This is a genomic window from Vibrio sp. A1-1 (genome assembly GCF_021728175.1).
GTDB lineage: Bacteria > Pseudomonadota > Gammaproteobacteria > Enterobacterales > Vibrionaceae > Vibrio > Vibrio diabolicus.
Map to the genome: position 1 here is coordinate 57672 of NZ_JAKKCL010000011.1, position 57671 is coordinate 115342.

Genomic DNA, 57671 nt, shown 5'->3' on the forward strand with positions numbered 1-57671 from the left:
CAAGAGATGACGGATGTTGAATCGTTCGAAGTTCTTGAGCCTGTTGCTGACGGTTTCCGAAATTGGTTGAAGAAAGACTACGCGGTTAAGCCGGAAGAGCTTTTATTAGATCGTGCTCAGCTTATGGGGCTAACGGCGCCAGAAATGACGGTACTTATCGGTGGTATGCGCGTTTTAGGCAGTAACTACGGCGGTGGAAAAGAGGGCGTATTTACTGACCGAGTCGGCACTTTGTCGAATGATTTCTTCGTGAACCTTACTGACATGGCATATACGTGGAAACCAGTGAGTGCTAATCAATATGAAATCCGTGATCGTAAAACCGACGCTGTGAAGTGGACGGCAACCCGTGTGGATCTTGTCTTTGGCTCAAACTCGATTCTACGTTCGTACGCGGAAGTGTATGCGCAAGATGATAATCAGGAAAAATTCATCCACGACTTCATCGCTGCATGGACGAAAGTCATGAACGCCGACCGTTTTGACTTGTAGTAAGTGAAACGATGCAAATCGGTAGATGCGTAAACAAAGTTGATGAATAAGTAAGAGAGGCGGGCGCAAAGCTCGCCTTTTTCTTTACCTGTCTTTTTACTTTGATTGAAAGTTGAGCTCATTTGAACCATAATAACTAGACCATATGAACCATAGGAGCTTGATATGGCAACTGCAGCATTAAAAAGCTTTAAGCCGAAACAATCTCATAAAGCCAATTTCTGGCTTATGTTAGGTATTGAAGATGCTGAAACGGGTCGTATTGATGCGGTTCACAAAGGCTTTGAGCCCAAGGTATACCGGAACATTGTTGATCGAGTAAAGCTTTCTCAAAGTGAATTCCAACATGTGACACTGATTCCTGTTAGTACAATTAAGCGTCGTCTTAAAAATGATGAGCGTTTTAATACTCAAGAGAGTGATGCAATCTATCGATTAGCGATGTTATTGAAACTCGCAACAGAGTTGTTTGACGACGAAGAACGCGCGTTAAAATGGATGAGAGAAAATGTGTACGGCTTAGGTGGAAAACGTCCACTTGATATGGTGTCGACTACGGTTGATTTTGAAATCGTAAAAGATTTGATCGGCCGTTTAGAGCACGGGGTGTTCTCGTAATATGAAGCTCTATCGTCTCACACAAAAGAAATTCGCTGACACGCCGTTTAGCCCCATTGGCGCAAAGTTATTTGGAGGGCGATGGAACTCAAAAGGAACCGAAGCCCTCTACTTCTCTGAATCGGAATCCCTTTGCTCGTTGGAAGTGTTTGTTCACGTAAACAACGATCCTGCCATCACCAAGTTGTACGATTTATATCGTATTGAAATGCCAGAATACCTCATCGCCACCTTAGATGAAGAAGATCTCCCAGTGACGTGGCGAGCAATACCGGCGAGCGAGTCTACGCAATACATTGGTGATCAGTTTCTCAATGATCCTCACCCTGAGTTTGCTGCGCTGCAAGTGCCTTCAACGATTTCACCTCGTGATAAAAACTACGTGGTGAACCCAAATCATCCCAAAATGAAAGAGATCATCAAGAAAGCCGAAAAGCTTGATTTTGCGTTTGACCCGCGCATTTTCAAATAGAGGCGTTGGTTTTGTCTTGCTTTAAAATATTCAGCGCTTACCTGAGATAAGCGCTGAAGCATAAATGCTTATTCCTTGGTTATTGTCGGTCGTAAGTGAACTGTTGAGTTTCATTCGTACTGCTGTGGTAATGCCCAAGCACCAACTCAGCACCTTTGTAAGACAAATGGCTGTCATCGGTATACATGGCGTTGTTCGCACCAACTTTCATTCGACATACGCCATTTCTGCAAATGGCATCGGTCAAGTCGACAAACTCAACGTGCTCAAATTGATCAAAGTAGTTCACTAACTTCGCCACGTTTTGAGGGTGATGTCGCTTGGGAGAGAAATCGCATGCGGACTCTTCCGTCTCGCCAAACAAACGCGCTTTCCAAAGGCATTCACCCACCGCAAACGGTGCAGAAGGCGTTGGGCCGAAAACGACCACTTCTTTCCCTTCCAGTTCATTCAACAATCCAGTTAATGATGCCTCATAATCGGCTTGTGAAAGCTCTTTATTGAAGTTGGAAGAGATAACGACGCGACGAATAGAAGGGGTACGCAAAATGGTATCGACTGCCTGTTTGAAGAACTGTCGGCAAGAAATTGAGCCAGCAGCTTCGAGGATGTCGACATAACCGACCGCACAGGAATCTTGAGTAAGTTGCACCACGCCAGTTGGTGTGACTTCGGATAGACGCTTCACGTAAACCATGCTGTGACTATTGCCTAACACAGCAATGGTGGGCTGCGGCGCAGACGAGCACACATCGTTAACGTCGGTGTTGCCGTTGCAATCTAAACCGTAACCGTTGTTAACGCGCATGGCCTCGAAAAATGCACTTCTTTCTGGAAAACCACCGTTTTGATGACCAATAACGCCGAACGTCAGCAAGGGCAGCGTCAACAACACAACAACCGCAGACACAGTGCGCATGCTCATGGCTTTTCGGCTGCGGAACGGCTTTTCCACAAAGCGCCAAGTGAAGTAAGACAGTACAAAAAGAGCGGCAATGTAAAGCGAGATATTGACGTCTTGAGTTGCGTCCAGCATGTAGCGGTAAAACACAAATAGCGGAATATGCCACAAGTACAAGCTGTAGCTGATTAAGCCGACGAACACGACCCATTTTAGGCTCAGCAATTTACCGCAGACATTGTCTTTAGAGGCAAACAAAATCACTAACGCGCTACCGATGACTGGCACCAGCAAAGTGATACCCGCGCCATCTTGCGATTTTTCAAACAAAAGTGCAGAGGCCAATATCAAAACGATGCCAATGGTTGCCAGCGTATCGTTGGATTGAACTTGGGTTTTTCTCATTACTAATGCGAGTAATGAACCGGTTGCCAGCTCCCAGGCACGAGAAAAGATCATGTAGAAGGCGAAATCAGGATCGTTGCTCGCATAAACAATAGTCATCAAACTCAGCGTAAATACCGCGACGAAAAAAGTCAGGTAAAACGCGTTTTTGCCACGAGCGAGTAGCATGAGTAGCAAAGGAATGACAATGTAGTATTGTTCTTCAACGCCCAAGCTCCAGGTGTGAAATAGCGGATTGGCTTGATCTTCTAAACCGAAGTAATTGTGGCCTTTTAAATACAGAAGAATGTTGGATGAAGAAAGAATAGAAGACACTGCGAACTGACCAACGTCTTTGTGTGCTTGTGGCAAAAATAGCCACCAAGACATCAAATAGCTGACGGCAATCACCACCAGTAGCAGGGGAAGTATGCGGCGAATGCGTCGCTCATAAAAATCACCGAGGTTGAACTTCTGGTTTTCCAAATCGTTAATCACGATGGTGGTGATCAAATAGCCACTGATAACAAAAAATACGTCGACGCCAATAAAGCCACCAGCGAACTGCTCAACTCCTGCATGAAACAAAATCACCAACGTGACAGCAATCGCCCTTAATCCGTCTACTTCCGCTCTATAAGTCATATCGTGTCCCTCCAACATTCCGTTTAACGAAGTAGAGCAAAATATGAACCAGAAATAATATTGTTTTAAATCAGATTCTTAAGGTGATTGTCAAAATTAAAAGGCTGGGGGAAATAGCGAATTCCCAAATTGAATTTCAATATGGAAATCCCAGAAAGAGTGATGTTAAGAAGCGCCAAATCAAAGAACGTAAAGCGCCAGGCTCTTAGACTTCATTGAAAATGATAACGCTAAAGAAACAATGACAGAGAATACGATTCAGGAAAAAATTGCCAGCTTTACTTGTATCGAAGAAGCGTTGGATTACTTCGAAATCGAGTTTGATTGCCGATTTATCGAAAACAACCGAACCGAGTTGGTTAAGAGATTTAATGGCTACTTAATCCTCACTAAACCGGATGATTGGTTTTCAGGCCGCCGCGCACTGAAAAATGCCTACTGTAAAGTACAACGCAGTTTACTAAGTAAAACGACACGTTCTGCGTGCCGAGGTTGTACATCTTGTCAAAGACGTTAATTCTTGGTGGCTTGCCTAAAAAAGAACCCTGCATCTTGGCGTCACAGGGGGAAGAGCAAGGTTCTTTTGGGTTAGCTATTGGTTTGTCGCGAGTTGCGAATCAGCTTTACGCAGATGAATTAACCCGCATGATACGCAGGGTAGTCCACTAAGCCTTTTTCACCGCCGCCGAACAATGTGGCAGAGTCATGTTCTGCCAGTGGGTAGCCATGCTTGATGCGGCTTGGTAAGTCTGGGTTTGCAACAAACGGACGACCAAAACCGATCATGTCGGCTAAGCCACTTTCAATCGCGTGTTGCGCCTTTTCTGCGTTGTAACGACCGGCATAGATCAGTGTGCCTTTATACGCCTCACGAACTGCGGTTTTAAAGTCATGCGGAGTATCTGGCGCGTCGTCCCAATCGACTTCTGCAATGTGAATGTAAACCACATTGAGTTTATCAAGCAGCGCAGCAGCAGCGGTGTAGGTGTCGACAGGTGTGCTATCAACGGTGCCGTTTAACGAAGTGAATGGTGCAAGGCGAACACCAACACGCTCTGCGCCAATGGCTTGCGTCATTGCTTCGACCACTTCACCAAGAAAACGCAGACGGTTTTCAATTGAGCCGCCGTATTCATCGGTGCGGTTGTTCGCTTCAGAATCGATAAACTGGTTAACCAAGTAGCCATTTGCTGCGTGAAGTTCGACACCATCAAACCCAGCTTTTATCGCGTTTAATGCGGCTTGGCGGTATTCTTCAATAACATTCTTGATGTCTTGTTTGGTCATCTCACGCGGCTCAACCACGTCGACAAAGCCAGGTTCGTCTGTGCCATTGTCGATAAATACTTTCACGTTTTCTGCTTTGAGCGCAGAAGAAGAAATAGGTTGCTCGCCGCCGATGTTGTCAGGATGAGTCACACGACCAACGTGCCATAATTGCGCGAAGATAACGCCGCCTTTCTCGTGCACTGCATCAGTTACTTTTTTCCAGCCAGCAATTTGCTCTGGGCTATAAATACCCGGTGTCCACGCGTAGCCTTGACCCATTGGTGAAATTTGCGTGCCTTCAGCAACAATTAATCCCGCTTCGGCGCGTTGAGCGTAGTAGGTGGCCATCATGTCGTTGGCAACATTACCCGGTTGAGAGGCTCGAGAGCGCGTCATCGGAGGCATAACGATGCGGTTTTTTAATGAGAGAGAGCCAAGTTGAATCGGTTGAAATAATGCGTCTGTCATAGGAAACCTCGTTATTGTTCAGTTTGAATCAGTTCGATTGGGTAGCCGTCGGGATCTTTGATGAATGCGATGTGCGTTTCTCCACCTTTCATTGGACCGGGTTCGCGAGTGACGTTGCCACCAAGCGCTTTGATTTTTTCGCAAGCTGCGTAAATGTCTTCACACCCAAACGCCATGTGTCCGAATGCGTTACCTAAGTCGTAACTGTCGGTATCCCAGTTATAAGTTAGCTCGATGGTCGCGCCATCTGGTTGATCAGGGCTACCAACAAACACCAGTGAGTAACGGTATTCTTGGTTTTCAAAACGATCCAAAACGCTCATTCCCAGAACGTTTGTATAAAATTCGATAGATTTGTTTAGGTCAACAACACGGATCATCGTGTGGAGAAACTTCATAAGTCGCCTTTCATAACGTTGCGTAATCACGGTGCAAACCTTATCGCTACTCTAAATAAACTGGAAATTATCGTTAATTATAAAAATGATTATTTAACGTTATGGACAATGAGGTTGTTGGCCCTACAACGTGCAAACAAAGATTACTCGCCATTTCTTTTTAATAATTGGCATATGCTAATTACTCCTTTTTACAAGCCGAGTACTTATCATGTCCACAAACAGCCACTTTCATTACACTAACGAATCTCATTATCAATGTGCGGTTTGTTCTTCCATCGATGCGAATCCGAACTCTTTGGCTGTGAACTACCAGTGCCTAGCCGATGGTTCTGTTGTCGGAGAGTTTCATGTTTTACCTCGTCATCAAGGTTACACAGACCTGTTGCATGGTGGCATTGCGAGCTCGCTGCTCGATGGTGCAATGACGCACTGTTTGTTATTTAGAGACATTCAAGCCCTTACCGCGCAGTTGGATGTGCGCTACCATGCACCTATTGAACTAGATGAGCACGTCACGATTACTGCACACTGTGAAGGTGAACGCCGCGGTATATATCAACTGGTGGCTCAATTACTGGTCAATAATGAAGTTAGAGTGACGGCAAAAGGTAAGTTTATTCGTCCTAAAGAGGCGTAAATAAAAACTCGTTCTACGGAGAGATAATGAAGAAATTTGATGAGCTGTACGCAATTGCGACGAGAAAATCTCAATATGACCAAACCAACACTTGGTTTAAAGGCGTAGAGACTTATCTGGAGGCCATTGGCAAAGAAGTCGATGAAGTCCGTGAAGAGATTCGTGAGGATCGCCTTTGTCATTTGGAAGACGAGTTAGGCGATGTGTTGTGGAACTATCTTAACGTATTAAAAGCGTTGGAAAGAGAAAAGGGTATAGATCCTGAGAAAGTACTCGAAAGAGCCTGCACTAAATACGAGCAGCGTGTATCTGCGATTGAATCGGGACGCAGTTGGGATGAGGTTAAACAGCAGCAGAAACAAGCCTTGAACGCGGAACATGAAGCCGCGCAGTTAGAGACCATGAAGAGCCAATAACTGCGCGTGATAATATTTAAGATGCGGCGGAATGGGGAAGCCTGATCAATCCTTCGTGCTATTGACCAACAGCAGGTCACAAGGAGGTTGATCAAGTAACGTGTCTACAGTGCTGCCAGACCAAAATTGGGATGATATGCTTCGCTTACACGCGCCCATAATCAGAATTGCCGCTTGTGATTGCTTAACTGCTTTTGGTAACGCCGTTTCAGGGTTTCCTTCTGGCAGCAGTAGTGGTACTCGTGTTAACTTTTGCGCAGTAATAAAGTCCGTAATGCCTGCTTTTTGGTTGCTCAAAATCTCTGCACGATAGCGAGACAGATAAGGCGCAACGTAGCGGCAGTAAACTAACGTCATTTTTCCGCTCAAGGTTTTTTCTAGTTTTGAGCCTCGCGATACAATGGCTTTATCTACGACCGATTTTGCATCTCCGCGATGAAGCGGATCTATCGCGCAAAGCATGTTGGCGTGAGAAGGCCATGAACGCTCACTTAATAGCAATAAATCACAATCGTTTTTTGCTAGCTCGGTGAGTAAGGTTTGAATTTCGTGCTTGTTAAAATGCCCCACGAGCAGTAAATCTGTGTGGTCGACAAGCCGTTTCGCGACTTGAGCAATCCAATGACTCCCTTTGAAATGCTCGTAAGAGAGGGTTGGCGTTTCAACTTCCTCTTCTTCACAAAGTTCGATAACGAAGTCTTTAAATTTTGATGTCCAAGCTTCAAATTCAGCTTGTCTCTTTTCTATATGGTCAGAGTTGAAACTAAGGAAATGCGCGAACGCGTGATCTTCACTTCGGCGGTGATCTTCCACCAATACCACGATGGGTTGAGCCAGCGCTGTCGCAAACTGAATCACTTTACGAAGCACTTTATGACTTGGTAAGGCAGCTTGCTGAGTCAGAAAAAATACTGGTGCCATTGATTACTCCATTATCAAACGAGGCAAATGCGCCTAATGCACACTAAAAGTTTATACCATCCCCTTATGCAAAGACGTTCTGTTTCTGCGAGCAAAATATAAATTCCGCAATTGTGCGCGCCATTGCCTAGAATTTTAACATCAGGATCTCATGCCTTTAGATAATAGACATCGTGTTGACACTAACGTGATGTCCAAGGAAATCGGTGACAATGATGATAGATTCCAGCCAATTACAAATTAATCGCAAAGTGCCTCATTTGCTTGCCGAGATCATTAAAGCGATAGAGTCGACCGAAGACCTCAGTTTTTTGAAAGACTATCAGGAAGCGCAAATCGCGAACATTTTGGAGTCGGTCAACATTGCTTATCGTAAACGCGTGATAGAAGCGGTGCCGCCAGAGAAGTACTGGACGGTATTAAATTTGCTGCGATACGACACCGCCAAGCACATTCATCAATCACTCAACAAAGAGCTGCAACATGAACGCTTAGCGTACATCACGGATTCGGAACTGATCATCTTTGCAGACTTTCTGCCGACCGAGTTTGTGGATGAGTACCTTATCGACCAAAGTGAAGAGTCGGTCGCGCACATTCAACAAGCGCTGTCGTATGAAGACAACAAAGTAGGACGATATGCCGAGCCGTATTTTTTGGTCGCGAATCCTAAAAACAGCGTAGGAGGCATCAAAAACGAGTTGTTAAAACGTGGACAAAGCCCGGTGCGATTGATCATTGTGCGCGATGTCGGAGGCGTTATTGGGACGATAGAACCTCAAACCCTGTTGCTGCATGAGAACCATACCAAACTCACAGACTTGACCGCAGTCACGCCAATTCTGGAAGATATCCAAACGATTCAAAGCGTCAGTAAACAGGTCTCGATTGATGGTGGCGCGCATTGGTTTCCTATCATGGCTGGTGGCAAAATTATGGGCGTTTTGTCGATGGCGACCATCGCGATTACCTTGCGTGAACTCAGCCTACAAGCTGTAGTGGCAGAAAACGTACGAAGCGAAGAAGATTTGTTCACACCATTAACTGTGGCGACAAGGCTAAGAGCACTTTGGTTGGTGATTAATTTGCTGACTGCCTTTGTTGCCTCTGCCATCATTGGTATTTTTGATAATGTGGTCGAGCAAGTCGTTGCGCTTGCGATCTTAATGCCTGTGGTGGCGAGTATGGGCGGCATCGCAGGTAGCCAAACCTTAGCGGTGGCCATTCGGGGTATCGCACTCAACCATTTGCACCAAAGTAACTTGAAGCTATTGGTGAATAAGGAATTAAAAATCGCCACCATTAATGGCTTGATCATGGGATTAGTCATCGCGGGTGTCGTCTACATGGTGTTTGACTCTTGGCCATTGGCGCTTATTATCTGTTGTGCAATTTTCCTCAATAGTTTGGCGGCCGCGGCATCTGGTACGTTGATACCATTCACGTTGAAGAAGTTTAACATTGACCCCGCCGTGGCTGGCTCGGTAGTATTGACGACCGTTACTGATGTCGTCGGTTTCTTTGCGTTCTTAGGCTTAGGTGCCATCTTCTTGATATAGAAAGCCAATTGACGCGTTAACCTGATGATCCAATCTCTCCATTTCCCAACCCAATATTTTGGGCAAGTTTGGTTCGCTCAAAATTCCTCCGTTTTTTATAAACGCTGAACACGCCGTTTAAACTTTCATTTCATCAATATTTTTCACTGATCATTTCTATCCCAAAGCTTTCCATTGCCGATCTCGCTTAACGCTGGCGTGCCAAATGCCATGCCAATTTCAAACGCCAGATGATGCCAATTTTCTTGGCTGTACACGCATTACTTCATTCAAACAAAAAATAAGGAAAAGATTTTGAACAAAATCATCGTATTCACTGGTGGCCCCGGCGCAGGAAAAACCTCGGTTATCGAACAACTAAAAACACAAGGCTTTATCTGCGCGCCAGAAACAGGTCGTCACGTGATACAAACGCAGGTTGCGAATCACGGTTCAGCATTACCTTGGAATGACAAACAAGCCTTTCGAGACGAAATGACAAAAGAAGAAGTGGGCAATTACCGAGCTTTCAATGTGCACCAAGCGGAGGTGTTTTTTGATCGCAGTATTGTGGATGTATATGGCTACAGCAAGTTGGAACAACTGCCAATCTCGCATGAGCTAATCACGCATTGCCAGACGCTTCGTTATCATTCTCAAGTGTTCATTTTTCCACCGTGGGCATCGATATTCAGTAACGATGAAGAGCGAAAACAAGATTTTTCTGAAGCGGTCGCCACGCATAAACAGATGGTCGATGCATACCACAAGTTCGGTTATCAATTGATCGAAGTGCCCAAAATGTCAGTCGAAGACAGAGTGGCGTTTATTCTCGACTCAGTCATCGAATAAGGCAGACAGATGAACAATGCAAACAAATGCGTAAGGCGATTGTGACCACGACGACAATATGCGTAAAGGGAGTTATTTATACTGGATAAAATTCAATAACTTAATTGAGCATTATGTCTTTTAAATATCTTACCTTATTGCTCGCAACGACGAGCATGAACAGCTTTGCTGATGTGGAGCTGCCTTCGGGGGATGATTGGTTAAACCATGTGACGAATGGCCTAGCCCCATATTGGATGATGGAAAGCGCGCATGGGCAACCTGCGGGGAATTTTCCGACATTTCGTTGTGATAACGGTGTCATTCTCGACCCACAAAAGCCGTGTGAAGAATTAAACAAAGGGTGGATTAGCCCGCACTTCGATCGCGAATACACACGCATGAAATCGCGCCAAACTTACGCTTATGGCGTGCTTTTTCATCTTACGGGTGACAAACAAGCATTAGAGCTGGCAAAGAAAGGGGCTTATTACCTGATTGATCATCTACAAGATGAGAAAAACGGCGGCTTCGTGAGCTTTACGCGTAGTGGAAAACCGGGGATGGAGTGGCAACAGCGAACTTCTCAAGACCAAGCTTACGCCTTGGTGGGCTTGGCGATGTACTACTACTTGACGCAAGATCCAAAGGTTGAACAAGCACTTATCGACCAGCAAGCGTTTATATTTAAACAATACCGACGAAGCGATGATCGCGGTCTGGCGTGGGTTTTGAAAGATGGTGATGGAGAAAGTGAGAAGCAGCAAGAGTTAGTCGCTCAACTTGACCAAATCAATGGCTACCTGTTGTTAACGGCGCCACTTTTACCAGAACCAGCGCAAGCCAAGTGGAAACAAGATCTGCAATGGCTGACGCAAGTGATGCTGGATAACTACCACTCCGACAAAGAGCAGCGCTTTTATGGCGCGATACACCACAAAGCGGTAATGATGCCAGATGCGAAACACAATGATTTTGGACACACCATCAAAGCGTATTGGATGACGTATCTCACTGGTCAGTTGTTGGAGAATTCCAATTGGACAGAATTTGGTTTCAAAGGCATGAAACACACGCTTAAACAAGCGCAATACCAGCAAAACTTTGAGCAAGTCAAAGCGCTCTTCTCGCCAGAATGGCAGAGTAAATGGACGCAAGAGAGCATTCCTGCTTGGCAATCAAGACCGCACAAGCATTACAGTTCGTCTTGGGAATGGGCAGAACTCGATCAAGCGGCGATGACGGTTTCTCTTGTTGATGGTTCGATGAAAGAAACGCTTCAATACACGTTACCCACCTTTATGGACGTGTGGGTGGATCATCAGTACGGAGGTGTTGGTCTGAATCCTAAATCAACCAAAGCGTTCCATTGGGGAAATGGTTACCACCAGTTTGAACATGCGTTGGTCGGGTATTTGTACGCGCAACAAATGGCAAAACAGCCTGCCAAGCTTTACTACGCGCGACCAGCCGAGAGTAAAATGCCACTTAATCCATATTACTTTAACGCGGATATAAAAGCGCTTTCGTCGCAAAGTGATGGAGTCACTACCGCAACGTTCACCAATATTCGACCATAACTTGGTCGATGGTGGAGTGGTGGTTAAAGTCTGCGTGCAAACTAACAAAACCCAATGGTAAACTGCGGGTCTGTTTTACATAGTATTTAAAGGTAATTTGATGAACCCGATTCTTGCGATGTTGAAAGAAAACAATATTAGCGACGAGCAAATCAACGAGCTATTTCAGGCGTTAACTCAAAACCCTCTGGCTGCAATGGCAACTATCAGCCAACTAGGTCTGCCACAAGATCAGCTTCAAGCGTTGATGGCGCAGGTAATGCAAAACCCTGTACTGATTAAAGAAGCAGTGGAAGAGCTAGGCCTAGACTTCTCCAAAGTAGTAGAAGCCAAAGCGAAGCTACAGCAGTAATCGAGTTTTCGATAAAAACAAAAGCCGCCAGAGCCAAATGGTTCTGGCGGCTTTTTTACATCAGATGAAAGGTACGCGACTCCAACGGGAAAACGAATAGGTTGAGCTTAACTTGGTGCTTGCATAAAAAATTAAGTGCGATTCTAGTCACGTCGCATGAACTCACGGGTGCTATTGGAAATAAATGAATTGTTTCTAATACATAGAACGTATTAACATGGTTGCACTAGGCCCATATGAGTAAATTCATTGAATATACAATTTGAGAGAGGGTTTAGTTTTAAAAAATAACAGTTAGTTGGAATCTAGGTTAAATGAAAATAAATATATTTAAAAAGCTACAAGTTGTATTTCTTGTGGTGTCAGCATCTTTAATGGTGGGGTGTTCGTCTATAGATGCGCATGCTGGTGGCGGATACGGAAAGCCGTTTTCAGGCACAGCGTTATCAGTCGCACGACAACCTTGCTATTTAAGAGCTGATATTACTTCCATCGCGTTATACCCACTATCATTGATTGACATTCCTTTGTCGTTAGCAACGGACGTTGTGTTTCTTCCTGTTGATTTAATCATGGTAGCTACACCAACAACGAGTTATGGCGGTGTTGTTTCTCTAGGTTGTCCAAGCGGAAGCATGATCTAAAACGCTTATTTTATTCAAATAAATGGAAGGAAATGAAAGTGGAATCGAAAAATAATTACTCAACAGAAAACAACGCTCCCTCGGTGCTCTTTGTTACGTCGCTTTTGTGTTTGGCATCGGTTTGTTTGGCCATACTGCTATTTATTATTGAGTACATTTCTGGCATGGAAATGAACGGTGTCGGCTTTCTTGGGACGTTAATACCAGCGATGAGTGTAGGATATTATTTTGGCTATAAAACAGGGAATATAATGCCTTCGACAACGAGATGGTATTCAGTGCTGCTTTGGAATTTATCGAGCTTAGTGGTGTTTTCTCTCATCTTAATGTTTTTGGGCATCTCTATATTTGAACTGATAGCGGAACTAGGCTGGTTCAGTATTATTATCGTTGTATTAACGTTAATAACCGTTTGTCTCGGGTACTTTATTTTCAAGAGTGGTGAAAAAATGGCGATTAAGGTTTTGCTAAAAGCGCAAAAGAGTGCGTAACTCACATATAACGAACGCTTAAAGATAGATACGTAAAAAAGACGCCAGCCATATCGTGCTGGCGTTATTGTTTTCTCTTTCTTTGTGCCTCTTTGGTATCTAGCAAAATCGAATGTTTTAGACGAAACGGTATTTCCACGAAAACTCAACCTGTTTATGTCTGCCCAAACGTGTGTATAATTCGCCGGAAATTACGATTTACAGATAACGAAAGGTAAGTATGGCAGTCCTCGAAATTCTCTCCATTCCAGACCCAAGACTTAAAGTAAAAGCAGAAAAAGTTACTGACGTATCGACAATACAAACGTTGATCGACGATATGCTAGAAACACTTTATGCAACGGGCAATGGCATCGGTTTAGCTTCAACCCAAGTTGGTAGAAAAGAGGCGGTTGTTGTCATCGATATCTCTGACGAACGCAATGATCCTTTAATCTTAGTCAACCCAGAAGTTGTGAGCGGAGAAAACAAAGCGCTTGGTCAAGAAGGGTGCCTATCTGTTCCCGAATACTACGCCGATGTAGAGCGTTACACATCAGTTGTTGTTTCTGCACTAGACCGTGATGGCAACCCGATTACAATCGAGAGTGATGAGTTCTTAGCGATTGTGATGCAGCACGAAATCGACCACTTATCTGGTAACTTGTTCATTGATTATCTTTCACCGCTAAAGCAAAAAATGGCGATGAAAAAAGTGAAGAAGTACGTAAAAGCGCAAGCTAAGTAATATGAAAGGAAGTAACTCACAACCGCGAGTTACTTCCTTTTACATCAAGAATAAGTAGAGTGCTTTATCGCGTTTTTTGGGGGACATAACGCTTCACGATCTTCATAAGCTTCTGAAATGAAGAACAGTCCATATGTGACTCATGAGGGCAGGTGGCAACATGGTTTAGGCTGTCTCGCACCGCTTTCAAACGTGTTATTTGCTCATCAATTTCAAGCGCCTTTTTCGCCAGTAAGTCACGATCAATGTATGGTTTTGAACCTTCTGAGTGATTCAACATTTCTGCCATTTCGTTAAGTGATATTCCAGCGATACGCCCCAAACTAATGATGTTGAGTTTATTGAGTACCTCTGGTGAATATTGACGTCTTAATCCATTCCTTCCTATCGAGCGAATTAACCCCAACTGTTCGTAGTATCTGAGCGTTGAGGTCGGCAATCCTGATTTTTTAACCACTTCTGCAATATCCATATTATTCCTCATTGACTTCAAGTTGGCTTTAAGTTGTAGCATGCAACTAAGACCTTAACAAATCAAAAACTTGAGGAGCGAAAAATGCTGTTTTTAATAGGATTACAAGCGGCGCTAATAGGGATTGGTGCGACTTTGATAATGGATTTATGGGCTTGGCTACAAAGGAGAGTGTTTGGTATTCCCTCACTAAACTATGCATTGGTTGCGCGCTGGGTTTTATATATGCCCAAAGGAAAGCTTATGCATGCGCCAATTATGGCAACAGACGCGATGTCGGGAGAAAAAGCACTCGGTTGGTTTTTGCACTATGCCATTGGTGTTGTTTTCGCTTTGGCTCACATTGCTGCTTTTGGGCATCATTGGTTGGTAGAGCCTAGTCTAGTGCCCGGCTTAGCCACCGGTGTGGTCACGTTGGTGTTCCCATTTTTTGTCATTCAACCTTGTCTAGGATTTGGTTTTGCTGCCAGTAAAACCCCAACACCTTGGAAAGCCCGTTTTCTTAGCACATTGGCGCATTTGGCTTACGGCTTGGGTTTATTCATAGCCGGGTTTGCAATCAAAGTGGCGAGCCAGTATTTTGCATAGGGAATATGAGCATCATGTAAACGAGTCTTTTTTGTTTTTATTTATGATGCTCAACTCTTGGTCGTTTTTGGCGCGTTGCTCATAGTGGGCCGATATGTTTGAGGTCTGTCGTATTTATCCAAGACGTAAAGTCGGCGAAAATTTAACATTGCCTTAACGCCAGAATGGCAAGCGGTTTACCAAGAAAAATTAAAATTATCTGGTTTGACATAAAGAATATTAAGGGTTTCAGATGGCTTCAAAAGTGGCAGGGATATCAATACTGAGCTTATTGGCAGCGCCAGTTGCGATGGGAGAAACAGCCAGTGCTTATGATTTATGTTTGCTAGACAAAATTAAGCAAAGCAAAGGTGAGGAAACCATAAAGAGCATTCGCGCGCAGTGTGAGCTCGATGCAGTAACAAGTACAGTGCCCGCTGATCCAGAAATTGAAGAACCTGAGGAGCTTCAGGAAAGCTTGGTCGACAAGCGTTTGGAGTCAGAACGAGAAAACGCCTTTGAACCATTTAGTTTGGTAGCGCATCGTGTTAACTACATCTTGCCGTTCACTTACAGTGATCGCGTAAATAAGCGTGCTTATGCGGATACTAAGTACGGGGATGAGTTGCGTAAGGAAGAAGCGGAGTTCCAAATTAGTTTTAAAGTGCCAATGAACTACGACGATTTGTTGTTTGATGGGGATGGTTTGTTCTTTGGTATGACGCTCAAGTCATTTTGGCAGGTGTATACAGGAGCAGCATCGCGTCCATTTCGTGAAACCAATTATCGTCCTGAGCTTTTTTATTATACCCCGACAGACTGGAAGCCACTTGATGGTTCGACTTGGTTAGGTTTTGGTATTGAGCATGAGTCGAATGGGCAGAGACAAGAGTTATCGCGCAGTTGGAATCGTGTTTACGCCAACTTAACCTTTGCGAAAGACAATTTTGCGGTTTCTCTTCAACCGTGGTGGCGTATACCTGAGGATGAAAAAACATCTCCGAATGATCCTAAAGGTGATGATAACCCGGATATCGAAGATTACATGGGGCACTTTGAGCTATCGAGTGCGTACAAATGGAATGGTTATGAGTTTACCTTCTTAGGCCGCCAGAACTTCCAAACGCATAAAGGCTTTGCCGAATTAGGGGTGTCATTTCCGATCTGGGGCAAACTTCAGGGATACGCACAGTACTCGACGGGGTATGGTAAGAGCTTGATTGACTATGATCATAATCAGCAGCGTATTGGTGTTGGTATTGCGATCAACGGTGTTCTGTAGTTTTTCGGTAGCTCAATAGAAATAAACGCTGGCAATTGAGATTTCAGTATTTAGAATGCGTGGCTGAAATTGATTTCCAACCTAGAGTGATTTTATGCTTCGTGATTACACCTTCGATTGTCTTGTAACCATGCCTCGTCATGAACTGGAAGAGTTTAGTGCTCGCATGATCAGTAAAATGGTGCCTGAAGACGTGATGAATGAGCTATTTACTTTCGATCAAGAAGAAGTGGATAGCGAAGACCGTATGTTGTCTGCACGTCTTGATGCCATGTTACGCATGACAGCAATCGCACTGAGTGAAATTCAACAAGCGTTTGATGACTCAGACAATGCGAAGCAAAATAGCGAGCGAATGACGCGACTGGTTCTTTGGCATTTCTATGCGATTTCATTCCATTTGGAAGAGGCGATCACGTTAGAAACACACTGTGCACTAGTGGAAAAGCTACTCGAAAATACACCTTCGGATGTTTTTGATTGGGTAAAAACATTGACGGAACTTCTGCACACTTACGCTGAAATCAACGCGAAAGAAAACCCTCAAGACTAAGGTTTTTGTCGTTAATCCTTCAGTAAACAAGGCGAGCCATCCGGTTCGCCTTGTTTTATTTTTGCATCTGTAAAATCCGCAGTTTTGTACTTTTGACGTACACCACAAGCCTCGCTTTAGGTTCGCTTCTCACTAGCGAATAGGGCGATTCCTTCTTACACTAAAATCAAAGTGTTTGTTTTCGAACACTTTAATGCGTCATTAAGGTGTGTCTTCCAATCCACTTAAATACGGATAATTTATGTCGGAGAACGTTCTGGTTTTTAAATTTGAGCCTATTTTGAAGCGTATATGCCTTCTATCTCGGCTACATTTTCGTTGCGGGCGTAAATAATGGACCCGTTAACGCAAGGTTTACTTGGCGCTGCTTTGCCACAGTCTGCAAGTAACAAGCGGCACATTGTGGCTGCTGGCGTGTTAGGCGTGGTTTCAGGGATGGCGCCGGATTTGGACGTACTTATCCGTTCATCAACTGACCCATTGCTGTTTTTGGAATATCACCGACACTTTACCCATTCATTGTTGTTTATCCCTTTTGGCAGCTTTCTCTGTGCTTTAGTGTTGTATCCGTTGTTTGCAAAAAGACGAGGGCTAAACTTCCGACAGAGTTGGTTTTATTGTGCCCTTGGTTATAGCACCCATGCGCTGTTAGATGCTTGCACCAGCTATGGGACTCAGCTTTTTTGGCCGATAAGCAACACACGCTATGCTTGGAACACAATCTCGGTTATCGACCCCGCTTTCACATTTCCTATTTTGATCCTGCTTTTCTTTACCGCACTGAAGCGAAATCGAAATTACGCGCGTGTCGCATTTCTATGGTCTCTGGCTTATCTGACTCTTGGGGTTATTCAACGAGATAGAGCAGAAGCGGCCGGGTGGAAAATCGTCCAAGAGCGACAGCACAGTGCTGTGCAGCTAAAAGCAAAACCAACCTTCGGCAATCTTTTGGTCTGGAAAGTGATTTATGAAACGGAAGATAACTACTATGTGGATGCGGTAAGAGTGGGGCGTTCAATAAAAATCTACCCAGGCGAATCCACACCAAAGCTCAATGTGAAGACTCAATTTCCATGGCTCGATCCGCAATCGCAGCAAGCGAAAGACATCGAACGTTTCCGTTGGTTTTCAAATGGTTTTGTAGCGCAAGACCCGAATAACGAAATGCGAATTGTTGACGTGCGTTACTCCATCGTTCCAAACCAAATTAACGCGCTGTGGGGCATCAATTTATCACCCAAAGCTAGCCCGAACGAGCATGTTGAATACACTGCTCATCGAGGTAGTACAACGGAAGACCGCCAAACTTTTCTCAATATGCTTACAGATTTTGAGTGATGGTTTTACTTTGGATACCGATGCGGTGCCGTAATAACTATTACGCGGACTGAAAGTCCTTCACTAGGGTCGGCTTGCTGGCGAAGAAAATTTTGCCAAACAGAGACTTATACTTCCATCCAAGAGACAAAAGTCGTTTTGCTAAGCTTTTGTTTTCAATGATAGCGACTTCAACGCCTTGGTAATGGTATGGATTGCTTTTAATGTAGTCGATAAATGCAGTAAGCACGCCTTGCCCACGAACGGAGGGCGCAAAGTTGACTGCAACAATGGAAAAGCGCTGACTGCCAACAGGGCAACGGACAAAGCAGTGTCCAAGCGGATGAGTGATGGTCTCGGAAAACTCAGGAAACGCGCGAGACTCTAGCTCTTGAGAAAGCGCATCGTATTGCTGACATAAATGATAAAAAAGTTGTTTCGCTTCACTGTTCATCTCGGTGCCACTTACTTTTAATTTGGTTTAAAGGCATTGATTTCACAAATATTGTAACCATAGTCAGCAAGACAAAACGCGGTGAACTTTTACAGTGGTGATTTCCTATTTTTGAAAGCTAACTTGTTACAAATGAAGTTGATTGGATTTTATATGGTACGTGGGGAGGAGTGTTTCTAGTTGAAGGGAGAATACGCTGGTTACTGGATTCTTACCTGAGTTCCTGTATTAAAACGAGAACCACTTGGTTTAATGCCGCTCGTTTAACTACGAGTGGCATCTTTTTATATTTCGTCATCTTGTACAGCGACGAAGGTGCGTGATATAGGATCTTCTATCCTAGCTCTTTATGGTCAAAATTGTCTCTTTAACCACTCAGCACGTTGCTATTAGATTCCTAGTCTCGCCAAAGCTCGCTGGAATGACACAAAAACATCGTTAAGCTGTTGGCATTAAATCACTTGGTCCGTTTTTGCTTATTCTTGAGGGCTTAACTAGGCGTTACTCTAAGTGCTTAAATTGCAATGCCACAAGTCGCTGATACAACTCACAGCTTTGCATTAATGATTGGTGGTTACCAACATCGACTAACTCGCCATTGTCGAGCACCGCAATTTTATCCGCATGCTGGATAGTTGAAAGACGATGAGCAATGATCAGCGTTGTGCGTCCTTTCATCAGTGCTTCAAGTGCTTGCTGAACGTGATGTTCACTTTCGCTATCAAGGGCGCTGGTAGCTTCGTCTAGCAGTAAGATTTTTGGATCTTTTAGAATTGCACGAGCAATCGCAATACGCTGCTTTTGTCCGCCCGATAGCCTAACGCCGCGCTCGCCTAAAAAGCTGTGATAGCCTTCGGGAAGCTTCCCAATAAACTCATGGGCATGGGCTTTTTTCGCAGCCTCGACGACTTGTTCATCCGTTGCTTCAGGATTACCGTAGCGAATATTATGGAAAACATCATGGCTAAACAGCGCTGGCTGTTGTGGTACGAGTGCCATTTGGCGTCGAAGCTCGTTTGGATCGAACTGTCGAATATCTTCACCACCAAACAACACTTGCCCTTTTTGCGGATCATAAAAGCGTTGCAGCAGTTCGAATAGTGTTGTTTTACCTGCACCAGAAGGGCCGACCAACGCCAACACTTTTCCTTGTTCAGCGGTTAGATTTAACTCTTTGATAGCTGGTTGATTTGGGCGAGAAGGGTAGTTGAAACTCACCGATTTAAAGTTAACCTCAGCAGGCATGTCGGGACGGATAGGCAAATGGTTGCTTGGCGCTTTGATATCGCTGTCTACTTGAAGGATCTCAATCAGCCGTTCGGTAGCGCCTGCGGCTCTTTGCAGTTCACCCATCACTTCAGAAATGGTTGCAGTTGATGAGGCAACCATAATGGCATAAAACACAAACGCTGCTAGGTCTCCCGCAGACATCTTTCCGTGAATCACATCGCTGCCGCCAACCCAAAGCATGCCTGCAATCGCGCTGAACACAATCACAATAACGCCAGAGATTAGGATCGCGCGCTGTTTTACTCTCTGTCTGCCCACTTCATACGCTTTTTCCACCTCGACAGCGAAAGCCGCTCGTTCGTACGGTTCTGAGCTAAAACTTTGCACGGTTTTAATATGTTCTATCGCTTCACCTGCGTAGCTGCCGACATCGGCCATTGAGTCCTGACTTTGGCGAGAGAGCGCACGCACGCGTCGTCCATAAAACAAAATCGGAACGAGAACCAAAGGCACAGAAGCAAGCACAATCAGCGTGAGCTTAACGTTGGTAGCGAATAACATAATGATGGCACCAAAGCACATCAAAGCGCTACGCATCGCCATTGAGAACGATGAACCGATAATGCTTTGCAGCAACGTGGTATCGGTAGTCAGGCGCGACATAATATCGCCGCTACTGTTGGTCTCAAAATAGCTCGGATGCAGCGTAATCACATGGTTAAACACTGAAAGGCGAATATCCGCACTGACGCGCTCACCTACGGAAGAGACAAGGTAAAAGCGAAAGAAGGTCCCAATGGCAATACACAATGTGACACCGACAATAAACTGAATCGCATTGGTAAGCTCTTGCAATGATTGCTGAGCAAAGCCTTGGTCGATAAGAATACGTACTCCATAGCCAACGGATAACGTCAAACTTGCCGTCGCGACAAGGGCAACCAAAGCCGCCGCAACCCGCCATTTATAAGGTGCAATAAAGGTGTTGAGTTTAAGAAGAATGCTGAGATTTTTGTTATTTTTTCGGCTCATGAGTGACTCACAAAGCGTTTTAGGTACCTGGCATAGTAAGCCAGTTTGGTTGGTGAGACCAGCGAACTGCCGCATTCAGATTAGGAAGTTCACTGGGATAGCCAATATCGCATCGAAAATCACTTAAACGTCTAAGAGACGAGAATCAGCTTTTAGCTAGGAGGGGGTTAAGCACGGCTTTTGGCGAGTAGTTGGTCGACTTTTCCTTTTGCTGTTTTACTAACCGTTTGCATCAACTGAAAACTTGGCTTAACGATACCTGAGTTTTCTATCCCTTCGACCATTAAGAGCCAAAGCTTGGCCGTCATTTGCGCATCGGCTAGTGCACGGTGGAAAACACCGTCGTTGTCGATATTTTTATAGCGAACAAGTTCACCTAGCTTGTGTGATGGGGCATCTTGAATGAGCCGTCTTGCTACCAGTAAGGAGCAAGCAAACTCACCCGAATAACCACAGTTGATTCGCTCGAGCTCTGCATCTAAAAATCGTTTATCGAATGAAGCGTTATGAGCGATAAGGTTCTCGCCAGCTATGAACTCACTAAATGATGCCATGACCTCTTCGCAGCTTGGTGCCGATCGCAACATATTGTTGGTAATACCGGTGTAGTTCTCAATGAAAGAACTCACTCTGAAGCCGGGATTCATGAGTTGCTGAAAACTATCGACAACCTCGCCATCGACTAACTTTACTGCACCAATTTCTATTGCGCGATCACCTAAAGTAGGAGAGAGACCTGTGGTTTCAAAGTCGAGTACGACCACAGAGTTTGCTTGAGGCATAAAATTTTCCAGCTGAGTAATATTGCGCAAGAGTATTATCGAAAGCGACAGAAAAAGAAAGGCGAACACAATGGTGAATATCTGTCTATCTTTACTCCACAAAGTCAGTTTTCGTCGTCCACTGTTTATGGACAGGTACGTTCTGGCTTACCCATCGCGGCTTGTGCGGTAGCCTTATATTTCAAATGTTTCTCGGCTTTTCGATTCATTTCAATTAAGCATTAACTTTCGATACAGCATACTGATTATAAATTGATTTTATAAATCAACTTCGGCATCATTCGCGGCTTGATTTTGAAGATGAATATCATCACGGCAAAAAATTAGAACAACTTATAATGCGAGGCTAGGGAACGATGGAACAAATGAAAAATCACTATTTAGAGATACCTGAAGAAAGAAAATTGCGTATTTTTCGTGAAGAAGATGAAGATTTCTACAGCTTCTGGGAAAGAATGCTTGATGAAAAACAATCTTTTTATCAGCAACCTCTTAAAAGAATGAAAGGCGATGCTTGGGATTCGCTTCAGGCATTTTTTACTGCTTCAAAATATGGACAACATCAGGCCTCGCCAGCTTATATAAAAAGAGCGCTTGAGTTACTGAATAACGTATACTTACTGGCCAATCATTCAGACCAAGTTGTTGAATTCTCCGTTGGGCACCGACATTTTTCGGAAGTGGGTAACCGTTCTGTTGCAGGAGGAACAATGGATGCTTGGTTGGATGAAATCTATTTAGCGATGGCTGCGAGAGATTGGCGCTGCGTAGAGCTGATGACCATCATGGATGAGTCATTAGTGTCTATAAAGACGCCGTTTAATGTTGCGCTGGTCGAATTCGTTAGCGGTGTATTTGGCAATTCATCAGCGTTGCCTGAGCTATTGCAAACTGTGATGGAGAAATCCTCCCCGCAATACTTAGAGTCAACCAGAGTGCCATATGTCCATTCTTTGTTTATTCCATTTGTGAATGTGTTTGTTGCCATTATCGATGGCGATGAGGAACGCTATCAAAAAGCACTAAGAGATGCGTTAGAGGCGCATTACCAGTTCTACATGAATGAAGATGTTCGTTATTCGCCAAAAGGGAATGTTTCTTTGAAACTGATTGGTCTTGCTGCATTGGCATACGATAAGTATGGCTGGACAATTCCAGAAACCGCATATTTGCCGAAATGGCTCGTTTACGGTGAACATGATCTTTGTTCTAAATAAATCATTCGGAGTCTGCGCCCAAGCCCATTCGGATGTTCTGCACGGAAGCATACACAGAAAACATGCCGCGAAAAGGTTGTTTTTTAATCGACCACTCGGTAGTAAGGCATAAACTTATCAATATGCGAGCTTACTAACACGCCATACGTGACACTTCATGTATTCTTAATTGAAGCGAAGAAGAGGATTTATCAATGTCAAAAAGCTCCAAGCTTCACAATGAAGACAAACTGGTTAAGAAGGCACTAGAGATTGGTGGGAAGATGGCGAAACTACAAGGCTTTGACCTTCCACAGTCACCACAACCTCTGAGAGTAAAAGCGATTTACCTATTCTTGGTCGATGCAAAACAGATAACGCCACTACCGGAAAGTAAGCTAGACGGCGCAAGCATCAAGCACCGACTGGCAGTATGGATACACAGTGCATTGCCAGACAACGACCCTCTAAAGTAGAAAACTCAAGAAGTCACATAGGTCGTTACTTAACACAGGCCATTAATTAACAAGGCGAGCCAAATGGTTCGCCTTGTTTGATCTTGGCAAGTGCAAAAAGGTCTCCTCGAGTTTCGGTATCATTGATTTACAAAACAGAATCAAAAGGACTAAAGATAAGTCCCAAGAAGCGCTACAATGCACGCGTTGCGAGAGTGCAACCAAGAATACTCATTTACAGAAGCCTTGAAGTAACCATACATGTCTAAAGATTTCGAATTCACTACAGAATACATACTCGACAAACCTTTCTTTGCTGAGTGTTATGATCAAACTAGCCAGCCAACGAAGTTTCCACAGGCGTACCTAAAAGGGATACTGTTTCTTATCTTTGGTGTGGTCTTATTAGAGTTTGAACTGCTACCTAACGGTTACGTAGGTTGGTTCTTTATCGTATTGAGTGTGATTGAAGCGTGCAGCGTTTATTTCAAAAGAACTTGGTGGCTGTGGCGTCAAACCATCAGCTCAAGTCGCGGCAGTAAAGTGGCTTTTGAAGTGAATGCAGATGGCGTGCGCTACAAAAGTGGTAAAGTTGACCGCAGCCTCGCTTGGAATGATATCGACCAACTCGAACAAACTGATTTGGGCTTTATCCTTCACCTTGGTAAACAACGCCAATACATCAGCAAATCTTGCTTAAACGAAGAAGTGATCGCGTTTATGGTAGAGCAGCACGCGGCATCAAAAGCGAGCTAACAAATTCACATCAAGCTGGAGTGAGCGATCTAAAAAGTAGGTGATATATGATCGAACATCATAACAAGTGCTTGGTTGATTCTGAATCAACTGGGTTTGATGTACAAAACTAATAGGGTTTAGAGATTTCTCTTTCGGACAAACTGCTTCGGTGTCATGCGCGCAATCTGCTTACACTCTCTAGTCATGTGTGCTTGATCGGAAAAACCTTGCTCCAGCGCCAACTCCGATAAAGTAAGATCGGGTTGCGCTCGGAGTTGCTCTAAAGTGTGCTTCACTCGTTTAATGCGTTGGTAATGTTTAGGAGTAATCCCCAACCATTTCTGAAAATTGCGCTCTCTCTGGCGCTGACTGATGGTCCCTGTAGGTTGGTCAATAATGTGGCCGACGTACTGCGGTTCATATTCCTCAATCAGTGTTTGAACCCAGCGATATAACGTAGAAATCCTTGCAGATGACGAACGCGCTGTTTGCAGAGACTCAAATGTTGCTAGCGCAGAAGAAGCCAAAGGGTGGTCGTCTTGAATCCGCAATAGCTGTTCTAGACGTTTACCAAATAGTTGATAACCAACAGCAGGATGAAAGCGTACGCCAGTCATCACCGCGCCTGGCGGTAGGCAGACTTGATGTGCCAGAATGCTCACAGGTAGTAGGACAACCCCTGGCGTTTGCCACTCACCATCCATTTGTACTTCATTCTGTAAAATGAATACCACACCTGTACCAGCATCACTGAGTAATTGTTTACGTACGGTTTGCGTCGTATCAGTTTTGACGGATGCTGACCAAATGGCTTGAACATAGCCAGCTAAAGCCTTTTGAGGTTTTAAAATATCAAATTCTAAGTTCAAATGAATCATCCTATTTAACCTCAACTTAAAATGAGATAGTGATACACATGTACTTTTCATCATATTAAGTTGAGGTATAAGCAGTGACTTATAAGTAAAAACTGTCAGATAGAATTATCTAGGCTTATAGTCTCCAACCTTTGGCTTAAATGCCTTAACTATTCGGTTCCAACTATTGATCGCGTTGATCGCAATTGTTAGGTTGACCATAGCTTCTTCTCCGAAGGTATTCAAGGTCAGCTGATAGGTATCATCATCTACTGGTAGGCCAGCAGTTAGTAATTCAGCCCAGCCTAGTGCAACGTGTTCTGCATCGCTGTAGAATGGCATATCTCTCCATGCACTAAGCCCCCATATGCGTTCCGGCTTTTCACCTAACTTAAGCGCATCTTTACTATGCATGTCGATACAAAATGCACATTGATTGATTTGCGATATGCGTAACTTAACCAGTTCCCATATGATCATGTTCATGGTTTCTGATTGGCTAAATTGTTCATGGAAGTAAGCTTCCTGAGCGTACAGGATTTCTATTGCCTTTGGTGCTACTTCAATATAGTTGAGTCGTTTTTTCATGGTCATTCTCCTCTGTTTTTCACATAATAAAAAACGCTCTTAGCAAAAGATTGAAGATTTTCGACATGCACTCAATAAAGTTAGATAAATGAGTGAACGACAAAAGCGAAAAAGGACGCCTATTTGATACTATGCGTAAACATTCGTATTGTGTGCCTTACACTTTTGCAAGGCGTTATGTGCTTTCTAGAAAAGCCTCAAAATAGCTTACAATTAGCGTTTTGACATAGCGGAAATCATCATGTCCAAAACTGTTCAGCAGCAAATCGGAAACATTGCTCTAGTCGTTGAAAATTACGACGATGCTATCGAATTTTATACTCAAAAACTTCAATTCACCCTGGTTGAAGATACCAACCTAGGAGGTGGTAAACGCTGGGTTCAAGTTTCTCCTCCAAACTCCAATGGTACAAACCTACTTTTAGCTCAAGCGAGTACACCGGGGCAAACGCATGCAGTAGGAAATCAAACGGGTGGTCGTGTTTTCCTCTTCCTGCAAACTAATGATTTCTGGCGTGACTACGAGTTGATGAAGAAAAATGGTGTTGTATTTAATGAAGAGCCTCGTGTGGAAGAATACGGGACAGTGGTGGTGTTCCAAGATCTCTATGGTAATAAATGGGACTTACTGCAACTGAACTGAGAAACTACACATTACCTGCATAACATAGTGTTCATGAGGAGTTTCCAACAAGCTTTTAAGGTTCTGAGATATTAGTGCTAATTCAAAGGTTCTCAGAAGTCACAATATTTCTAAATCACTTTTGTGCAAACAATAACTAGCCATCATTCCTCTACGATGTATCAACAAATGTTAGGGCGGCACACCAAAAACAAAAAGGCGAACCAAACGGTTCGCCTTTGTCGATTTAGAGACTACAAAAATTAATCTTCGTAGTTATCGATGCTTGGGCATGAACAGATTAGGTTACGGTCGCCGTATACGTTATCTACGCGGTTTACTGTTGGCCAGTACTTCCAAGATTTGGTCGCTTTAGAAGGGAAGCAACCAAGCTCGCGAGAGTAAGGACGGTCCCACTCTTCAGCAGAAAGGTCAACTTGCGTGTGTGGTGCGTTAACAAGTGGGTTGTTATCCAGTGGCCATTCACCGTTTTTCACTTTTTCCATTTCTTCGCGGATAGCGATCATCGCATCACAGAAGCGGTCTAGCTCTTCTAGATCTTCCGATTCCGTTGGCTCAACCATTAGCGTGCCCGCTACAGGGAACGACATAGTTGGTGCGTGGAAACCGTAGTCCATTAGACGCTTCGCAATGTCTTCTTCGCTGATGCCTGTTTCTTCTTTCAGTGGACGAATGTCGATAATACATTCGTGCGCTACACGACCATTTTTGCCACGATAAAGAACAGGGTAGTGTTGGCGAAGTGTTTCCATCACGTAGTTTGCGTTCAGAATTGCTACTTTTGTTGCATCTGTTAGGCCTGCTTCGCCCATCATTGCGATGTAAGCCCAAGAGATAGGTAGGATAGAAGCGCTACCCATATCTGCTGCTGATACTGCAAAATCTTCGCCTTCTACGCCGTCTTCAATATGGCCAGGTAGGAAAGGCGCTAGGTGAGATTTCACACCGATAGGACCCATACCCGGACCGCCACCACCATGTGGGATACAGAAGGTTTTGTGTAGGTTTAGGTGAGAAACGTCTGAACCGATGAAGCCTGGTGATGTTAGACCAACCTGCGCGTTCATATTAGCGCCGTCTAGGTAAACCTGACCGCCAGCGGCATGAACCATTTCACACACTTCTTTCACTTTCTCTTCGTAAACGCCGTGCGTAGAAGGGTAAGTGATCATAATGCTTGATAGGTTGTCTTTGTGCTTCTCGATTTTCGCTGCTAGGTCGTCGATGTCGATGTTGCCTTCTTCATCACACTTAACAACCACAACTTTCATTGACACCATAGACGCCGTCGCAGGGTTTGTACCGTGCGCAGAGCTCGGGATCAAACATACGTTGCGGTGACCTTCGCCACGGCTTTCGTGGTAGCGTTGAATCGCGATAAGACCTGCGTACTCACCAGATGCACCAGAGTTTGGCTGAAGTGAGAATGCGTCGTAGCCTGTGATCTCACAAAGCTTCTCTTTTAGATCTTTCGCTAGTGCTGCATAGCCTGCCGCTTGTTCTGCTGGCGCGAATGGGTGGATAGAACCAAACTCAGGCCAAGTGATTGGGATCATCTCTGCTGCTGCGTTCAGCTTCATCGTACAGCTGCCTAGTGGGATCATGCCGTGCGTTAGCGAGAAGTCTTTGTTCTCTAGCTGTTTCAGGTAACGCATCATTTGCGTTTCGCTATGGTGCGTATTGAATACAGGGTGAGTCAGGTATTCTGTTGTGCGGCGTAGCGCTTCTGGAATTGCCGCAAACTCGTTGCCTGCGATTTCCGTCGATAGTGCTGCTACGTCTTCTTTTACACCAAAGACTGCAAATAGTGCTTCTACATCAGCGACCGTGGTTGTTTCGTCACAGCTAATACCTAGCTTGCCAGGTAGTAGACGTAGGTTGATGTCTGCTGAAAGTGCTTTTGCGTAAAGCTCTTCTGTTTTTGAACCTGTGTTGATGGTGATGGTATCGAAGAAGCTGTTATGAGCAAGTTCAAAGCCGCCTTTGGTTAGGCCAGCGGCGATAATCGCAGTCATATGGTGTGTACGGCGAGCAATAGTGCGTAGACCTTCTGCGCCGTGGTAAACCGCGTAGAAAGATGCCATGTTCGCTAGCAATGCTTGAGCGGTACAGATGTTCGATGTCGCTTTTTCGCGGCGGATATGCTGCTCACGAGTTTGCATTGCCATGCGCAGTGCTTGGTTACCGTTAGTATCGATAGAAACACCGATCACACGACCTGGCATGGTACGCTTGTGTTTGTCACGCGTTGCCATGAATGCCGCGTGTGGACCGCCGTAACCCATAGGAACGCCAAAACGTTGTGCAGAACCGATTGCTACGTCTGCGCCCATTTCACCAGCAGGTTTCAATAGGGTAGAAGCAAGCAGGTCAGTCGCAACAGTGACAAGCGTTTTGTTTGCTTGCGCTTTTGCGATGATGTCCGTTAGGTCACGAACTTCACCTGTTGTGCTTGGGTATTGAACTAATGCGCCGAACACGTCTTGCTCTGGTAGGGATTCTAGCGAACCAACCAGAACTTCAAAGCCGATGAATTTTGCACGAGTTTTTACTACTTCTAGCGTTTGTGGGTGAACATCGTCAGCCACAAAGAATACGTTGCTCTTGCTCTTACCTGCGCGCTTACACAGAGTCATTGCTTCTGCTGCCGCTGTTGCTTCGTCTAGCAATGAGGCGTTCGCGATTTCCATACCAGTTAGGTCGATGATCATTTGTTGGAAGTTTAAAAGGGCTTCCAAGCGACCTTGAGAAATTTCAGGTTGGTAAGGTGTGTAAGCGGTATACCAGCCAGGGTTTTCTAGCACGTTACGTAGAATGACGTTTGGAGTAAACGTGTTGTAGTAGCCCTGGCCAATGAATGTACGTTTAATTTGGTTTTGTTTAGCAAACTGCTTCATCGTCACTAGCATGTCTGCTTCGCTTTTCGCTTCTGCCAACGTCATTGGTTGTTCTAGGCGAATTTGTGCAGGCACGGTTTCTTCGATGAGGGCGTCAAGGCTTACCGCGTTGATGGCATCCAACATTTTTTGTTGGTCTGATTTGCTTGGTCCGTTGTGGCGTCCAACGAACTCATTTTGTGTGCTGAGGCTTTGAAGTAATTCAGTCATTGTCCTTTACCTACTCCTTGGCTCGGGTAACGGAAATGGTCTTTAGTGACACATTTAATTATACGTCCGAACCTAGAAAAAAAGCTGCTCTCTAAACAGGCTAGGGAACAGCTTTCGTCACATCCTAATTACTCTTCTTCGATAGAGTTTAGGTATTCTTCCGCGTCTTTTAAGTCATCCAACTCAGATGGGTTTGAAAGCTTCACTTTCACAATCCAACCACCTTCGTACGGTTCTTCGTTGATTAGCTCTGGGCTGTCTTCTAGTTCTTCGTTGATTTCTACGATTTCACCGGTAACAGGAGAGTAGATATCTGACGCTGCTTTTACAGACTCAACCAAAGAGAAGCTTTCACCTGCTTCTACTTCATCTTCTACGTCTGGTAGGTCAACGAATACTACGTCACCCAACATTTCTTGCGCATGCTCAGAAATACCAAGTGTTACTGTGCCGTCACCGTTGTCACGTACCCACTCGTGGCTATCTGTAAACTTCAGTGTTTTGTCCATTGCTTAATCTCCAAATAACTTGTCAGGAATTATTGTGATTTTTAAAAAAATCGTTTATTGGTAAAGAGGGAAGCGACTGCAAAGTTCTTTTACTTCTTTGCGAACGCGTTTTTCAACGTCTGCGTCACCTTCTGGGTTGTTCACCAAACCATCCAGCACGTCACCAATCCAATTACCGATGAGTTTGAATTCTTCAGCGCCAAAGCCGCGGCTTGTACCCGCAGGCGTTCCTAAACGGATGCCCGATGTAATCATAGGCTTCTCTGTATCGAATGGGATGCCATTTTTATTACATGTGATCCCAGCACGTTCTAGAGCTTCTTCTGCTTTGTTGCCTTTCAAGCCTTTAGGGCGAAGGTCAACCAGCATTAGGTGCGTGTCTGTGCCACCAGTTACGATGTCGCAACCGCGAGTTTGCAATACTTCCGCTAGGACTTTTGCGTTATTGATCACCGAATCAATATAAGTTTTAAATTCAGGGCCAAGTGCTTCTCCAAATGCAACCGCTTTTGCTGCGATAACGTGCATCAGTGGGCCGCCTTGTAGGCCAGGGAATACGGCGGAGTTGATTTTCTTAATGATGTCTTCGTGGTTAGTCAGGATCATACCGCCGCGAGGGCCACGCAATGTTTTGTGTGTTGTGGTTGTCACAACATGCGCATGTGGCAATGGGCTAGGGTGTGCACCTGTTGCGATAAGGCCAGCAATGTGCGCCATATCGACCATAAGAATTGCGCCAACTTCGTCAGCGATTTCACGGAACTTAGCAAAATCGATAACGCGTGGAATAGCACTGCCACCTGCGATGATCATCTTTGGTTTGTGTTCTACTGCAAGTGCACGAACGTCGTCGTAGTTGATTTCCAGTGTTTCGCGATCAACGCCGTATTGAACTGCGTTAAACCATTTACCAGAAAGTGCTGGGCGTGCACCGTGTGTTAGGTGGCCACCAGCGTCCAAAGACATGCCAAGAATGGTGTCGCCTGGTTGAAGAAGAGCCAGTTTCACCGCACCATTTGCTTGAGCGCCTGAGTGAGGTTGAACGTTTGCGTATTCGCAATTAAAAAGTTTTTTCGCACGTTCGATGGCAATGGCTTCCACTGTATCTACGTGCTCACAACCACCGTAGTAACGACGACCTGGATAACCTTCAGCGTATTTGTTTGTTAGGCATGTGCCTTGAGCTTGCATTACCGCTTTAGAAACAATGTTCTCAGAAGCGATAAGTTCGATTTGTTCGTTTTGGCGAGCGGATTCCGCCTGAATTCCAGCAAAGACAGCATCATCTGTCGCAGAGAGGTTGGTAGAGAAAAAGTTTTCCAAGCTGTGGTTAGGGTAACTCTTATTCATGGTAGTTGACCTTCCAAATCTTAAAATGAACCCGCAATAGATGAATTATGATTTGCGGTTGTGGTTCATTTGTCCTCAAAACAGCTGAACTGCATAGCAGAACAGAGTGAACATCCGGCCCTAAATGTGGGCAAAAACTCCGTCGGATTGCGTGTTTCCTTTACCAATCTCTTACGGAAATATGCATCTCTACATCTAACAAGTTGGTAACATAGCGCCTGCAGCGGGAACAATCAACCAAAAATTTCCTATAGGAAACAAGATTTCAAAAATTGTTAACAAGAGCACGGTTTAATTCACTTGGTGGACTTTTATCCACTATGTGCTTCATGCACAATGCTAATAGGACAAAAATAAGGATATCTATAGAGGGATTTATGGCAGAAAGTATTTACGATGAATACCCATCGATGACGTTAGCGAAAGAGCAAAATGATCAAAATATCGAGCCATTAAAGCTGGGTCAGCGTATCAAGGATATCCGCTCAAAACTTGGTATTACACTAGAAGAAGCCAGTCAGCGAACAGGGCTTGCTCGTTCTACACTGAGTAAAATAGAAAATGAGCAGATTTCTCCGACATTTCAAGCAATGCAAAAATTGGCGCTTGGCTTACAAATTGATATTCCGCAACTCTTTGAGCCACCTAGAAAAAAGGTTGCGACAGGGCGTAGGGATGTTACCAAGAAGAATGAAGGCAAACCACACCCAACGCAAACCTATGAACATGAACTGCTCGCTACTCAACTTTCCAATAAGAAAATGATGCCGTTTAAGAGCCAAATTCGTGCTCGCAGTTTTGATGAATACAAAGACTGGGTTCGTCATGATGGCGAAGAATTTCTGCTTATCTTATCTGGTGAGGTCATGTTCTATTCTGAGTTCTACGAACCTGTGGTTCTAAGCGAGGGCGACAGCGTCTATTACGATGCGAACATGGGACATATGTTGACCAGTGTTAGCGAGGAAGATGCGCACATTTTGTGGGTGACAGCCAAATAGTGATAAATAATTGTAAATTTCCTATAGTGAAAGCAAACGATTGCTGTCGGTGGTCGTTATGATGAAAAGGCGCTTTTTTGATGAGAACACACTCATTAAAGCGCTTTTTTTGTACGATTTGTTGTGATTAAAATGTTAAGAGTCACACTTTTGCAAGTCGATCTACGTCTTGTTCGTGCAAAATAGAATGAGCCGTGTTTATTATTGGAAACACATCGAATGCCGATAGCATTCTCGGGTCTATCTAAATGGAGACGAAAATGACTCAAGAACTACTGAAAACACCACTACACGCACTTCACGTTGAAGTTGGTGCCAAAATGGTCCCGTTCGCGGGTTACGATATGCCTGTTCAGTATCCTCTAGGCGTAAAAAAGGAACACTTACACACTCGTGATGCGGCAGGTCTGTTTGATGTTTCTCATATGGGACAACTTCGCCTAATTGGTGACGGTGCAGCTGCGTTCCTAGAAACATTAGTGCCAGTAGATATTGTGGATCTTGAGTCTGGTAAACAGCGTTATGCGTTCTTCACTAATGAAGAGGGCGGCATCATGGATGACTTGATGGTAGCGAACCTAGGCGATCATCTTTTTGTGGTTGTGAACGCGGCATGCAAAGAACAAGACATTGCACACCTACAATCGCATTTGCCATCTGGTGTTGAGTTAGAAATTATTGAAGACCGTGCTCTGCTTGCGATCCAAGGCCCTAAAGCGGCAGCTGTATTGGCGCGTTTTGCCCCAGAAGTTTCTGACATGCTGTTCATGGATATTCGTAAAGTCGATATTTTAGGCGCCGAATGCATTGTTTCTCGTAGTGGCTACACTGGCGAAGATGGTTACGAGATCTCGGTTCCTGCTGACAAGGCAGAAGAACTAGCACGTAAACTGACCGCAGAAGAGGAAGTTGAATGGATTGGCCTTGGTGCTCGTGATTCACTTCGTCTTGAGTGTGGTCTTTGCCTATACGGTCATGACTTAGATACAACAACTACGCCTGTAGAAGCGAGCTTGTTATGGGGCATCCAAAAGGTTCGTCGTATCGGCGGTGAACGTGAAGGTGGTTTCCCAGGTGCGGATATTATTCTTAAGCAGATCGAGACCAAAGATGTGGCGCGCAAGCGTGTCGGTTTAGTTGGCCAAACTAAAGCACCAGTACGTGAAGGCGCGGAATTGTTTGATGCTGATGGCGTTAAAATTGGCGTTGTCACCAGCGGCACTGCGGGTCCAAATGCAGGTAAGCCTGTCTCAATGGGTTATGTGCGTGCTGATCTTGCTGCGATTGGTACCGAATTGTTCGCTGAAGTACGCGGTAAAATGCTACCAATGACGGTTGAGAAAATGCCGTTTGTACCGCAACGTTACTACCGCGGTTAGGTTACTCATTATTGTCATTCTTCGCGTATTCGCGAGGCAAGAAACAAGCAAAAATGCCGAGCTTTCTAGCTCGGCATTTTTATGTATATCGGTTTTATTTATACGCTTGGAAGTTATCGTAGTTTCTGCAGCCTTATCCGACCGCTTTGTCGATTGTACAACACATGTCGATAACGATATCTTCAAGTTTTTCCGGATGAATCATGTCTTCTTTTGCAATCCCAAACTGAGACGCCATGATCGTATTGAACAACTCCCAATGTTTGATCAGCATTTTTTCGCGATTATCAGCGATGTCAGGCCATGTCTCTTGCATCATCGGAGTAAGACTGATTGCACCATGTGCAAAAATCAACATCTGCCACTTTGATTCCCACTGATCAAATTGGGCATTAGGGTTTTCACTGTTGTACTGCTCAAAAATTCCGGTAAATATCGCAGCAAACTCATCTTTTGACTTTAAGAAATACTGCAGCAGGGCACCATCATCGCCTTGGCGAATAGCATCAGCGATCATCTGTACTGGGTGAGGATTAACGAGCGCAAATGCCAGCATGCGAACCATGAACAGATAAATTTTTCTATTCGAAGGTGTGTTCTCAGGCATCTCATTGATTAATTCAGCCATATAGCACTGCATGAATTCATCCATCGCGTCGCTAACCGCTTGCCAAATCTTCTCTTTGCTGCCGAAGTGGTGACGGATCAAACTATGTGAAACACCAGCCTTTTCACTGATATTGCGCAGTGAGACACGCTCGTAACCAAGTTCACAAAACATATCTGCTGCCACCTTAAGGATCAGACACTTAGTTTGTTCTGCGGCTTCAGCACTTCTACGCCCCTGCTTTCTTTCATTCATAGTTCGAATTTTCCCGAATATTAATCAACGCGCTTACTTTTACCAGAAACCGGACGCTTTGACTAATTAATTTGCTTTCCACCTGGAAAATATGTTGATCAATTTCAAATTCTGCATATACTGCACGGCTGTGTAATATATAAAACCTACGGAGAAAGCGGGTGCGAAAACAATATTTAAAGCGCACTTTAGTTGGTGCTGTGGTGACATTAAGTCTCTCTGGCATGCTAACTGGGTGTAACAAAGCCATTTCCGAGCCGTCTGAACCTTTAATCAAACCTGTAAAATTACTGGCGGTGAAAGATCTAGAAGTTGAAGACTCGCATGCCTTTTTAGCGCGTATTGATGCGACACATCGCGCACAGCTTTCTTTTCAGGTTGGTGGTGAGGTCGATGAATTACTTGTTCGCATGGGCCAAGAGGTAAAAAAAGGTGAAGTGCTTGCAACGTTAGACCCTAAAGATCTTCAGCTTGCGTTAGACGCCTCTCAAGCTCAGTTCGCGTTAGCAAAAACGCAATGGGAGCGCGCGAAAAACCTTTATGGAAAAAAGCTGATTAGTACAGATGAGTACGACCAGAAAGAAACTCAATATAAAGCGGCATTGGCAAACTACGAACAAGCCAAAACAGATTTGAGTTATACCAAGATTCACGCACCTTTTGATGGCATCGTGTCATACACCTATGTCAACCCGTTTCAAGTGGTCGCAGAGAAGCAAGAGATCCTGAATCTTATCGATAACACGACCTTAGATGTGTCGTTCACACTGCCAGTCAGTTATGCGGAATCCGTATCACTTGAGTCACTGCAAAACTCCGATATGTGGGTGACGATGGATAGCGAGCCAGGAAAACGTATCCCTGGAAAATTTAAAGAAATTTCGACTCAGCCAAATGTCGATACCAACAGTTATGAGGCGATCGTAACCATTACTCGACCAGAAGATCGCAATTTGCTAACAGGTATGACAGGGCAGGTACACATAGCTAAACAACATCTATCGGACGCGATGACGTTGCCTCAATCCGCTTGGGTAAACAAAAAAGAGACGCAAGGCGAAGTGTGGGTAATGGACAGAAACACACAGCAAGTTAATAAAGTCACTGTGTCTCTTGATGCCTCTGGAGGTGTGAAAGCAGGGCTTGATAACAATGATTACGTTGTTGTTGCTGGCGTTGAGCGACTGGTCGAAGGACAAGTCGTGAAAGCTTGGGTTCGTGAAGGAGGCATTTAATGAAACGATCTCTATTTACGATCTCTGCAATTGCGCTTGCAGTTTTAACGGGTTGCAAAAATGAAAACCAAGCTGTCGTCGAGCAGCCGCTTTTTGTGTCGACTATTTCTGTGGATGCGCCGGTACAAAGCCAATATCGAGCTTTTAAAGGAATAGTTGTACCAGCAGAGCAAACACCTATGGCATTCCGCCGCGCGGGAGAAATTCAACACGTGTTGGTGAAAGCGGGCGACGTTGTTAAGCAAGGCCAAATGATCGCAAAGTTGGATGACAGTAAAGAAAAGCAAGCCGTAAATGACGCAGAAGCGCAATATACACTGGCGATTCGTCAGCTCAAACGCGGCGAAGACCTACACGCACGTCAGATGATCTCAAAGGCCGAGCTTGATGAGCTAACGGCTAATAAAGAGTTGGCAGAGGCTAATTTCTATAACGCCACCAATCAATTGAACTACACCCGTTTATTTGCCCCGTTCGCCGGTAAAGTGTCTGACGTTTTTAAAGAGCGTTTTGAACGTGTGGCAGTTGGGGAGCCGGTGTTGAACCTATATCAAAACGATTTGGTGTACGTGCGTATTGAGCTTTCCGACAATGTTCTCGCTATGGTGGACCCAAATTCAGACAACATGAGTTACAAGCCTAGAGCAACCTTCTCCGGCATTAGTGACACATTTGCTTTGGACTATTTAGAGCACACAAGTGAGCCTAACTCCGAAACTCAAACTTACGAAATGTATTTGACGATGCCACAGCCAAAAGCAGAGATTCTACCGGGAACCAGCGTCAGTGTTCTGGTCGATATGGTTAAGGCGGGGATTACCTCCATCGATGGTTACAGTATTCCAGTAACGGCGCTTCAAGCGGGCAGTGAAGAGAATGAGTTCTTTGTATGGAAAAAAGAGGGTGACGTTGTCACTCGGGTGCCAGTGATGATTTCCCAAGTGAATGGCAACGGAGCCATTGTGTCGTCAGGAGTTAAGCAAGGCGACGTTCTGATTAATTCAAACCTACGTAAATTACGTGAAGGTAAACATGTGGATGTTGTGGAGAATAAACAATAATGAACATTGCTGAGTACTCAATAAAAAATAAAGTCATCAGCTGGTTGTTCATTATTATCCTTGCTGTTGGTGGTCTAACGTCGTTTTTGGAGCTTGGACGACTAGAAGACCCGGCATTTACGATTAAAGATGCCATGATCATTTCAACATACCCTGGCGCGACGTCGAAAGAGGTTGAAGAAGAGCTGACGTATCCTTTAGAAAAAGAGATTCGAAAACTCCCTTACATAGACAAAATTACCTCTACGTCTTCTGATGGTATGTCTCAAATCACGGTCAGTATGGAAATGGACTATGGTCCTGATGAACTGCCGCAAATTTGGGATGAAATGCGCCGTAAAATTAATGACTTGCGACCAACTTTGCCTCAGGGCGTACAATCTTTGCAGATCATTGATGATTTCGGTGACGTTTATGGCGTGATGCTGATGCTCACTGGCGATGACTACGATTATGTCGAGCTAAAACGCTATGCTGATTACCTGACTCGTGAAATCGAGCTGGTTGATGGCGTAGGAAAAGTGGATATCACGGGCGATCAGCAAGAAATGCTGTTTGTTGAGATCTCTCTTGACCGCCTTGCCGCGCTGAACTTAGACATGAATGTGGTTGCGAGCTTGTTGAACCAACAAAATAATGTGGTTTCAGCAGGGGAAGTGATGGTCAATGGCGAAAGCCTTGTCATTCGTCCAAGTGGTACCTTAAACACCGTAGAAGCGCTAGAAAACTTGATCATTCATGGTCGTGACACTGGGAACCTAATTCGTCTAAAAGATGTAGCAACGATTTCTCGTGGTATCCAAGAGAAGCCAAGCAACGTCGTACTCTTTAACGGTCAAAAAGCAATTAATATCGGTATCTCGTTTGCGTCAGGTGTGAACGTGGTTGAGGTTGGCGAACGTTTGGATGCGGAGCTTGCGAGCCTTGAGTCGATCAAGCCTGCTGGCATCGATATGAACTACTTTTACAACCAAGCCAATGAAGTGGATGAGTCCGTTAAAGCGTTTGTGATTAGCCTAGCAGAGGCTGTGGCGATCGTTATCATCGTTCTGCTGTTTACGATGGGATTACGCAGTGGTGTCATCATTGGCGTCGTGCTGTTATTGACGGTGTTCGGTACCTTCATCTTGATGAACTACAACAATATCGAGCTGCACCGTATTTCTCTTGGCGCGTTAATTATTGCTCTGGGTATGCTGGTTGATAACGCGATTGTGGTCGTGGAAGGCATCTTGGTTGGCCTAAAAAAAGGGCGCACTAAAGTTCAAGCGGCCGTCGATATTGTAAAGCAAACACAGTGGCCTTTGCTTGGCGCAACCATCATTGCGATTACGGCTTTTGCACCTATCGGTTTGTCGCAAGATGCAACGGGTGAGTTCATGGGCTCTCTATTCTGGGTGCTGTGTTTCTCACTATTTTTGAGCTGGATTACCGCTATTACGCTGACGCCATTCCTCGCAGATCTATTGTTGAAAGAAGAGGGCAAGGGCCAAAATACCAACGAAGAAGATCCCTATAAAGGTTGGCTGTTTGTTGTATTTGGCGCATCGCTGAAATTCGCACTGCGATTCCGTTGGCTCACGGTTGCTGGCATGGTCGCGCTATTAGTGGGTGCTGTCTTGGCATTTGGTAATGTAAAACAGCAGTTCTTCCCACCATCGAACACGCCGATGTTTTACGTTGATATGTGGATGCCAGAAGGTACGGACATCCGCGAAACGATCAAAAAAGCCGAAGAAGTGGAAAGCTACATTCGTCAGCAAGACGATATTGACTTTGTTTCTGCTTCAATTGGGCAGGGTTTGCAGCGTTTCGCTCTGACTTACCAGCCAGAGAAAAGCTACGAAGCGTACGCCCAGTTCCAAGTTCGCGCCACTGATCGTGAGAGCATGTTCGGTTTGTTGCACAAGTTAGACGCTAACCTTGCGAAGACGTTTGATGCACCGACATTTCAATTTAAATTGATGGAATTTGGCCCTTCACCAGCGTCTAAGATCGAAGCGCGTATTACTGGTCCCGATCCGCAAGTTTTACGTGATTTAGCAGTGCAAGTTGAAGACATCCTTCATACCGACCCTGGTGCCCGAAACATTCGTCACGATTGGCGAGAGCGTACTAAGGAGCTTGTGCCTGTTTTCAATGAGTCTAAAGCTCGTCGCTTGGGCATTTCGAAAGAAGATCTTTCAAGCACACTACAAATGGCGTTTGGTGGTAGCACGTTGGGTTACTTACGTGATGGTACACACACTTTGCCAATTATGACGCGCCTTCCTGAAGAAGAACGCGTGGACTTTGAATCACTACAAAACGTGACCATTTGGAGCCCATCACTGCAAACGTATATTCCGGTCGACCAAGTGATTGATGGCGTTAAATTGGATTGGAGCGAGCCGCTAATTCAGCGTCGTGACCGCAAGCGCACGTTAACTGTGCTCGCTGACCACGATGTGTTGAGCGACGACACGGCGGCAAGCTTGTTTGTGCGTGTGCAGCCTAAAGTGATGGCACTGCATATTCCAGAAGGTTACGAAATCACATGGGGTGGTGAGTATGAATCATCGAAAGATGCGCAAGAAGGTCTGTTTGGTTCGTTGCCGATGGGTTACTTGTTGATGTTCATCATTACTATTTTGTTGTTTAACTCAATTAAAAAGCCGTTGGTCATTTGGTTCACCGTGCCGTTGGCGATCATTGGTGTTGCCTTTGGTTTGCTTACCATGAATATGCCGTTCAGCTTTACAGCATTCCTTGGTTTGCTGAGCCTAAGTGGGATGATTTTGAAAAACGGTATTGTGTTGCTTGATCAAATTAACCTTGAGTTGGAATCAGGGAAAGAGCCTTACCTCGCGATTGTCGATAGTGCGATCAGTCGTGTTCGTCCGGTAAGTATGGCTGCTCTGACGACCATCTTGGGGATGATTCCACTCGTCTTCGATGCCTTCTTTGGATCGATGGCAATAACGATTATGGCAGGTCTTGGTTTTGCTACAGTACTGACACTGATTGTAGTGCCAGTGATGTTTGCGATTCTGTTTAGGGTAAAACCGACCACTGCATAGGGACTCCTGGCTATTTGCCAGCTTCCTGCCTAGCCCTGAAGGTTTTCTTCAGGGCTTTTTTGATCTTACCAATGTACACCAACCCATTCATTTACTTGATTCTAATGATTTTCTTACGAATGCAATGCAAATCATGCGTATACTGATGGAACGATACATCAAAGAGCGAGATAACATGAACAAGCGCGTATTACACGGACTCTTCTTCGTCGGTTCTTTCACCTTGGTCGGCTGTACTACGACAGACAGTATGACTACAGAAGAGGCTAAGCAAGCCGTTCCTAAAATCAACAGCGTTAGCACTGAAGTCATCTCCAACTGGATTGATAACAAGGTTTTAGCGCCTGAAGGGCTTTCACTCGAACAAGACAATCTACGTTATATATCGGGTAGCGCCGACTTAAACAGCGATGGCAATGCAGAACACATTGTATTGCTACAAGACCGTTATTTCTGTGGCAGCGGTGGTTGTGCAGCTTATATGTTTGATAACGAGGGGAACGTTATCAATCGAATGTCTGTCACTCGCACGCCTATTGTACTTGCAGATAGTTACAGCAATGGCTGGCAAGATTTCATCGTTTGGAGTAATGGCTCATATCGACTCATGAGTTACAACGGTGAATCTTACCCGAGTAACCCTTCTTTGGAGCCAAAGGTGGATCGTGACTCAAACCAGCAGGCGGCAATTGCGAATGTAATGGCGACAGAGCTTTATCAGCAAGATGGCTATGACATTATGCCCGCTGATTCGAAAACTTTGTGGACGCCGGCCAATGTATACCACTTCACCTTTAAACATTACGGTGATCCGCATAGTACTTATAAAGCTACCGTGGATATGAACAGTGGGGAAGTAGACATTGTTGCCGTTCCGGCTGCGGAATAAAAAACACCTCCCTTAACCGGAATTAAAGGGAGGTGCTGAATGCCAAATTCGAGGGTGGCATTGTTAAGCGGTGTAATTCTGTTTATGCCGCGACTTCTTGTTTGGCTTCTGCTTTTCTTTTTAAGAAAGCGTAAGTAAAGCCAGTTACTGCTGTACCAGCTGCGATAGCCACTAAGTACATTAACACTGGTGAAATGGCGTTAGGGATTAACAGTACGAACAGACCGCCGTGTGGTGCCATTAATTTTGCACCGAACAGCATTGATAGGGCACCAGTAAGCGCGCCACCTGCCATACAAGATGGAATCACACGCATTGGATCTTTCGCGGCAAATGGAATAGCACCTTCAGAGATGAAACACAGGCCCAATACAAATGATGCTTTACCAGCCTCACGTTCATTTTGTTCAAATTTGTTCTTCGCAATGAAGGTCGCTAAACCCATACCTAGCGCAGGAACCATACCAGCAGCCATGATTGCTGCCATTGGCGCGTAAGTTTGCGAAGCCAATAGACCGACGCCAAATGCGTAAGCGGCTTTATTTACTGGGCCACCTAGGTCGAAACACATCATCGCACCAAGGATAATACCTAGCAGAACTGCACTGTCAGATCCCATGTTGTTTAGGAAGTCAGTCAGGCCGTTCATGATGCCTGAAACTGGGCCACCTACGATGTAGATCATCACAAGGCCAGTGAACAGTGTTGCCACAAATGGAATGATCAGAATTGGTTTAAGCGCTTCCATCGATTGTGGGAGTTTTACTTTGTCCGCAAGGAGCTTCGCCGCGTAACCGGCAATGAAGCCAGCTGCGATACCACCAAGGAAACCAGCACCCGTTGAACTTGCTAGCATACCGCCAACAAGACCAGGAGCCAGACCCGGACGGTCAGCAATCGAGAACGCGATGTAACCCGCAAGCACAGGAATCATCAATGCGAATGCAGAGCCACCACCAATGTTCATCAAGGCTGCTGCTAGCGTGCCTTCTTCTTTAAATGCTTCAATACCGAACACGAACGATAGAGCGATGATCAAACCACCAGCGACAACCACAGGCAGCATGTGCGATACCCCTGTCATCAAGTGTTTGTAAGCGCCTTTCTTCTCGTCTGCTGCCGAAGCAGAATTTGCAGAACCTGAATGTTGGTAAATCGTGGCTTGCTCGAATGCTTTGTCCATCTCTTCGGCTGTTTTCTTCAGAGCTGGGCCTGTTTTCGTGCGGTACATCTTTTTGCCGTTGAAGCGGTCAAGTGGAACTTCTATATCTGCAGCAATGATCACTAGATCAGCGTCTGCGATGTCTTGGTCAGTCAGTTGGTTTTTCGCACCAACTGAACCACGAGTTTCCACCTTGATTTGGTGTCCACGGCGTTTGCCTTCTTCTTCTAACGCTTCTGCTGCCATAAAGGTATGCGCAACGCCAGTAGGACAAGCGGTGATTGCGACAATTTTCTTCGCTGCTGATGTTGCTTCAGGAGTGATAGGGGCTGCAAGTGTGGTTGTTTTTTCAAGTAAAGTGGCGTTTTCAACCGCTTGCTGAAGAAACGCAGTTGCGTCTTTTGTTACTTCGCTGATTTCCGCTTGGTAAACCTTTTTCCCTACGAAACGAGAAGTATCCACGCTAGTATTTGCCGCAATGATAATGACTTCTGCTTGTTCAACGTCAGCTTCCGTCAGCAGTGTAGGTTCAACCACATTTGATTGACATTCGATTTTTGCATTCCAGGTTAATTTTGCGGCTGCTTGTTCTAGTAACCCTGCCGCAAGGATGCTATTTGCAACACCGCTCGGGCAGGCAGTAATAATGGCAATATTCATACGATAACCTTCTGTTCCTTAGTTTTGTTCTAAGTTTGTAATAGGGTAAAGCTCGCTAACTTCAGTTTGCTGCTTGATGTTCTCCAGTTCTTCCTGACTGGTTAGCCCTACGCCGACTTGACTAACTGCCAAGGCAGAAAGTGCTGTAGCGAAGCGCAATAAATCGTTTTTCGGCATCAGTTGCATGTGGCCCCAACACAAGCCAGCAACTAGCGTATCGCCTGCGCCAACGGTGCTTACCACATTCATTCGAGGGGGTTGTGCACGAAGCCATTCGCCTTGGTTTAGCCACATCACACCGTCAGCGCCCATCGACACAACAATGTTCTCGATGCCTTTGTCACTCAGTGTTTGCGCGGCGGCTTGGCATTGTTCTGGTGTTTCTAGGTGTTCGCCAACAAAATCACCAAGTTCTTCATCATTAGGCTTAATCAACCATGGGTGAGCCTCAATACCTGATTTCAATGCGGCTTTACTGCTGTCGAACAACACCTTTTTGCCTTGTTGATGCAGTGCTTTTATCCACGCAGCACATTGTTCGGCGGTTACGCCTCCAGGTAAGCTACCTGCAAGCACAAAGTAATCGTGAGTCTTTGCGAGACGGAATAGCGTCTCCTCAAAGCGAGCAATTTCGTCAGCCGTTACTTGAACACCAGGGAAGTTAATGTCACTAACGTTGCCATTAGCCTCAACGAGCTTGACGTTGATACGAGTGGCACCTTGTACTTCTACAAACTCATTCTTGACGCCGATGTCATTGAAAAGCTGATGGAATAGCTCTGGGTTATCTTTACCGAGAAAGCCGGTAACCGTGACATCTGCGCCTAAATCGCTCAACACTTTTGCTACGTTGACACCTTTACCTGCAGCATGGAGATTGCTTTGCTGTACTAGGCTCACGGAACCAACGTTTAGCTCATTTACTGAACCTGTTAAATCCAATGCCGGGTTGAGCGTAATAGTGACAACTTTACTTGTTTTGTTCGTCATATCGGCTCCTTAACCTTCACCAAGGCCAGAAGCGATAGCATTCCCGATAGACTCCAAGGCTTGTGGTGCATCTGGGCCTTCCGCAGTGAATTGAAGTTGATGACCGTGCTTAACGCCAAGCGCAATGACTTTCATTAGGCTCTTCGCGTTTACTGTTTTGCCATCACCGTCTAGGTTGGCAACGCGAATGGTGGATTCAAATTTTTTCGCTTCCGCCACTAACATTGCACCCGGACGAGCATGTAAACCATGAGAGTTTTTGATTTTAAATACAGCGATATTGCCTTCTTCTGAAGATGCGGCTGTGACTTCTTCACCTTTAAACAAAGCGAGAATCTGTTCTACTGATGCATCTAAAAGCTTGCCGTGCTCATTGTTAAACACAATATGAGAAAGCGTTTTTAGGATAGGCTGGTGAGCATTGTTACATGCCGCAAACGCGACAAGTGCACGCACTTTTTGACCTTCATATTCGCAGTCGTTTGCCGTCGAGACAAATGACACGCCTGTGCGAGTGACATGTTTGTCACTGCCAATTAACCAAAGGCCATTACCTAAGTGAGTTGGTGTTTTGGTAACGAGATCTGCGACGAACTCGTTATCAGCACAGCCCGTGTTTTTCAAAAGACCACCAGCAACAGCACTCATTTGTAGCATATCGCTCGCAGGGAACATAAGTTGAATTAAAGAGGCGTCAAAGTCTGCTTCAAGCTGAACATCACCGTGGAGCAGGGCAATAATCTCGTCTTCATTTTTTGCATTACGTAGGCGTTCTTCTACGCCGTCAGCGCCTAGCACTTTCGTTAGCTGTTTAAGAATGCCAAGGTGCTCATCAGATTTAGCTGCAATGCCGATAGCGACGAACACAGTATTGCCATCACCCCAGTCGACACCTTGTGGGAAGTGATGCACAGCAACACCCGTTGTTTTCACCATTGAGCGAGTGTCAGTCGTGCCGTGCGGGATGGCAATACCGTTCCCCAAAAACGTAGAGTTTTGGTTTTCACGGTTTAGCATGCCTTCCACGTAACCGTGCTCAACTAGGCCTTTATCAGTCAGGCTATGAGCAATACTTTTTATTGCTTCAAACTTATCTGTCGCTGATTGCGAGAGGGTAATGTCGTTCTTATTTAGCTTAAGCATGGTGCTTCTCCAGCCTTAAGGTATCAATTTAAAAATGTATTCTGTGTGAGAAGTTGAACGCCGCTTCTGCTGAGCGCTTATCACTCCTCAAACCATTCTATTTTTCAAGCTAAATCGATTCAGCTTATTGGTAAATTTTTTAAAAGACTCAGAAAAACTATTTTAAAAACTGACGTTAACAAACGAGTCTTTGTTGCTGTCCTATAGCCTAGCCTACAAATTAGTTTGTTGTGTATTCAGGTGATTTACGTCAATTTTTAAGTTTTGCTGAATCCTTTCAGCTTTTATACTGAATCGGTTCAGCTTATAATTCAACTTATCGAAAGATCGTTGATGTATTAATATGATCGCGCGCACAGAATAAGGTTTAGAATATGACACTGGATGAAATAGCCAAATTAGCGGGTGTTTCTAAGACAACTGCAAGCTATGTGATTAACGGAAAAGCGCAGAAATACCGCATCAGCGAGAAGACTCAGAAGAAAGTGATGGCCGTTGTAGAAGAATACAATTATAAGCCAGATCATGCGGCGTCTTCTTTGCGAGCAGGTAATTCACGCTCATTTGGGCTTATCATCCCAGACTTAGAAAACACCAGTTATGCGCGTCTTGCAAAACTGATTGAACAAAACTCGCGTAAAGCAGGGTACCAAATTTTAATTGGCTGCTCTGATGATGATCCTGATACAGAGCAAAAGGTGGCGGAAGCGTTAGTTAGTCGTCGCATTGATGCGTTATTTGTGGCAAGTGGTATGCCCACTGCAAACGAGTATTATCTTAAGTTGCAAAACTCGGGTACGCCAGTTATTGCGCTGGACCGTCCAATGGATGATGAGCACTTTTGTTGTGTCATCAGCGAAGATTTTGACGCCGCACTTGAACTCACTCAGTCAGTGCTGTCCGAGGATATAAAGTCCATAGGCTTGATTGGAGCGTTGCAAGACCTTCAAGTTTCAAAAGAGCGTGAGCTCGGTTTTCTATCCGCTTCTCAACAAGGTGGCAAAACGGCAACAGTGGGTTATGGACAACACTTCTCCCGAGAAGAAGGCAAGAAAGTCTTAGAGAGATGGCTAGCAGAGAACGAGCTGCCAGATGCCATTGTCACAACGTCATACACACTGTTAGAAGGTGTGTTGGATGTGATGCTCGAAAAGCCAGAACTCATGAGCAAAGTTCGCCTAGCGACGTTTGGTGATAATCGACTGCTGGACTTCTTGCCAGTGAAAATCAACTCTTTACCTCAACAATTTGAGTTGATCGCGGACAGCGCAATGGAGTTAGCGCTCAACGCTTCCGCCAAACGTTATAAACCGGGTGTTGAGTTGATTCCACGTAAAATTGTTAAACGTCACTAAACAGGTTACTCAAAGCTTTACTTCAGCCGTCAGCGCCACAAATGCGTGGTCGCTGGCGTTTTTATCTCTGTCATAAATCGGGTTGATCAGATGTTGGTTAGACACCTGATAGTCAACAACCTCGGCAACCGATATATCTGATAAGGTGTCAAACTCTTGAGAGAGCAAGATATAGTCGAGCACATTCCCAGTGGAAAAATGATAATGCGTAGCGGGGCGTTCATCCTTCAGAGCGTCACTTTGTAATGACCATCCATCTTTGAGTTGCAATTCAGTGACGCTGTCACCAGTATTAGATACCAATGCGCTATTAACACTGGTTGGAGTGATAGGTTGATTCATATCACCCATTAACACCGTTGGCATTGGCTCCTTTCTATACCTTTTTTGCATCGCGTCTCTTAACATCGCAGCTTCCCAACCTCTTTGCTGGGTGGATAACCAGCGCCCAATAATCGTGCTAGACGTTTCTGGTTGTTCTGAGTCGGCTGGGCGTTGAGATTTTAAGTGCGTTACGTAAACGGCGATATGGCCGAGTACAGGATGTATCACTTGCGCATAGATAGGTTTGCGACTGAACTCTGGAGCAACATTCACTCCAAAAGGCTCAAGCGTTGCTAAGTCAAATTCTACCGCTTGTACTTTTTCGATTGGAAATCGAGATGCGATTGCCACAACAGGGCTTGAGTAAATGTACTCATCCTCTACATGTGGGGTGTCAACGGTTGCAAAGTAGGGGTAGCCGATGGTTGAAAAGAATGCCTGAGTCTTCTCGATACTGAATACTTCTTGTAAACCAATCACGTCGCCTTCCAGTTTTTCAACTTGACGTTGCGTCCAAGCAAGTTTGTCTTGCCATTGCTCTAACGAGTAGATGTTTTCGAAATCATAGTAGGCATCAGGAGGTGCGACAAAATTAAACAAGTTAGCCGTGACAAAGGTAATTCTGCTTGGTTGAGACAAAGTATTCGCTCTTTTCAACAATAACTTGAAGAGTATATACCTTCAGGTTGCGTAATTGCAGCTTCGTTTGAGCTACGCATCGATATACAAGCTAACGAGCGACAAGTTAAATGGGTTAAGAGGTGCTCAAATGCCAAGGCTAATCGGTGATTGAGCATCGGCAGAGGTTTCTATTTTTAAGCATTGCGTTTAAACTTCAGGGCATCAAATAGTAAGAGTAAGTAACATGACCCAAGATTACGACCACGAAGAGTATTTAGAAGGCGAAGAGATTGAGATCGAAGCAATTGGCATCGACGTTGATGCGCATCCGATCGAACTGTACAAGCTTTTTAAAATCGCGAACTTGGTCAGCGGTGGCGGCGAAGCAAAGCATATCATCGAAGAAGGTTACGTCGCGGTGAATGGTGAGCTAGAAACACGTAAGCGCCGCAAGATGTATGATGGTGACTTTTTTGAGTTTAACCAGGAATATTATGTTGTGGTTTGCGATGCGCCGGTAACTGAGCCTGAAACGGCAGAGCAAAAAGCGGAAAAGAAAGCGAAGAAAGAAGCGCAATCTGCACGTAAAGAGAAATCTCGCCAAAGCAAGCCAGCTAAAGCCTCTGGGCCTAAATCAACAGGCCGAAAAGCAGCGCATAAAGAACGTAAAGCGCAACAAAACGCGCTGTCGCAATCGGCGAAGAAAGGTAAGAAAGCTGAAAAGCCGCAAGCGACTCGCGATCCGAAGAGTGGGCGTAACTCTATTGACTTTTTCTAAGCAAATTAATATCTAGCTAGGCAGGTCATCGCCAAGCAAAACCAAAAAGCGCCGAGTATATATCGGCGCTTTTTTGGTTTTACTGTATCGTAAGGGGGCAGTGTCAATGCACTGTCGTTTCAATGTTTAGGCTATCGGTCCAGTGATGAATGGCGCAAGGCTTACCTAAGTAAAAGCCTTGGTAATAATCCAAATCAAGTTGATACATCGCTTGCAGCTGCACGTCTTCTTCTACCCCTTCTATGATCACTTTTGCTCCCATATGAGCCGCGAGCTCAACGGCGCTATGTATGGAAAAGGTTTCTCCGGCGCAGTAATCAAGTAGATAAGAGCGATCGATTTTTATGATGTCTGGGCAGAGCTGCTGAACACGTGCGATATCAGAATGTTGAGCGCCAAAATCATCGATAGCAAAGATAAAGCCATTCGCTCTCATTAACTGCACGGCTTTGATCAGTAAATCAGTATCACCGCAGGACTCTTCGACTACTTCAAACACCACGTCTGATGGGCTCATACCAAGGTCGGAAAGGCGCTTGTAAAGCAGGCCGTTGTCTTTAAAGCCCATGTCTTTGGTTAGGGTGAGTAGGGTTTGAGGCATGACATTGAGAAACAGTTTGATAGGCGTTCCTGCGAAACAGCGTGCAAAATTTCGAATGTGCATTGCTCTGGATAAAAACTCAACACACAATCGAAAGTAGGGATCGAGGCCATTGTTGGCCAGAAATACATCAGGACGAATTAACGAACCATCAATGCCACGAATTCGCAGTAGAGCTTCCATTCCAATAATACGCTGGTGCTTATCAAAAATCGGCTGATAAACACTGTGAAAAGTGAATTGATTGAGAACTACGTAATATTCACCAAGATTATCTTGCTTAATGTATCGCTCGTAGTCCGATTGATTCTTTAACTCCATGAAAAACGCCGAAAATTTAGCATCTTTTCAATGTAACAGGATGCAATTCTGATTTGAAGATTCAAATGTGTCTAATTACATATACAGTTGAGTTAATTTGAAATGGATTCCGATTTTGCTTCAATGTGGCGAAAAATAAGTGACAACCCAAAACAAATCAAAAAGTAAGCAATGCCGACAATGAGCCAAATTTCAAAGATATAGCCTGATGAATTTGCCATTTCGGTCCCAACGAAAGTCATTTCTTGTATCGAGATCAGTGAAACGATAGAGGTGTCTTTCACTAGAGAGATGGTTTGACCGGCAAGTGCTGGGGTGATGGCTTTAAGCACCTGTGGCGCGATAACGAATCGGTACTTCACCCATCGAGACAAGCCCAATGAATCCGCCGCTTCCCACAGTCCTTGGTCGATACTTTGTAAACCTGCACGCACCACTTCTGCAACGTAGGCAGAAGAGAGTAGGCCGACGCATAACACGCCAGAGGCAAGATTTTCCCAAAGGTTATAAGGCCCAAAAAGAAAGCTCTGTAGCGCATTTGGTTCGCCGTTATAGTTTCGTAGAAGATCTTCCAAACCGAGTAACGGGATCAACTGGTTAGAAATGAAAAAGTAAAAAATAAAAACAAAAACCAACGGTGGGATGTTTCTTACCAACTGGATAAATGTGTTTGCAGGTGTGCGCAACCAAACGGAGCGAGAGAAGCGTGCTAAGCCTAACAAAGTGCCAAGCACTAACGCGAAGCTGATGCCCCAAATACTGAGCCTTAACGTCGAAATCAAACCTTGGAAGAAGTAGGGCAAACCACCATCGGCTCTTGGCGTGAAAAGTAATTCAAGCGCCTCTTTCCACTGCCACAAATAATGCACACCAACAGCGGACCGATGGTACAGCCAAACGCCACCAATACCACAGATAATAAGCAGTAACCAATCTAGCGTGTTTAATCGCGATAGAAAGGAACCTTTGTTGGAATTAGTGGATACTGTGCGAGTGGTGGTTTGTTCGCCCAAAAATTTGACTCCGATAGATGATGAAAAAGTAAAATGGATGATTGGAAAGTATAGGCTCGCGAAGACCACGAGCCATTTAGATTACTGGCCTTGCGCGACTTGATCTTGCCAATCTAATGTCGAGAACCAGTATTCATAACGCTGTTTTAACCATCCATCTTGGGTTCTTGCTTCAATCCATTTATTGAAAAAGGCTTTTTTATCTTCTTCCCCCAAGCGAACAGCAAAGGCTTCGTTACCTTTTGATAGTCGCTCAGAGAATGGAAGGAATAGCTTGTCGCTGTGTTTCACTGTCTCATGTTCTGGTTTTGGGCTAGAAGCAATGACCGCGTGGGCGTTACCATTCAGCACCTCTTGGAACGCTTGCGCATCGTCATCAAATTGCAGAATCTTCGCTTTCGGGAAGGTTTCTCTGGCGACTTGAACGGTGAATGCGCCGCGGCGAGCCGCAATTTTTACGCGTCGTGAGTCAAAATCCGAAAATTCGCTAAAACCAGAAGCCAGCTCTTTATTTGCTGCTACTTGAACACCGGAGTGTGAATAGGGTTCAGTAAACAACACGCTTTTGGAACGCTCGGGCGTGACCGACATGCCACCGATGATCACGTCGAACTTTTTCGCCAGTAGTGCGGGAATAATGCCATCCCACGCGGTCGGTACAAATTCCACTTTCAAACCTGAATCTTCTGCTAAGCGTTTGGCAACATCGATTTCAAAACCGATTAACTCACCTTGCTTGTTGCGCATTGCCCAAGGGACAAATGTTGACATACCAACGCGCAAAGTGCCTCGTTCTTTGATTTGATCTACATTGGGTGTGGCAACATCTTCTTTCGCGATTGTAGGCATAGCGATGGCTAGCCCTAATAATGCAGTAATGGTCGCTTTGAATAACTTCATGTTATCTCCTTATAATTTGCGCCAACTGGCTCCGAGTTTGTGTTCTAGCCATGCAGACAAGCCAGAAAGTGATAGAGTGAGAGCAAGATAAATTGCTGCCACGGTAAACCAAATTTCAAACGGCATCGCCGTCTCAGAGACGATGTTGCGTGCCTGTGTTGTTAAATCAAAAATCGCCATCACGCTTACAATGGAAGAGTTTTTGATCAAAGAAACCACTTCATTGGTTAATGGCGGTAATGTGCGCTGTAAAACCTGAGGCAAAATCACGTCTTTGTAGGTGTAAAACGGCGACAGCCCGAGAGTTTGTGCTGCTTCGAATTGCCCTTTAGGAATACTGTTTAAACCTGCACGGAGTATTTCTGCAGTGTAAGCACCTTGGAAAAGGGATAAAGCCAAAACGGCGGTGCTGAATCGGTCCAAACCAATCACGGGGCCAAACACGAAGTAGAGCAAATAGATTTGCACCAACAACGGCGTGTTACGTATTACCTCGACATAAGTGGTGCCAATAACATTGCCGACTTTCGAATCGCTAAGCCTTAGTAATGCGGTGACCAACCCCAACACTAAGGTGAAGAATAGACTAATGGCCGAGATGTTAAGAGTGACCAATAGCCCATCGATAAGTTCGGCGGGCCACCATTCGCCATCTTCATAAAAAGCGATGTAATCAGGTACGCGTTCCCATTGCCATTGATAGCCCATAGCATCGGCACCAGAGTCTAACACCCACACAATCGCGATGAAGAGGAGCGTCATTTGTAGTAAAGCTTGAAGCACAGGTTTGATTACGCGAACTATCATCAGTAACTTAAAATTTGGTTCAAAAATGCTTGGGTTCGTGGATGCTGTGGTGTTTCAAATAAGGCGATCGGTGAGTTCATTTCCACGATTTGGCCTTCATCCATAAATACCACGCGGTTCGCTACTTTTTTGGCAAATCCCATTTCGTGCGTGACGCAAATCATCGTCATTCCGCTTTGTGCCAGTTCAACCATGACATCCAACACTTCATTGATCATTTCCGGATCAAGTGCCGAAGTTGGTTCGTCAAAGAGGAGTAAGTCCGGTTCCATGCATAAGGAGCGGGCGATCGCGACGCGTTGCTGCTGACCGCCAGAAAGCTGGATAGGGTATTTACTCGCTTGCTCTTCAATGTTGACTCGCTTTAGGTAATGTCGTGCGCGTTTTTCAGCTTTTTGTTTTGACAATTTGAGTGTGCGAATCGGCGCTAAGGTGAGGTTTTCCAGTACAGTCAAATGAGGAAAAAGGTGGAAGTGCTGGAACACCATGCCGATTTTACCGGGCTTGAGAGATTTTGCGTGAGAAGGCTGGTCGAATACATGAAGTTGGCCTTCTTGAATCGATTCAAGATGGTTGATGCAACGAATGAGCGTTGATTTTCCTGAACCAGAAGGGCCACACACCACGACGATCTCGCCAGAATGCACGGAGAAGTTGATATCTTTTAGAGCGTGGTAATCGCCATACCACTTGTTTACGTTGCTAAATTCAACAACAGGAGTGTTCTCTTTCAAAGGGGCACGCTATAAAGGAAAAATATCCTTCTACAATAGCAAGTTGTGCGCATTATTTCATTAAGAACAAGCTTATATTCAGGTTCTAAGATTAAGAACCTGCTCACTTTAGTGTTTGATAAAGTAATGTTTTAAGAATTAGGCACAAAAGCTATTACTAATAAGTCAGTTCAACTGAGATACGGATAACGAACAACGATGGCAACAACGGACATTACCATCAATGTTTGTGCGGAATAGTAGGTCACCATGACGACTTGTCGCGAAAATACGGATCGTCCCCCGAAGCGTTCAAAAGCTAAGACGGTACCAGAAACGATGAAGATAAAGCTTCCGAGCACTGCAAACGAGGACGATTGTGTTTTTCCACTCAAATAATACTCGATAGCAGCCCAACACATGGTCATCAATACCAATATGTAGCTGGCAACCGGGAGCTTTTCTTGACCAAGGTCCGGTCGAAACAACCAATAGAAACACACACCGAGTCCAAATAAAGCAATAGGGAGCCAAGGCGTAAAATGCCAAGCGGACATGATGGTAAAACCGTAGCTATAGGAGAGATGTGCAGAGCAGAAGAGCACTAATCCGGTAATAAACTTATCTCTAGGGAGCATTAATAGTAGATCACCAAGCAACGAGAGCGATAAGCCAACCAAAATCCAATGCGTGTATGGCATATGATAGGCAGGAGACTGGATTAAAATCCCAAGCATACAGAGCACTGGTAATGGTTTGGATACGTAGAAGACCCACTTAGGACCTTTACGGATACTGATGATATGTATGAATGCTAATACGACAACAACTAGCCACATAAAATGGATTCTCGAACAGACAAGCTAATGTAGTGGATAACTACAACAAATAAAAGGTCCATTAAATGAGTAAGTTAGACCTTTGAATTCAATTTTATTTTTGTTTGTGTAAAGCTGGACAGTTGTCTCTTTACTGACCTACACGATCAAGGAGTTTGTAGGGATTAATCGTTATTTTGAGGAGTTCCCGAATTTGAACGTGATGAAGCTTACAAAATAGCATAAAAAAACGGTATTGTGACCGTTAAGTCACAATACCGTTAAACCCTAGAAAGGGCAGTGAACTGTTTTTGCTGTTAGGCAACAGCGAGTTCTAAAATTTCACGACTACGTTCAAGAGTAATCGCTTGGTTTTCACCGAGAACGGTCATTCCGTGTTTGTTGAGTTGTTCGATGATGGCATCGATCGCTTGTTCACGACTTTCACCATAGTTTTCTAGCTTAGTTGCGACATCAAGTTGATGATAAAACGCTTCGATCGCTTCGATGGTACGTTCAGCAAGATCGTCTCCAGCTTCAAGTCCAAATACGTTGCGACCCATTTGCTCTAGCTTAGGACGTTTAAATTGCATTTGGTTGCGAAGTAGTGATGGTTGGACGATTGCAAGAGAACGTGCATGATCGACGCCCCATAGAGCCGTTAATTCATGGCCGATCATATGTGTCGCCCAGTCTTGTGGAACGCCACTACCAATTAACCCGTTCAATGCTTGGTTAGCAGACCACATTAGGTTTGCGCGCCACATATCGTCGTCTCGCTCGGCAAACTGTTCTCCGAGTGTTTTTAAGGTTTTCAGCAGTGTTTCTGCATAACCATCTTGAACCATTGCGCCGGTAGGAAGCGTCAAGTATTGCTCACATACGTGCACCCATGCGTCAACAATGCCGTTGATAAGCTGGCGTTCTGGCAATGTTTTCATTACATCCGGGTCTAACACAGCAAATTTAGGCTGTACTGCTGGAGACATGAACGGAAGTTTGTCTTGAGTTTCTTTTTTAGTGATAACTGCGCCCATGTTTGACTCTGAGCCTGTTGCTGGCAGTGTCAAAATTGCAGCTAGAGGCGTCGCTTCAGTGACTTGGTGTTTACCAATCATGATATCCCAGCCATCACCATCATACTTAGATGCTGCTGCTACGTATTTAGAGCCATCAATGACTGAACCACCACCTACAGCAAGAATAAAGTCAACACCATGTTCTTTTACCATTGCGACCGCTTTATCGAGCGTCTCTTTGGTTGGGTTGGGTTCAACACCAGAAAACTCTAGCCATTCATGTCCCTCTAGTGCTTCTGAGACTTGGTCGTACACGCCATTCTTTTTAATTGAGCCACCGCCGTATACCACTAAAACTTTTTGGTCAGATGGGATAGCTTCTTTGATTGCAGCGATTTGTTTTTGACCAAAGAAAATCTTGGTTGGGTTTACATAAGAAAAGTTCATTATTAGCCCTCTTGCTTCCAGTAAAGGAGATTGAATACGTGCATATTAGTCCTGATTAACGTTCGTTAATAGGTCGATTTCTGCAAATAATCTGCCTATTTCTACAAAATTGATGCTCTTGAGCTAGAAAGTTAAAGTCGAGAGGAAGTATAGTGCACGAAATGATAATAGAGACCAAACTCGTTGGTCATTGATGGAGCGCTCGAATGCACACTCTCGCAGATATCATGCAGCAATATGTTGAAAAGCAGGGACTGCATGACTTAGAAGGTATGAAGAAAACCGCAATAGATGGCGTATGGTTTTATCGCAGTAGCAAAGGAAATCATCGCCAGCCGTTTGTCTATCAGTCTGGAATTATTGTTTTAGGGCAAGGACATAAGAACATTCATATCGGTGATACACCTGTCCAATATGGGCCCGATGATTACCTTGTCGTAGGAGTTCCCATGCCCCTGGAGTGCGAAGCGTTTGCGACAAACAATGAGCCTTTACTTGGCATCTCGATAGATATTTCGCCAACGCTTCTTCATAAGCTCGTTAAAAAACTTGAGGCTGAGAAATTCAGTAATAAGTGCCTGGACACTACCCGTTGCGGCCTTAAATCGGTACACATGAGCGAAGGTATGCTGGATGCATGCAAGCGACTAATGAGCGCGTTGTGTAATGAGCTGGATGTTGTCATGCTCGGTGATCTACTTCTTGAGGAAATTGTTTATCGCACTTTGGTAAGCAAAGAAGGGTATGTTTTATTTGACTTAGCACACCAAGAAGGCTCTTACGCGAGGGTCGCTAAAGCACTGAATCGTGTTCATCAAGCGTACCATGAACAGTTGAGCGTACAAACATTGGCAGAAGAAGCCAATATGAGTGTGTCTGCTTTCCATCAAGCTTTTCGCAATGTCACGCTTGAATCTCCGTTGCAATACATTAAGAAAGTTCGACTTAATAAAGCGCGCGAGTTAATCCAGTTGGAGGGGCGACGTGTTAATGATGCCGCGAGACTGGTCGGGTACACGAGCCCATCACAGTTTAGTCGCGAGTACAAGCGACATTTTAATGAAACGCCAAGGTCAACAAAGGCTTAGTGATCTTTATTTCAAAATAACGACTTTTTTTGCCTTTTTTATTAATTTGCGAGTGACATATTTATTTGATTTATAAAATTAGTTACTGGTGCCAAATAATAGGTACGTTGTTGCAAGCATTTAGTGGATTGTTGCGAGGCGGTGTGGAAAACTCGTAAATAGATAGTGTGAAATCACCAACTTGTACTTAAGTTATTTTACGTCGAAATAAAAGTATAAGTGCGCTTTGTTTAGCGCATTTAGTATTGTTTTAACAATAACTTAAGGAAGAGCGATTATGCACCTTAAAAACGGCAACGCAGTGAAAAGCGTGTTCACACTAAGCACTCTCACCGCTCCTTGTCTTATGGCCTTCAATAGCTACGCAGCGGTTGACTGTGCCCCTCTAGAAACTTGGCAATCATCAAAAGTTTATAACGGTGGTGACCAAGTTCAACATGAAGGTAATGCTTACAAAGCACGTTACTGGACGCAAAACAGTAACCCAGCGCAATCTGGTGAGTGGGGCGAGTGGGAAACACTTGGCGCATGTGATGGCACTGGACCGGTTGATCCACCTCAGAATGAAGTCCCGACTGTTACTCTGACATCGCCTTCTGCGTCGGCTTCTGTGACTGCGGGGGATGTTGTTAACCTAGCTGCAGATGCATCAGATACCGATGGAACCGTTAGCAAAGTAGAATTCTTTGTTGATGGCGTATTAGTTGGTCAGGCAACGTCTGCGCCTTATGCTGCGTCATGGACAGCGACTGAAGGCCAGCACGAATTCTCTACTAAGGCGTATGATGATGCAGGTGCAGTGAGCACAGCAAGTGCTGTGACGTTAACTGTGGCACCAGCACAACCTGGTAACGAAGCGCCGACAGTGGATGTTGCGCTTTCTGCGACTTCTATTGACTTGGGTGGCTCCGTCACACTGACTGCGAATGCCGCAGATGCGGATGGCACCGTTGCTAAAGTTGATTTCTATGTGGCGGGCGTCCTTGCTGGCACCGCAACAACTGCGCCATACACGCTTGATGTAACGCTTTCACAAGCTGGTTCGCTAAGTGTTTATGCGAGAGCAACCGATGATGCTGGAGCAACAGCAGATTCTGCACTCGCGACGTTAACGGTAAACGGTGGCGCGGTGACATCTAACTGCCGCCCTGATGGCTTGTATCAAACAACGGGTGTAGACGTTCCTTACTGTTCTATTTATGACGAAGAAGGTCGCGAGAAAATGGGCGCCGATCACCCACGTCGTGTGATTGGTTACTTTACTAGCTGGCGCGCAGGTGAGGACCCTCAATCTACTTACCTTGTTAAAGATATTCCTTGGGAGCAACTTACTCACATTAACTACGCGTTTGTGAGCATTGGTTCTGATGGTAAAGTAAACGTTGGTGACGTTAATGACCCTAACAACCCTGCTACGGGTAAAACTTGGCCTGGCGTTGAGGTAGATCCTGCTCTTGGCTTTAAAGGTCACTTTGGTGCGCTAGCGACTTACAAGCAAAAACATGATGTTAAAACGCTAATCTCTATCGGTGGTTGGGCTGAAACGGGCGGTCACTTCGATACGAATGGCGATCGTGTGGCTGACGGTGGTTTCTACACCATGACGACGAATGCAGACGGTTCTATTAACCATGCTGGCATCGAGAAGTTCGCAACTTCAGCCGTTGAAATGATGCGTCAGTACAAGTTCGACGGTCTGGATATTGACTATGAATACCCAACATCAATGGCTGGTGCTGGTAACCCTTACGACAAAGACTTCATGGAACCACGTCGTCAGTATCTATGGGCGTCTTACCAAGAGCTGATGAAAGTATTGCGTGAGAAACTTGACGCGGCATCCGCGCAAGATGGCATTCATTATATGCTGACTATCGCAGCACCATCTTCAGGTTACCTACTGCGTGGTATGGAAACCTTCGATGTAACTAAGTACCTAGACTACGTAAACATCATGTCTTACGACTTGCATGGGGCTTGGAATGATCACGTTGGTCACAACGCAGCATTATTCGATACAGGTAAAGACTCGGAGCTAGCCCAGTGGAACGTATACGGCACTGCTGCATACGGTGGTATCGGTTACTTGAACACAGACTGGGCTTACCACTATTTCCGTGGTTCTATGCCAGCAGGTCGTATCAACATCGGTGTTCCTTACTACACCCGTGGTTGGCAAGGTGTTACTGGTGGTGAAAATGGTCTGTGGGGCCGAGCAGCACTGCCAAACCAAGCTGAGTGTCAACCAGGTACCGGTGAGGGTGAGAAGAACAACTGTGGTCACGGTGCTATTGGTATCGACAACATGTGGCACGATACCGACCCTAAAGGCAACGAAATGGGCGCTGGCTCTAACCCAATGTGGCATGCGAAGAACCTAGAAAATGGTATCTGGGGCTCTTACGCAGCCGCGTACGGTCTTGATCCAGTTAACGATCCTTCGGATAAGTTTGTTGGTACATATACACGTCATTACGATAGCGTTGCTGTAGCGCCTTGGTTGTGG

The 57671-nt window shown here is 44.9% G+C and carries 56 protein-coding genes (2 of these 56 cut by a window edge); 31 read left to right on the forward strand and 25 right to left on the reverse strand.

Going from position 1 to position 57671, the window contains the following annotated elements; translation table 11 throughout:
- The 3 genes from katG to L3V30_RS15835 form a co-directional block, all read left to right on the forward strand.
- Positions 1 to 492, forward strand: the end of a protein-coding gene (katG, locus tag L3V30_RS15825) for a catalase/peroxidase HPI (protein ID WP_237309274.1). Its footprint begins 1680 nt before the window's first position; only the last 492 of its 2172 coding nucleotides appear in the window; its start codon lies off the left edge, out of view; its stop codon occupies positions 490 to 492.
- A 165-nt stretch (positions 493 to 657) separates the two neighbouring features.
- A complete protein-coding gene (locus L3V30_RS15830; protein WP_006742299.1) occupies positions 658 to 1110 on the forward strand; it encodes an antitoxin Xre/MbcA/ParS toxin-binding domain-containing protein in 453 nt (150 codons plus the stop codon).
- 1 nt (position 1111) lies between these two features.
- On the forward strand, positions 1112 to 1582 hold the full coding sequence (locus L3V30_RS15835; protein ID WP_005454240.1) for an RES family NAD+ phosphorylase: 471 nt from the start codon (positions 1112 to 1114) through the stop codon (positions 1580 to 1582).
- A gap of 79 nt (positions 1583 to 1661) precedes the next feature.
- On the opposite strand, the gene L3V30_RS15840 is transcribed toward L3V30_RS15835, so the two are convergent.
- Positions 1662 to 3512: an acyltransferase family protein gene (locus L3V30_RS15840; RefSeq protein ID WP_237309275.1), complete on the reverse strand. Its 1851-nt coding sequence runs from the start codon at positions 3510 to 3512 to the stop codon at positions 1662 to 1664.
- Between the two features lie 241 nt (positions 3513 to 3753).
- Here L3V30_RS15840 and L3V30_RS15845 point away from each other — a divergent pair, with 241 nt between their 5' ends.
- Positions 3754 to 4029 carry a nitrogenase-stabilizing/protective protein NifW gene (locus L3V30_RS15845; protein WP_203342543.1) on the forward strand — a complete coding sequence of 92 codons (276 nt, stop codon included), beginning with the start codon at positions 3754 to 3756 and terminating at the stop codon, positions 4027 to 4029.
- Positions 4030 to 4148: 119 nt separating this feature from the next.
- On the opposite strand, the gene L3V30_RS15850 is transcribed toward L3V30_RS15845, so the two are convergent.
- Together L3V30_RS15850 and gloA are read right to left on the reverse strand one after the other, a co-directional pair.
- On the reverse strand, positions 4149 to 5249 hold the full coding sequence (locus L3V30_RS15850) for an alkene reductase (protein WP_237309276.1): 1101 nt from the start codon (positions 5247 to 5249) through the stop codon (positions 4149 to 4151).
- Between the two features lie 11 nt (positions 5250 to 5260).
- A complete protein-coding gene (gloA, locus tag L3V30_RS15855; RefSeq protein WP_237309277.1) occupies positions 5261 to 5647 on the reverse strand; it encodes a lactoylglutathione lyase in 387 nt (128 codons plus the stop codon).
- A gap of 211 nt (positions 5648 to 5858) precedes the next feature.
- Between gloA and L3V30_RS15860 the strand changes: the two genes are divergently transcribed.
- Both L3V30_RS15860 and L3V30_RS15865 read left to right on the forward strand, forming a co-directional pair.
- Complete coding sequence (locus tag L3V30_RS15860) at positions 5859 to 6287, forward strand: PaaI family thioesterase (protein WP_237309278.1); 429 nt, start codon at positions 5859 to 5861, stop codon at positions 6285 to 6287.
- 26 nt (positions 6288 to 6313) lie between these two features.
- Complete coding sequence (locus L3V30_RS15865) at positions 6314 to 6703, forward strand: MazG nucleotide pyrophosphohydrolase domain-containing protein (protein ID WP_005395204.1); 390 nt, start codon at positions 6314 to 6316, stop codon at positions 6701 to 6703.
- Between the two features lie 45 nt (positions 6704 to 6748).
- Here L3V30_RS15865 and L3V30_RS15870 read toward each other — a convergent pair whose 3' ends face one another.
- The gene (locus L3V30_RS15870; protein WP_237309279.1) at positions 6749 to 7624 is read right to left on the reverse strand and encodes a universal stress protein; all 876 of its coding nucleotides are present in this window, start codon (positions 7622 to 7624) and stop codon (positions 6749 to 6751) included.
- A 212-nt stretch (positions 7625 to 7836) separates the two neighbouring features.
- On the opposite strand from L3V30_RS15870, the gene L3V30_RS15875 reads away from it, so the two are divergent.
- The 7 genes from L3V30_RS15875 (at position 7837) to def (ending at position 13787) form a co-directional block, all read left to right on the forward strand.
- Positions 7837 to 9183, forward strand: coding sequence for a magnesium transporter (locus L3V30_RS15875; RefSeq protein WP_167427452.1), 1347 nt, complete (start codon positions 7837 to 7839; stop codon positions 9181 to 9183).
- A 294-nt stretch (positions 9184 to 9477) separates the two neighbouring features.
- Complete coding sequence (locus L3V30_RS15880; protein WP_237309280.1) at positions 9478 to 10014, forward strand: AAA family ATPase; 537 nt, start codon at positions 9478 to 9480, stop codon at positions 10012 to 10014.
- A 113-nt stretch (positions 10015 to 10127) separates the two neighbouring features.
- Entirely contained in the window at positions 10128 to 11573 is a 1446-nt protein-coding gene (locus L3V30_RS15885) for an N-acylglucosamine 2-epimerase (protein ID WP_237309281.1), read from the forward strand.
- 100 nt (positions 11574 to 11673) lie between these two features.
- The gene (locus L3V30_RS15890; RefSeq protein ID WP_005395194.1) at positions 11674 to 11925 is read left to right on the forward strand and encodes a DUF2999 family protein; all 252 of its coding nucleotides are present in this window, start codon (positions 11674 to 11676) and stop codon (positions 11923 to 11925) included.
- 314 nt (positions 11926 to 12239) lie between these two features.
- Complete coding sequence (locus tag L3V30_RS15895; RefSeq protein WP_005478428.1) at positions 12240 to 12569, forward strand: YceK/YidQ family lipoprotein; 330 nt, start codon at positions 12240 to 12242, stop codon at positions 12567 to 12569.
- A gap of 32 nt (positions 12570 to 12601) precedes the next feature.
- Positions 12602 to 13060 (forward strand): ABZJ_00895 family protein, encoded by a 459-nt coding sequence (locus L3V30_RS15900; RefSeq protein ID WP_029817912.1) that lies wholly within the window; start codon positions 12602 to 12604, stop codon positions 13058 to 13060.
- A 220-nt stretch (positions 13061 to 13280) separates the two neighbouring features.
- A complete protein-coding gene (gene def, locus L3V30_RS15905) occupies positions 13281 to 13787 on the forward strand; it encodes a peptide deformylase (protein WP_005395192.1) in 507 nt (168 codons plus the stop codon).
- Positions 13788 to 13851: 64 nt separating this feature from the next.
- Here the strand turns inward: def and L3V30_RS15910 are convergent, their stop codons facing one another.
- Entirely contained in the window at positions 13852 to 14259 is a 408-nt protein-coding gene (locus L3V30_RS15910) for a helix-turn-helix domain-containing protein (RefSeq protein WP_237309282.1), read from the reverse strand.
- Between the two features lie 84 nt (positions 14260 to 14343).
- Here L3V30_RS15910 and L3V30_RS15915 point away from each other — a divergent pair, with 84 nt between their 5' ends.
- The 4 genes from L3V30_RS15915 to L3V30_RS15930 all read left to right on the forward strand — a co-directional run bounded on the left by L3V30_RS15915 (position 14344) and on the right by L3V30_RS15930 (position 17999).
- Positions 14344 to 14847, forward strand: coding sequence for a DUF2938 domain-containing protein (locus tag L3V30_RS15915; protein ID WP_047008307.1), 504 nt, complete (start codon positions 14344 to 14346; stop codon positions 14845 to 14847).
- A gap of 232 nt (positions 14848 to 15079) precedes the next feature.
- A complete protein-coding gene (locus tag L3V30_RS15920) occupies positions 15080 to 16108 on the forward strand; it encodes a phospholipase A (protein ID WP_006742284.1) in 1029 nt (342 codons plus the stop codon).
- A gap of 94 nt (positions 16109 to 16202) precedes the next feature.
- Positions 16203 to 16661 carry a hypothetical protein gene (locus L3V30_RS15925; protein WP_005395188.1) on the forward strand — a complete coding sequence of 153 codons (459 nt, stop codon included), beginning with the start codon at positions 16203 to 16205 and terminating at the stop codon, positions 16659 to 16661.
- A 333-nt stretch (positions 16662 to 16994) separates the two neighbouring features.
- Positions 16995 to 17999: a metal-dependent hydrolase gene (locus L3V30_RS15930; protein WP_237309283.1), complete on the forward strand. Its 1005-nt coding sequence runs from the start codon at positions 16995 to 16997 to the stop codon at positions 17997 to 17999.
- A 40-nt stretch (positions 18000 to 18039) separates the two neighbouring features.
- Here L3V30_RS15930 and L3V30_RS15935 read toward each other — a convergent pair whose 3' ends face one another.
- The 3 genes from L3V30_RS15935 to L3V30_RS15945 all read right to left on the reverse strand — a co-directional run bounded on the left by L3V30_RS15935 (position 18040) and on the right by L3V30_RS15945 (position 21476).
- Positions 18040 to 18432 (reverse strand): hypothetical protein, encoded by a 393-nt coding sequence (locus L3V30_RS15935; RefSeq protein WP_104970657.1) that lies wholly within the window; start codon positions 18430 to 18432, stop codon positions 18040 to 18042.
- A 501-nt stretch (positions 18433 to 18933) separates the two neighbouring features.
- Positions 18934 to 20694 carry an ABC transporter ATP-binding protein/permease gene (locus L3V30_RS15940; RefSeq protein ID WP_237309284.1) on the reverse strand — a complete coding sequence of 587 codons (1761 nt, stop codon included), beginning with the start codon at positions 20692 to 20694 and terminating at the stop codon, positions 18934 to 18936.
- Positions 20695 to 20861: 167 nt separating this feature from the next.
- Positions 20862 to 21476, reverse strand: a complete 615-nt coding sequence (locus L3V30_RS15945) for a 3'-5' exonuclease (RefSeq protein WP_172605992.1) — start codon at positions 21474 to 21476, stop codon at positions 20862 to 20864.
- Positions 21477 to 21832: 356 nt separating this feature from the next.
- Here L3V30_RS15945 and L3V30_RS15950 point away from each other — a divergent pair, with 356 nt between their 5' ends.
- The 3 genes from L3V30_RS15950 (at position 21833) to L3V30_RS15960 (ending at position 23883) form a co-directional block, all read left to right on the forward strand.
- Positions 21833 to 22693, forward strand: a complete 861-nt coding sequence (locus tag L3V30_RS15950) for an immunity 49 family protein (protein WP_237309285.1) — start codon at positions 21833 to 21835, stop codon at positions 22691 to 22693.
- 194 nt (positions 22694 to 22887) lie between these two features.
- A complete protein-coding gene (locus tag L3V30_RS15955; RefSeq protein WP_005376453.1) occupies positions 22888 to 23148 on the forward strand; it encodes a DUF5062 family protein in 261 nt (86 codons plus the stop codon).
- 240 nt (positions 23149 to 23388) lie between these two features.
- Positions 23389 to 23883 (forward strand): YcxB family protein, encoded by a 495-nt coding sequence (locus tag L3V30_RS15960; RefSeq protein WP_182032825.1) that lies wholly within the window; start codon positions 23389 to 23391, stop codon positions 23881 to 23883.
- A 119-nt stretch (positions 23884 to 24002) separates the two neighbouring features.
- Here the strand turns inward: L3V30_RS15960 and L3V30_RS15965 are convergent, their stop codons facing one another.
- On the reverse strand, positions 24003 to 24743 hold the full coding sequence (locus L3V30_RS15965; RefSeq protein WP_237309286.1) for a helix-turn-helix domain-containing protein: 741 nt from the start codon (positions 24741 to 24743) through the stop codon (positions 24003 to 24005).
- Positions 24744 to 24848: 105 nt separating this feature from the next.
- Positions 24849 to 25310 carry a carboxymuconolactone decarboxylase family protein gene (locus tag L3V30_RS15970; protein WP_025767811.1) on the reverse strand — a complete coding sequence of 154 codons (462 nt, stop codon included), beginning with the start codon at positions 25308 to 25310 and terminating at the stop codon, positions 24849 to 24851.
- Between the two features lie 241 nt (positions 25311 to 25551).
- On the opposite strand from L3V30_RS15970, the gene L3V30_RS15975 reads away from it, so the two are divergent.
- On the forward strand, positions 25552 to 25953 hold the full coding sequence (locus L3V30_RS15975; protein ID WP_237309287.1) for a VOC family protein: 402 nt from the start codon (positions 25552 to 25554) through the stop codon (positions 25951 to 25953).
- A gap of 242 nt (positions 25954 to 26195) precedes the next feature.
- Here L3V30_RS15975 and gcvP read toward each other — a convergent pair whose 3' ends face one another.
- The 3 genes from gcvP to L3V30_RS15990 all read right to left on the reverse strand — a co-directional run bounded on the left by gcvP (position 26196) and on the right by L3V30_RS15990 (position 30919).
- Positions 26196 to 29060, reverse strand: coding sequence for an aminomethyl-transferring glycine dehydrogenase (gene gcvP / locus L3V30_RS15980; RefSeq protein WP_237309288.1), 2865 nt, complete (start codon positions 29058 to 29060; stop codon positions 26196 to 26198).
- A 128-nt stretch (positions 29061 to 29188) separates the two neighbouring features.
- Positions 29189 to 29569, reverse strand: coding sequence for a glycine cleavage system protein GcvH (gcvH, locus tag L3V30_RS15985; protein WP_046876056.1), 381 nt, complete (start codon positions 29567 to 29569; stop codon positions 29189 to 29191).
- Positions 29570 to 29623: 54 nt separating this feature from the next.
- Entirely contained in the window at positions 29624 to 30919 is a 1296-nt protein-coding gene (locus L3V30_RS15990) for a serine hydroxymethyltransferase (protein ID WP_005395177.1), read from the reverse strand.
- 377 nt (positions 30920 to 31296) lie between these two features.
- Between L3V30_RS15990 and L3V30_RS15995 the strand changes: the two genes are divergently transcribed.
- The gene (locus L3V30_RS15995; protein ID WP_237309289.1) at positions 31297 to 31920 is read left to right on the forward strand and encodes an XRE family transcriptional regulator; all 624 of its coding nucleotides are present in this window, start codon (positions 31297 to 31299) and stop codon (positions 31918 to 31920) included.
- Positions 31921 to 32180: 260 nt separating this feature from the next.
- Positions 32181 to 33299 (forward strand): glycine cleavage system aminomethyltransferase GcvT, encoded by a 1119-nt coding sequence (gene gcvT / locus L3V30_RS16000; protein WP_167427466.1) that lies wholly within the window; start codon positions 32181 to 32183, stop codon positions 33297 to 33299.
- A 133-nt stretch (positions 33300 to 33432) separates the two neighbouring features.
- On the opposite strand, the gene vdeR is transcribed toward gcvT, so the two are convergent.
- On the reverse strand, positions 33433 to 34161 hold the full coding sequence (vdeR, locus tag L3V30_RS16005; RefSeq protein WP_006742273.1) for an efflux transporter transcriptional repressor VdeR: 729 nt from the start codon (positions 34159 to 34161) through the stop codon (positions 33433 to 33435).
- A gap of 161 nt (positions 34162 to 34322) precedes the next feature.
- Here vdeR and L3V30_RS16010 point away from each other — a divergent pair, with 161 nt between their 5' ends.
- The 4 genes from L3V30_RS16010 (at position 34323) to L3V30_RS16025 (ending at position 40405) form a co-directional block, all read left to right on the forward strand.
- Positions 34323 to 35396 carry an efflux RND transporter periplasmic adaptor subunit gene (locus L3V30_RS16010; protein ID WP_074190630.1) on the forward strand — a complete coding sequence of 358 codons (1074 nt, stop codon included), beginning with the start codon at positions 34323 to 34325 and terminating at the stop codon, positions 35394 to 35396.
- Positions 35396 to 36457 (forward strand): efflux RND transporter periplasmic adaptor subunit, encoded by a 1062-nt coding sequence (locus L3V30_RS16015; protein WP_048625001.1) that lies wholly within the window; start codon positions 35396 to 35398, stop codon positions 36455 to 36457. Before L3V30_RS16010 ends, L3V30_RS16015 begins: the two co-directional genes overlap by 1 nt.
- A complete protein-coding gene (locus L3V30_RS16020) occupies positions 36457 to 39516 on the forward strand; it encodes an efflux RND transporter permease subunit (protein ID WP_237309290.1) in 3060 nt (1019 codons plus the stop codon). Before L3V30_RS16015 ends, L3V30_RS16020 begins: the two co-directional genes overlap by 1 nt.
- Before the next feature lie 175 nt (positions 39517 to 39691).
- On the forward strand, positions 39692 to 40405 hold the full coding sequence (locus tag L3V30_RS16025) for a hypothetical protein (protein ID WP_046876062.1): 714 nt from the start codon (positions 39692 to 39694) through the stop codon (positions 40403 to 40405).
- An 82-nt stretch (positions 40406 to 40487) separates the two neighbouring features.
- Here the strand turns inward: L3V30_RS16025 and fruA are convergent, their stop codons facing one another.
- From fruA to fruB, 3 genes are read right to left on the reverse strand one after another with little or no spacing between them, the layout of a single operon-like run.
- Entirely contained in the window at positions 40488 to 42227 is a 1740-nt protein-coding gene (gene fruA, locus L3V30_RS16030) for a PTS fructose transporter subunit IIBC (protein WP_237309291.1), read from the reverse strand.
- 18 nt (positions 42228 to 42245) lie between these two features.
- Positions 42246 to 43217 (reverse strand): 1-phosphofructokinase, encoded by a 972-nt coding sequence (gene pfkB, locus L3V30_RS16035; protein ID WP_237309292.1) that lies wholly within the window; start codon positions 43215 to 43217, stop codon positions 42246 to 42248.
- 9 nt (positions 43218 to 43226) lie between these two features.
- On the reverse strand, positions 43227 to 44360 hold the full coding sequence (gene fruB, locus L3V30_RS16040; protein ID WP_237309293.1) for a fused PTS fructose transporter subunit IIA/HPr protein: 1134 nt from the start codon (positions 44358 to 44360) through the stop codon (positions 43227 to 43229).
- Between the two features lie 374 nt (positions 44361 to 44734).
- Here fruB and cra point away from each other — a divergent pair, with 374 nt between their 5' ends.
- Positions 44735 to 45715, forward strand: a complete 981-nt coding sequence (gene cra, locus L3V30_RS16045) for a catabolite repressor/activator (protein WP_005397989.1) — start codon at positions 44735 to 44737, stop codon at positions 45713 to 45715.
- Positions 45716 to 45724: 9 nt separating this feature from the next.
- Here cra and L3V30_RS16050 read toward each other — a convergent pair whose 3' ends face one another.
- Complete coding sequence (locus L3V30_RS16050; protein ID WP_237309294.1) at positions 45725 to 46678, reverse strand: endonuclease/exonuclease/phosphatase family protein; 954 nt, start codon at positions 46676 to 46678, stop codon at positions 45725 to 45727.
- Positions 46679 to 46904: 226 nt separating this feature from the next.
- Here L3V30_RS16050 and L3V30_RS16055 point away from each other — a divergent pair, with 226 nt between their 5' ends.
- Complete coding sequence (locus tag L3V30_RS16055; RefSeq protein WP_006742263.1) at positions 46905 to 47438, forward strand: RNA-binding S4 domain-containing protein; 534 nt, start codon at positions 46905 to 46907, stop codon at positions 47436 to 47438.
- 103 nt (positions 47439 to 47541) lie between these two features.
- Here L3V30_RS16055 and L3V30_RS16060 read toward each other — a convergent pair whose 3' ends face one another.
- The 7 genes from L3V30_RS16060 to L3V30_RS16090 all read right to left on the reverse strand — a co-directional run bounded on the left by L3V30_RS16060 (position 47542) and on the right by L3V30_RS16090 (position 54077).
- Positions 47542 to 48360: an EAL domain-containing protein gene (locus tag L3V30_RS16060; RefSeq protein WP_005397994.1), complete on the reverse strand. Its 819-nt coding sequence runs from the start codon at positions 48358 to 48360 to the stop codon at positions 47542 to 47544.
- A 92-nt stretch (positions 48361 to 48452) separates the two neighbouring features.
- Positions 48453 to 49373, reverse strand: a complete 921-nt coding sequence (locus L3V30_RS16065; RefSeq protein WP_237309295.1) for an amino acid ABC transporter permease — start codon at positions 49371 to 49373, stop codon at positions 48453 to 48455.
- An 81-nt stretch (positions 49374 to 49454) separates the two neighbouring features.
- Positions 49455 to 50273, reverse strand: coding sequence for a transporter substrate-binding domain-containing protein (locus L3V30_RS16070; protein ID WP_046876070.1), 819 nt, complete (start codon positions 50271 to 50273; stop codon positions 49455 to 49457).
- 9 nt (positions 50274 to 50282) lie between these two features.
- Positions 50283 to 51080 (reverse strand): amino acid ABC transporter permease, encoded by a 798-nt coding sequence (locus L3V30_RS16075; RefSeq protein ID WP_046876071.1) that lies wholly within the window; start codon positions 51078 to 51080, stop codon positions 50283 to 50285.
- Entirely contained in the window at positions 51080 to 51814 is a 735-nt protein-coding gene (locus L3V30_RS16080) for an amino acid ABC transporter ATP-binding protein (RefSeq protein WP_193447281.1), read from the reverse strand. Before L3V30_RS16080 ends, L3V30_RS16075 begins: the two co-directional genes overlap by 1 nt.
- 170 nt (positions 51815 to 51984) lie before the next feature.
- Positions 51985 to 52632: a lysoplasmalogenase gene (locus L3V30_RS16085; protein ID WP_104972557.1), complete on the reverse strand. Its 648-nt coding sequence runs from the start codon at positions 52630 to 52632 to the stop codon at positions 51985 to 51987.
- Positions 52633 to 52928: 296 nt separating this feature from the next.
- On the reverse strand, positions 52929 to 54077 hold the full coding sequence (locus L3V30_RS16090; protein WP_006742257.1) for an iron-containing alcohol dehydrogenase: 1149 nt from the start codon (positions 54075 to 54077) through the stop codon (positions 52929 to 52931).
- A 206-nt stretch (positions 54078 to 54283) separates the two neighbouring features.
- Between L3V30_RS16090 and L3V30_RS16095 the strand changes: the two genes are divergently transcribed.
- Together L3V30_RS16095 and L3V30_RS16100 are read left to right on the forward strand one after the other, a co-directional pair.
- A complete protein-coding gene (locus tag L3V30_RS16095; RefSeq protein WP_164665609.1) occupies positions 54284 to 55165 on the forward strand; it encodes an AraC family transcriptional regulator in 882 nt (293 codons plus the stop codon).
- Positions 55166 to 55442: 277 nt separating this feature from the next.
- Positions 55443 to 57671, forward strand: partial view of a glycosyl hydrolase family 18 protein gene (locus tag L3V30_RS16100; RefSeq protein ID WP_237309296.1) — the 5' portion only. Its footprint extends 936 nt past the window's final position; only the first 2229 of its 3165 coding nucleotides appear in the window; its start codon is at positions 55443 to 55445; its stop codon lies off the right edge, out of view.

Bases quoted from the DNA above. Each gene is read 5' to 3' on its own strand.
- L3V30_RS15830 (WP_006742299.1), top strand. From the start codon at position 658: ATGGCAACTGCAGCATTAAAAAGCTTTAAGCCGAAACAATCTCATAAA.
- L3V30_RS15835 (WP_005454240.1), top strand. From the start codon at position 1,112: ATGAAGCTCTATCGTCTCACACAAAAGAAATTCGCTGACACGCCGTTT.
- L3V30_RS15840 (WP_237309275.1), bottom strand. From the start codon at position 3,512: ATGACTTATAGAGCGGAAGTAGACGGATTAAGGGCGATTGCTGTCACG.
- L3V30_RS15845 (WP_203342543.1), top strand. From the start codon at position 3,754: ATGACAGAGAATACGATTCAGGAAAAAATTGCCAGCTTTACTTGTATC.
- L3V30_RS15850 (WP_237309276.1), bottom strand. From the start codon at position 5,249: ATGACAGACGCATTATTTCAACCGATTCAACTTGGCTCTCTCTCATTA.
- gloA (WP_237309277.1), bottom strand. From the start codon at position 5,647: ATGAAGTTTCTCCACACGATGATCCGTGTTGTTGACCTAAACAAATCT.
- L3V30_RS15860 (WP_237309278.1), top strand. From the start codon at position 5,859: ATGTCCACAAACAGCCACTTTCATTACACTAACGAATCTCATTATCAA.
- L3V30_RS15865 (WP_005395204.1), top strand. From the start codon at position 6,314: ATGAAGAAATTTGATGAGCTGTACGCAATTGCGACGAGAAAATCTCAA.
- L3V30_RS15870 (WP_237309279.1), bottom strand. From the start codon at position 7,624: ATGGCACCAGTATTTTTTCTGACTCAGCAAGCTGCCTTACCAAGTCAT.
- L3V30_RS15875 (WP_167427452.1), top strand. From the start codon at position 7,837: ATGATGATAGATTCCAGCCAATTACAAATTAATCGCAAAGTGCCTCAT.
- L3V30_RS15885 (WP_237309281.1), top strand. From the start codon at position 10,128: ATGTCTTTTAAATATCTTACCTTATTGCTCGCAACGACGAGCATGAAC.
- L3V30_RS15890 (WP_005395194.1), top strand. From the start codon at position 11,674: ATGAACCCGATTCTTGCGATGTTGAAAGAAAACAATATTAGCGACGAG.
- L3V30_RS15895 (WP_005478428.1), top strand. From the start codon at position 12,240: ATGAAAATAAATATATTTAAAAAGCTACAAGTTGTATTTCTTGTGGTG.
- L3V30_RS15900 (WP_029817912.1), top strand. From the start codon at position 12,602: ATGAAAGTGGAATCGAAAAATAATTACTCAACAGAAAACAACGCTCCC.
- def (WP_005395192.1), top strand. From the start codon at position 13,281: ATGGCAGTCCTCGAAATTCTCTCCATTCCAGACCCAAGACTTAAAGTA.
- L3V30_RS15910 (WP_237309282.1), bottom strand. From the start codon at position 14,259: ATGGATATTGCAGAAGTGGTTAAAAAATCAGGATTGCCGACCTCAACG.
- L3V30_RS15915 (WP_047008307.1), top strand. From the start codon at position 14,344: ATGCTGTTTTTAATAGGATTACAAGCGGCGCTAATAGGGATTGGTGCG.
- L3V30_RS15920 (WP_006742284.1), top strand. From the start codon at position 15,080: ATGGCTTCAAAAGTGGCAGGGATATCAATACTGAGCTTATTGGCAGCG.
- L3V30_RS15925 (WP_005395188.1), top strand. From the start codon at position 16,203: ATGCTTCGTGATTACACCTTCGATTGTCTTGTAACCATGCCTCGTCAT.
- L3V30_RS15930 (WP_237309283.1), top strand. From the start codon at position 16,995: ATGGACCCGTTAACGCAAGGTTTACTTGGCGCTGCTTTGCCACAGTCT.
- L3V30_RS15935 (WP_104970657.1), bottom strand. From the start codon at position 18,432: ATGAACAGTGAAGCGAAACAACTTTTTTATCATTTATGTCAGCAATAC.
- L3V30_RS15940 (WP_237309284.1), bottom strand. From the start codon at position 20,694: ATGAGCCGAAAAAATAACAAAAATCTCAGCATTCTTCTTAAACTCAAC.
- L3V30_RS15945 (WP_172605992.1), bottom strand. From the start codon at position 21,476: ATGCCTCAAGCAAACTCTGTGGTCGTACTCGACTTTGAAACCACAGGT.
- L3V30_RS15950 (WP_237309285.1), top strand. From the start codon at position 21,833: ATGGAACAAATGAAAAATCACTATTTAGAGATACCTGAAGAAAGAAAA.
- L3V30_RS15955 (WP_005376453.1), top strand. From the start codon at position 22,888: ATGTCAAAAAGCTCCAAGCTTCACAATGAAGACAAACTGGTTAAGAAG.
- L3V30_RS15960 (WP_182032825.1), top strand. From the start codon at position 23,389: ATGTCTAAAGATTTCGAATTCACTACAGAATACATACTCGACAAACCT.
- L3V30_RS15965 (WP_237309286.1), bottom strand. From the start codon at position 24,743: ATGATTCATTTGAACTTAGAATTTGATATTTTAAAACCTCAAAAGGCT.
- L3V30_RS15970 (WP_025767811.1), bottom strand. From the start codon at position 25,310: ATGAAAAAACGACTCAACTATATTGAAGTAGCACCAAAGGCAATAGAA.
- L3V30_RS15975 (WP_237309287.1), top strand. From the start codon at position 25,552: ATGTCCAAAACTGTTCAGCAGCAAATCGGAAACATTGCTCTAGTCGTT.
- gcvP (WP_237309288.1), bottom strand. From the start codon at position 29,060: ATGACTGAATTACTTCAAAGCCTCAGCACACAAAATGAGTTCGTTGGA.
- gcvH (WP_046876056.1), bottom strand. From the start codon at position 29,569: ATGGACAAAACACTGAAGTTTACAGATAGCCACGAGTGGGTACGTGAC.
- L3V30_RS15990 (WP_005395177.1), bottom strand. From the start codon at position 30,919: ATGAATAAGAGTTACCCTAACCACAGCTTGGAAAACTTTTTCTCTACC.
- L3V30_RS15995 (WP_237309289.1), top strand. From the start codon at position 31,297: ATGGCAGAAAGTATTTACGATGAATACCCATCGATGACGTTAGCGAAA.
- gcvT (WP_167427466.1), top strand. From the start codon at position 32,181: ATGACTCAAGAACTACTGAAAACACCACTACACGCACTTCACGTTGAA.
- vdeR (WP_006742273.1), bottom strand. From the start codon at position 34,161: ATGAATGAAAGAAAGCAGGGGCGTAGAAGTGCTGAAGCCGCAGAACAA.
- L3V30_RS16015 (WP_048625001.1), top strand. From the start codon at position 35,396: ATGAAACGATCTCTATTTACGATCTCTGCAATTGCGCTTGCAGTTTTA.
- L3V30_RS16020 (WP_237309290.1), top strand. From the start codon at position 36,457: ATGAACATTGCTGAGTACTCAATAAAAAATAAAGTCATCAGCTGGTTG.
- L3V30_RS16025 (WP_046876062.1), top strand. From the start codon at position 39,692: ATGAACAAGCGCGTATTACACGGACTCTTCTTCGTCGGTTCTTTCACC.
- fruA (WP_237309291.1), bottom strand. From the start codon at position 42,227: ATGAATATTGCCATTATTACTGCCTGCCCGAGCGGTGTTGCAAATAGC.
- pfkB (WP_237309292.1), bottom strand. From the start codon at position 43,217: ATGACGAACAAAACAAGTAAAGTTGTCACTATTACGCTCAACCCGGCA.
- fruB (WP_237309293.1), bottom strand. From the start codon at position 44,360: ATGCTTAAGCTAAATAAGAACGACATTACCCTCTCGCAATCAGCGACA.
- cra (WP_005397989.1), top strand. From the start codon at position 44,735: ATGACACTGGATGAAATAGCCAAATTAGCGGGTGTTTCTAAGACAACT.
- L3V30_RS16055 (WP_006742263.1), top strand. From the start codon at position 46,905: ATGACCCAAGATTACGACCACGAAGAGTATTTAGAAGGCGAAGAGATT.
- L3V30_RS16060 (WP_005397994.1), bottom strand. From the start codon at position 48,360: ATGGAGTTAAAGAATCAATCGGACTACGAGCGATACATTAAGCAAGAT.
- L3V30_RS16070 (WP_046876070.1), bottom strand. From the start codon at position 50,273: ATGAAGTTATTCAAAGCGACCATTACTGCATTATTAGGGCTAGCCATC.
- L3V30_RS16075 (WP_046876071.1), bottom strand. From the start codon at position 51,080: ATGATAGTTCGCGTAATCAAACCTGTGCTTCAAGCTTTACTACAAATG.
- L3V30_RS16085 (WP_104972557.1), bottom strand. From the start codon at position 52,632: ATGTGGCTAGTTGTTGTCGTATTAGCATTCATACATATCATCAGTATC.
- L3V30_RS16090 (WP_006742257.1), bottom strand. From the start codon at position 54,077: ATGAACTTTTCTTATGTAAACCCAACCAAGATTTTCTTTGGTCAAAAA.
- L3V30_RS16095 (WP_164665609.1), top strand. From the start codon at position 54,284: ATGCACACTCTCGCAGATATCATGCAGCAATATGTTGAAAAGCAGGGA.